Source organism: Vibrio sp. L3-7 (assembly GCF_963898195.1).
Classification (GTDB): Bacteria; Pseudomonadota; Gammaproteobacteria; order Enterobacterales; family Vibrionaceae; genus Vibrio; species Vibrio echinoideorum.
In genome coordinates this window covers 57,672-115,342 of sequence record NZ_CAWQUW010000056.1, presented here as the reverse complement: position 1 = coordinate 115,342, position 57,671 = coordinate 57,672, and the positions used below count along the sequence as shown (strand labels likewise).

Annotated in this window: 50 protein-coding genes and 1 tRNA gene (2 of these 51 cut by a window edge); 24 read left to right on the top strand and 27 right to left on the bottom strand. The window is 43.6% G+C overall.

Translation table 11 applies throughout. The features are described 5' to 3' along the window. The 3 genes in view from AACW75_RS22230 to folB are tightly spaced (at most 15 nt apart) and all read right to left on the bottom strand, a layout consistent with a single transcriptional unit that may run on beyond the window. On the bottom strand, positions 1–205 hold the beginning of the coding sequence (locus tag AACW75_RS22230; protein WP_017072782.1) for an undecaprenyl-diphosphate phosphatase. It extends 599 nt beyond the left edge of the window; only the first 205 of its 804 coding nucleotides appear in the window; its start codon is at positions 203–205; its stop codon lies beyond the left edge, outside the window. Positions 206–220: 15 nt separating this feature from the next. Further along, positions 221–703: a 2-amino-4-hydroxy-6-hydroxymethyldihydropteridine diphosphokinase gene (gene folK, locus AACW75_RS22225; protein WP_017072781.1), complete on the bottom strand. Its 483-nt coding sequence runs from the start codon at positions 701–703 to the stop codon at positions 221–223. Beyond that, entirely contained in the window at positions 700–1,059 is a 360-nt protein-coding gene (folB, locus tag AACW75_RS22220) for a dihydroneopterin aldolase (protein ID WP_004735969.1), read from the bottom strand. The genes folK and folB overlap by 4 nt, the downstream gene beginning before the upstream one ends. A gap of 139 nt (positions 1,060–1,198) precedes the next feature. Here folB and plsY point away from each other — a divergent pair, with 139 nt between their 5' ends. Next, complete coding sequence (gene plsY / locus AACW75_RS22215) at positions 1,199–1,795, top strand: glycerol-3-phosphate 1-O-acyltransferase PlsY (protein ID WP_016767764.1); 597 nt, start codon at positions 1,199–1,201, stop codon at positions 1,793–1,795. A 92-nt stretch (positions 1,796–1,887) separates the two neighbouring features. Here plsY and AACW75_RS22210 read toward each other — a convergent pair whose 3' ends face one another. Continuing rightward, positions 1,888–2,703, bottom strand: coding sequence for an alpha/beta fold hydrolase (locus AACW75_RS22210; RefSeq protein WP_145569895.1), 816 nt, complete (start codon positions 2,701–2,703; stop codon positions 1,888–1,890). A gap of 160 nt (positions 2,704–2,863) precedes the next feature. Then, the gene (tsaD, locus tag AACW75_RS22205) at positions 2,864–3,880 is read right to left on the bottom strand and encodes a tRNA (adenosine(37)-N6)-threonylcarbamoyltransferase complex transferase subunit TsaD (RefSeq protein ID WP_017072779.1); all 1,017 of its coding nucleotides are present in this window, start codon (positions 3,878–3,880) and stop codon (positions 2,864–2,866) included. Between the two features lie 258 nt (positions 3,881–4,138). Between tsaD and rpsU the strand changes: the two genes are divergently transcribed. The 6 genes from rpsU (at position 4,139) to AACW75_RS22175 (ending at position 10,459) form a co-directional block, all read left to right on the top strand. After that, on the top strand, positions 4,139–4,354 hold the full coding sequence (gene rpsU / locus AACW75_RS22200) for a 30S ribosomal protein S21 (RefSeq protein WP_004396009.1): 216 nt from the start codon (positions 4,139–4,141) through the stop codon (positions 4,352–4,354). A gap of 25 nt (positions 4,355–4,379) precedes the next feature. Further along, entirely contained in the window at positions 4,380–4,823 is a 444-nt protein-coding gene (locus AACW75_RS22195; protein WP_017072778.1) for a GatB/YqeY domain-containing protein, read from the top strand. 119 nt (positions 4,824–4,942) lie between these two features. Next, the gene (gene dnaG, locus AACW75_RS22190; protein WP_017072777.1) at positions 4,943–6,694 is read left to right on the top strand and encodes a DNA primase; all 1,752 of its coding nucleotides are present in this window, start codon (positions 4,943–4,945) and stop codon (positions 6,692–6,694) included. A 99-nt stretch (positions 6,695–6,793) separates the two neighbouring features. Further along, the gene (gene rpoD / locus AACW75_RS22185; RefSeq protein WP_017072776.1) at positions 6,794–8,638 is read left to right on the top strand and encodes an RNA polymerase sigma factor RpoD; all 1,845 of its coding nucleotides are present in this window, start codon (positions 6,794–6,796) and stop codon (positions 8,636–8,638) included. 163 nt (positions 8,639–8,801) lie between these two features. Continuing rightward, positions 8,802–8,877 (top strand) — tRNA-Ile (locus tag AACW75_RS22180). A gap of 313 nt (positions 8,878–9,190) precedes the next feature. Beyond that, entirely contained in the window at positions 9,191–10,459 is a 1,269-nt protein-coding gene (locus AACW75_RS22175) for an O-acetylhomoserine aminocarboxypropyltransferase/cysteine synthase family protein (protein WP_145569897.1), read from the top strand. 115 nt (positions 10,460–10,574) lie between these two features. Here the strand turns inward: AACW75_RS22175 and glmS are convergent, their stop codons facing one another. Together glmS and AACW75_RS22165 are read right to left on the bottom strand one after the other, a co-directional pair. After that, the gene (gene glmS / locus AACW75_RS22170) at positions 10,575–12,407 is read right to left on the bottom strand and encodes a glutamine--fructose-6-phosphate transaminase (isomerizing) (RefSeq protein ID WP_017073075.1); all 1,833 of its coding nucleotides are present in this window, start codon (positions 12,405–12,407) and stop codon (positions 10,575–10,577) included. A 106-nt stretch (positions 12,408–12,513) separates the two neighbouring features. Beyond that, positions 12,514–13,284 (bottom strand): DeoR/GlpR family DNA-binding transcription regulator, encoded by a 771-nt coding sequence (locus tag AACW75_RS22165; RefSeq protein ID WP_145569899.1) that lies wholly within the window; start codon positions 13,282–13,284, stop codon positions 12,514–12,516. A 429-nt stretch (positions 13,285–13,713) separates the two neighbouring features. Here AACW75_RS22165 and pykF point away from each other — a divergent pair, with 429 nt between their 5' ends. Then, positions 13,714–15,126 (top strand): pyruvate kinase PykF, encoded by a 1,413-nt coding sequence (pykF, locus tag AACW75_RS22160; RefSeq protein WP_145569902.1) that lies wholly within the window; start codon positions 13,714–13,716, stop codon positions 15,124–15,126. A 174-nt stretch (positions 15,127–15,300) separates the two neighbouring features. Then, positions 15,301–15,972 carry a GntR family transcriptional regulator gene (locus AACW75_RS22155; protein ID WP_017073072.1) on the top strand — a complete coding sequence of 224 codons (672 nt, stop codon included), beginning with the start codon at positions 15,301–15,303 and terminating at the stop codon, positions 15,970–15,972. Positions 15,973–16,624: 652 nt separating this feature from the next. Here the strand turns inward: AACW75_RS22155 and AACW75_RS22150 are convergent. The 10 genes from AACW75_RS22150 to AACW75_RS22105 all read right to left on the bottom strand — a co-directional run bounded on the left by AACW75_RS22150 (position 16,625) and on the right by AACW75_RS22105 (position 31,669). Then, positions 16,625–18,508 carry a sensor domain-containing diguanylate cyclase gene (locus tag AACW75_RS22150; RefSeq protein ID WP_145569904.1) on the bottom strand — a complete coding sequence of 628 codons (1,884 nt, stop codon included), beginning with the start codon at positions 18,506–18,508 and terminating at the stop codon, positions 16,625–16,627. Positions 18,509–18,618: 110 nt separating this feature from the next. Beyond that, positions 18,619–19,113 (bottom strand): acetolactate synthase small subunit, encoded by a 495-nt coding sequence (ilvN, locus tag AACW75_RS22145; RefSeq protein WP_004735875.1) that lies wholly within the window; start codon positions 19,111–19,113, stop codon positions 18,619–18,621. Position 19,114: 1 nt separating this feature from the next. After that, positions 19,115–20,872 (bottom strand): acetolactate synthase 3 large subunit, encoded by a 1,758-nt coding sequence (locus AACW75_RS22140; RefSeq protein ID WP_145569906.1) that lies wholly within the window; start codon positions 20,870–20,872, stop codon positions 19,115–19,117. A gap of 460 nt (positions 20,873–21,332) precedes the next feature. Further along, positions 21,333–23,141 (bottom strand): AMP-dependent synthetase/ligase, encoded by a 1,809-nt coding sequence (locus AACW75_RS22135; RefSeq protein ID WP_017073069.1) that lies wholly within the window; start codon positions 23,139–23,141, stop codon positions 21,333–21,335. 201 nt (positions 23,142–23,342) lie between these two features. Next, a complete protein-coding gene (gene leuO / locus AACW75_RS22130) occupies positions 23,343–24,302 on the bottom strand; it encodes a transcriptional regulator LeuO (RefSeq protein ID WP_004735878.1) in 960 nt (319 codons plus the stop codon). A 346-nt stretch (positions 24,303–24,648) separates the two neighbouring features. Continuing rightward, the gene (locus tag AACW75_RS22125) at positions 24,649–25,704 is read right to left on the bottom strand and encodes an MJ1255/VC2487 family glycosyltransferase (RefSeq protein WP_017073068.1); all 1,056 of its coding nucleotides are present in this window, start codon (positions 25,702–25,704) and stop codon (positions 24,649–24,651) included. Between the two features lie 54 nt (positions 25,705–25,758). Further along, positions 25,759–26,283, bottom strand: coding sequence for a phosphatase PAP2 family protein (locus AACW75_RS22120; protein WP_102573311.1), 525 nt, complete (start codon positions 26,281–26,283; stop codon positions 25,759–25,761). A 285-nt stretch (positions 26,284–26,568) separates the two neighbouring features. Then, a complete protein-coding gene (locus AACW75_RS22115; protein ID WP_017073066.1) occupies positions 26,569–29,676 on the bottom strand; it encodes an efflux RND transporter permease subunit in 3,108 nt (1,035 codons plus the stop codon). Further along, entirely contained in the window at positions 29,673–31,010 is a 1,338-nt protein-coding gene (locus AACW75_RS22110) for an efflux RND transporter periplasmic adaptor subunit (RefSeq protein ID WP_102573313.1), read from the bottom strand. Before AACW75_RS22110 ends, AACW75_RS22115 begins: the two co-directional genes overlap by 4 nt. Continuing rightward, a complete protein-coding gene (locus AACW75_RS22105) occupies positions 31,010–31,669 on the bottom strand; it encodes a TetR/AcrR family transcriptional regulator (protein WP_102573317.1) in 660 nt (219 codons plus the stop codon). Before AACW75_RS22105 ends, AACW75_RS22110 begins: the two co-directional genes overlap by 1 nt. Positions 31,670–32,236: 567 nt before the next feature. Between AACW75_RS22105 and leuA the strand changes: the two genes are divergently transcribed. The 5 genes from leuA to AACW75_RS22080 all read left to right on the top strand — a co-directional run bounded on the left by leuA (position 32,237) and on the right by AACW75_RS22080 (position 38,127). Beyond that, a complete protein-coding gene (gene leuA / locus AACW75_RS22100; RefSeq protein WP_102553871.1) occupies positions 32,237–33,784 on the top strand; it encodes a 2-isopropylmalate synthase in 1,548 nt (515 codons plus the stop codon). A gap of 97 nt (positions 33,785–33,881) precedes the next feature. Beyond that, complete coding sequence (gene leuB, locus AACW75_RS22095; RefSeq protein WP_102553872.1) at positions 33,882–34,973, top strand: 3-isopropylmalate dehydrogenase; 1,092 nt, start codon at positions 33,882–33,884, stop codon at positions 34,971–34,973. A 117-nt stretch (positions 34,974–35,090) separates the two neighbouring features. Continuing rightward, entirely contained in the window at positions 35,091–36,503 is a 1,413-nt protein-coding gene (gene leuC / locus AACW75_RS22090) for a 3-isopropylmalate dehydratase large subunit (RefSeq protein ID WP_145569910.1), read from the top strand. Positions 36,504–36,517: 14 nt separating this feature from the next. Continuing rightward, entirely contained in the window at positions 36,518–37,120 is a 603-nt protein-coding gene (gene leuD, locus AACW75_RS22085) for a 3-isopropylmalate dehydratase small subunit (protein WP_135456176.1), read from the top strand. A 224-nt stretch (positions 37,121–37,344) separates the two neighbouring features. Then, positions 37,345–38,127: a DUF547 domain-containing protein gene (locus AACW75_RS22080; protein WP_135456174.1), complete on the top strand. Its 783-nt coding sequence runs from the start codon at positions 37,345–37,347 to the stop codon at positions 38,125–38,127. Positions 38,128–38,228: 101 nt separating this feature from the next. Here AACW75_RS22080 and AACW75_RS22075 read toward each other — a convergent pair whose 3' ends face one another. Together AACW75_RS22075 and djlA are read right to left on the bottom strand one after the other, a co-directional pair. Further along, positions 38,229–38,774: a DUF924 family protein gene (locus AACW75_RS22075; protein ID WP_135456172.1), complete on the bottom strand. Its 546-nt coding sequence runs from the start codon at positions 38,772–38,774 to the stop codon at positions 38,229–38,231. A gap of 65 nt (positions 38,775–38,839) precedes the next feature. Continuing rightward, positions 38,840–39,694 carry a co-chaperone DjlA gene (gene djlA, locus AACW75_RS22070; protein ID WP_145569912.1) on the bottom strand — a complete coding sequence of 285 codons (855 nt, stop codon included), beginning with the start codon at positions 39,692–39,694 and terminating at the stop codon, positions 38,840–38,842. Positions 39,695–39,843: 149 nt separating this feature from the next. On the opposite strand from djlA, the gene lptD reads away from it, so the two are divergent. The 6 genes from lptD to apaH all read left to right on the top strand — a co-directional run bounded on the left by lptD (position 39,844) and on the right by apaH (position 46,624). Next, on the top strand, positions 39,844–42,183 hold the full coding sequence (lptD, locus tag AACW75_RS22065; protein WP_145569914.1) for an LPS assembly protein LptD: 2,340 nt from the start codon (positions 39,844–39,846) through the stop codon (positions 42,181–42,183). Between the two features lie 43 nt (positions 42,184–42,226). After that, the gene (gene surA / locus AACW75_RS22060) at positions 42,227–43,522 is read left to right on the top strand and encodes a peptidylprolyl isomerase SurA (protein ID WP_017073055.1); all 1,296 of its coding nucleotides are present in this window, start codon (positions 42,227–42,229) and stop codon (positions 43,520–43,522) included. Beyond that, a complete protein-coding gene (pdxA, locus tag AACW75_RS22055) occupies positions 43,512–44,501 on the top strand; it encodes a 4-hydroxythreonine-4-phosphate dehydrogenase PdxA (RefSeq protein WP_029224775.1) in 990 nt (329 codons plus the stop codon). Before surA ends, pdxA begins: the two co-directional genes overlap by 11 nt. Next, a complete protein-coding gene (gene rsmA, locus AACW75_RS22050; protein ID WP_017073053.1) occupies positions 44,498–45,313 on the top strand; it encodes a 16S rRNA (adenine(1518)-N(6)/adenine(1519)-N(6))-dimethyltransferase RsmA in 816 nt (271 codons plus the stop codon). Before pdxA ends, rsmA begins: the two co-directional genes overlap by 4 nt. A gap of 98 nt (positions 45,314–45,411) precedes the next feature. Beyond that, the gene (gene apaG / locus AACW75_RS22045) at positions 45,412–45,792 is read left to right on the top strand and encodes a Co2+/Mg2+ efflux protein ApaG (RefSeq protein ID WP_102553882.1); all 381 of its coding nucleotides are present in this window, start codon (positions 45,412–45,414) and stop codon (positions 45,790–45,792) included. Between the two features lie 28 nt (positions 45,793–45,820). Next, positions 45,821–46,624 carry a bis(5'-nucleosyl)-tetraphosphatase (symmetrical) ApaH gene (gene apaH, locus AACW75_RS22040; RefSeq protein ID WP_145569916.1) on the top strand — a complete coding sequence of 268 codons (804 nt, stop codon included), beginning with the start codon at positions 45,821–45,823 and terminating at the stop codon, positions 46,622–46,624. 86 nt (positions 46,625–46,710) lie between these two features. Here apaH and folA read toward each other — a convergent pair whose 3' ends face one another. The 6 genes from folA to rplU form a co-directional block, all read right to left on the bottom strand. Beyond that, positions 46,711–47,190 (bottom strand): type 3 dihydrofolate reductase, encoded by a 480-nt coding sequence (folA, locus tag AACW75_RS22035; protein WP_102553884.1) that lies wholly within the window; start codon positions 47,188–47,190, stop codon positions 46,711–46,713. Between the two features lie 40 nt (positions 47,191–47,230). Next, a complete protein-coding gene (locus AACW75_RS22030; protein ID WP_186437177.1) occupies positions 47,231–47,704 on the bottom strand; it encodes a threonine/serine exporter family protein in 474 nt (157 codons plus the stop codon). Then, a complete protein-coding gene (locus AACW75_RS22025) occupies positions 47,704–48,471 on the bottom strand; it encodes a threonine/serine exporter family protein (RefSeq protein WP_145569920.1) in 768 nt (255 codons plus the stop codon). Before AACW75_RS22025 ends, AACW75_RS22030 begins: the two co-directional genes overlap by 1 nt. A 166-nt stretch (positions 48,472–48,637) precedes the next feature. Then, positions 48,638–49,810, bottom strand: coding sequence for an Obg family GTPase CgtA (gene cgtA, locus AACW75_RS22020; RefSeq protein WP_017073047.1), 1,173 nt, complete (start codon positions 49,808–49,810; stop codon positions 48,638–48,640). A gap of 324 nt (positions 49,811–50,134) precedes the next feature. Then, complete coding sequence (gene rpmA, locus AACW75_RS22015) at positions 50,135–50,392, bottom strand: 50S ribosomal protein L27 (protein WP_004735905.1); 258 nt, start codon at positions 50,390–50,392, stop codon at positions 50,135–50,137. 19 nt (positions 50,393–50,411) lie between these two features. Next, positions 50,412–50,723, bottom strand: coding sequence for a 50S ribosomal protein L21 (gene rplU, locus AACW75_RS22010; RefSeq protein ID WP_004740823.1), 312 nt, complete (start codon positions 50,721–50,723; stop codon positions 50,412–50,414). A gap of 268 nt (positions 50,724–50,991) precedes the next feature. On the opposite strand from rplU, the gene ispB reads away from it, so the two are divergent. Continuing rightward, the gene (gene ispB, locus AACW75_RS22005; protein ID WP_017073046.1) at positions 50,992–51,963 is read left to right on the top strand and encodes an octaprenyl diphosphate synthase; all 972 of its coding nucleotides are present in this window, start codon (positions 50,992–50,994) and stop codon (positions 51,961–51,963) included. A gap of 94 nt (positions 51,964–52,057) precedes the next feature. On the opposite strand, the gene AACW75_RS22000 is transcribed toward ispB, so the two are convergent. Both AACW75_RS22000 and mdh read right to left on the bottom strand, forming a co-directional pair. After that, on the bottom strand, positions 52,058–52,249 hold the full coding sequence (locus AACW75_RS22000) for a hypothetical protein (protein ID WP_145569922.1): 192 nt from the start codon (positions 52,247–52,249) through the stop codon (positions 52,058–52,060). 112 nt (positions 52,250–52,361) lie between these two features. Beyond that, a complete protein-coding gene (gene mdh / locus AACW75_RS21995) occupies positions 52,362–53,297 on the bottom strand; it encodes a malate dehydrogenase (protein WP_009847834.1) in 936 nt (311 codons plus the stop codon). A 350-nt stretch (positions 53,298–53,647) separates the two neighbouring features. Here mdh and argR point away from each other — a divergent pair, with 350 nt between their 5' ends. The 3 genes from argR to AACW75_RS21980 all read left to right on the top strand — a co-directional run. Beyond that, positions 53,648–54,118: a transcriptional regulator ArgR gene (gene argR / locus AACW75_RS21990; RefSeq protein ID WP_017073044.1), complete on the top strand. Its 471-nt coding sequence runs from the start codon at positions 53,648–53,650 to the stop codon at positions 54,116–54,118. 343 nt (positions 54,119–54,461) lie between these two features. Then, a complete protein-coding gene (locus AACW75_RS21985; protein WP_017073043.1) occupies positions 54,462–55,430 on the top strand; it encodes a TAXI family TRAP transporter solute-binding subunit in 969 nt (322 codons plus the stop codon). A 253-nt stretch (positions 55,431–55,683) separates the two neighbouring features. After that, a protein-coding gene (locus tag AACW75_RS21980) for a TRAP transporter permease (RefSeq protein WP_145569923.1) crosses the window boundary here: on the top strand, positions 55,684–57,671 show its 5' portion. 592 nt of this gene lie beyond the right edge of the window; 1,988 of the gene's 2,580 nt are visible here — the first part of the coding sequence; it begins with the start codon at positions 55,684–55,686; its stop codon lies beyond the right edge, outside the window.

The following is a 57,671-nucleotide window of genomic DNA, read 5'->3' as shown; positions in this document are numbered from 1 at the left end:
CGCTCAAAAGAGAGACCACTTCTTTCCGGAAATAAATAACCACAGCAGCCAGAGTACCGACATGGACTGCAACATCAAAAGCCAAACCTTGATCTTCCCAACCTAAAACAGCAGAAGGAAGAATTAGGTGTGCAGAGCTGGAAATAGGTAGAAATTCAGTAAAGCCTTGTACCAACGCCAACAAAAACGCTTCAAAATAACTCATTACTTACCTTAAAAATTATAGTTTTATGTCTACGACAGAGAGCGAGTCTAATTGCTGCATCTTCTGCCATATTTCACCGACGGTTCGTCCGTCTTGCGGGATCACTCTCGCAGGACAGAGATCATAAAGTGGTTGTGTTACAAAAGGATATTTATAGATATCACTGCGTGGTAATTCTGGATCGCTCACAGAAATCACCTCTCCAAACAACACAATATCAAGATCGAGCTTTCGGTCTTCAAGTTTATGTGCATCTTGAGAACGACCCCATTTAAACTCAATTTTACGCAGTTGCTGTGAAAATTCAGTCAATGAAAGTGATGTGTCGAGTTCTATCACAAAGTTATAAAACGGGTGGCTTTTAAACCCCACAGGCTCACAATGATAGATTTTAGAGCATTTAAGGTTAGTCCCTAACGATTGAAGCTCTGTCCATGCCACCCTTGCATGCTTGTCGCGGTCTATGTTCGTGCCAACACCAACATAGGCTATTGTCATGCTTGACCTCGTTCGATGATCACACCCACAGCTTTCGCTTGTGGCACTGCGCCAGGTTTAGCCAAACGGATCTTAATCCAAGGTACTGAGAACTGAGTCATGATCAATTCAGCGACTTCTTCTGCTACACGTTCAACCAATAGGAAGCGACCATTAGCAATATGGTCTAATACCGCAGTGCTCACTGTCGAATAGTCCAAAGCATCGACTACATCGTCACTTTTTCCCGCAGGGCGGTTGTCATGAGCCATTTCAATATCAAGCACAAGTTTTTGTTTAATCTCTTGTTCCCAATCGTAAACACCGATCGTTGTAATTACTTCTAGCTGTTCAATGAAAACTTTATCCAGTGCCATGACTTGTCCTTTTAGAGGTCGGATACCCATATTGGGGAAAAAAACGTATTATTCGTGTAATTCCGGATATGATATCAATTACTCTTGGATTGAGCATTATTTTCCCATCGTTAGGCTTAATAACCGTTTAAGGAAAAACATGACCCCTTTGGCACTTATCATGATCATTGCAGCCTATTTACTAGGTTCAATTTCGAGTGCGGTCTTGATATGCCGAGTCTTAAGACTTCCTGATCCAAGAACGGTAGGCTCCAACAATCCAGGGGCAACGAATGTACTCCGCTTGGGCGGCAAAGGTGCCGCTGCAGCCGTGCTACTTTGTGACATGCTTAAAGGCACCATTCCTGTCTGGCTTGGCTACTACCTCAATATCGACTCGATCATTTTAGGCGTCGTGGCGATTGCTGCATGCCTTGGTCATATGTACCCAATATTCTTCCACTTCAAAGGCGGAAAAGGCGTTGCCACCGCACTCGGAGCCATTGCCCCAATTGGATTCGATTTAACAGGCATGATCATGGCGACATGGTTAGTCGTGGCGTTTTTGTTTCGTTATTCTTCTTTAGCGGCTCTGGTTACTGTATTACTTGCGCCGTTCTACGCTTGGTTAGTCAAACCCCAATACACACTGCCTGTAGCCATGTTGTGTTGCTTAATTGTGCTGCGTCACCACCAGAATATCCGTCGCCTACTCGATGGCAGCGAACCAAAACTCGGGCAAAAAAAATCGGCTTAAACTGTCGTATCTAAGCCGAATCATTTTTAAACCGAGATAAATTCAAATCGACACAAGTCTAAGCCGATCAGCAATATTCAGTATTTAAGAGCTTACAACAGATGTTTATCTAAAAACGTCTTCAGCATAGAGTTAACAAACTCTGGTTGCTCTAGCGAACTAATATGACCCGCCCCAGGAATCACCACCAATTCACTTCCTGTAATGCAATCATGCATTAGGTATGACTCCAATGCCGGACGCGGCTTATCCTCTTGCCCAACGGCAATCAAAACAGGCAATGCCAAGTTCTCTACCGCTTCAATCATATCTCGGCGACCAAACACCATTCGACCAATTCGTGCGACTTCTTCAGCTTGCTCACCCTTAAGTACCGAGAGCTGCTTAGTAAAGCCTTCCACTAAAGCTGGCGTGTTTGTCTGAGCATCATTAGCAAAAAACAATGGAACAACCGCTTCAACAATCGGTTGAGGAACCATTTTGGTTTGAGTAATGGTGTCTAACATGTGGAAGTATTTAGCATGAGCAACTTCTGGTTCTAGGCCTACGAAAGTGTCCATTAGAACCAAGGATTTTATACGTGCAGGTGCAAGTTCCGCTAATTCTGTTCCCCACATACCACCAACCGATAAGCCTACTACGGAGAATTCTTCGATATCTAAATGATCAAGCAAAGCCAAAATGTGCTGAGCGTAATCTTTCAAGTTACGCATTGAGCTCGGCGCGGCTTGTGACTCACCATGAGACCAAAGCTCTGGAACAATACAGCGATACTGAGTTTTTAATGCATCGATCTGCGGCTTCCACATTGCACTATCCCAAAGGTAGCTGTGGCCGAGTACAACAACAGGGCCTTGACCTTCATCTAGGTACGCCATCGATTGATTGTCTACTGTGAACTTGTTCATTTTCTTCCCTAATCTCTATCAGCAATTATTTATCGACATACAGTCGGTAAGCTAGGATATAAAAACGGCCGCACAAGGCGACCGTTTATCGAAACACACTGGTTTATTCTGCGTTTAACTTTCGTTGATCGACGGTTTCTCGTTGAACGATTGCTACTAGTTAAGCAATTGGCTCTAGTTGGTCAATTGGCCAACGCGGTGTTGCATGAACCGACAAATCGGCTGTTTCACCATTTTTCAGGCGTTGCATACCCGCATAAGCAATCATGGCACCGTTATCTGTACAGAATTCAGTGCGTGGGTAGTACACCTCACCACCGATTTTTTTAGCCAGCGCTTCAAGCTCAATACGCAGTTGTTTGTTGGCGCTTACACCACCCGCAATCACTATACGTTTCATACCTGTTTCAACCAAGGCACGCTTACACTTGATTACCAAGGTTGCACAAACAGCTTCTTGAAACGCGTAAGCGATATCAGCACGCGTTTGTTCATCATCATCATTCGCACGAATCGTGTTTGCTGCAAACGTTTTTAGACCTGAAAAACTCATATCTAGCCCTGGGCGATCGGTCATTGGACGTGGAAACTTGAAGCGACCTTGTGTGCCTTTTTCTGCTAGTCGAGACAACAGCGGGCCACCTGGGTAATCTAAACCCATCAGCTTCGCAGTTTTATCAAACGCTTCACCCGCCGCATCATCAATCGATTCACCAAGAATTCGGTATTCACCAATGCCTTTCACTTCTACCATCATGGTGTGACCGCCAGAAACCAGCAGAGCAACAAATGGGAATGGCGGTGGATTATCTTCTAACATTGGAGCAAGTAGGTGACCTTCCATATGGTGAACAGGCACCGCAGGCACGCCCCAAGCGTAAGCTATACTACGACCAATGGTCGCCCCCACAAGCAGTGCTCCAACCAAACCAGGGCCAGCAGTGTAAGCCACACCATCAATATCTTTCGAGGTCAGGTTAGCTTCCGCTAGCGCAGCTTTAATCAGTGGAATTGTCTTTTTTACATGGTCACGTGATGCTAGCTCAGGTACCACACCACCGTAATCGGCGTGCAGCTTTACTTGGCTGTATAATTGATGAGAAAGCAGTCCTTGCTCATCATCATAAATCGCGATTCCTGTTTCATCACAAGAGGTTTCAATACCAATAATGCGCATAATTTTCTCGGCACGCTTTCGTCTAAAATGGGAAATTAGCGCAATATTACCCTGCCTAAGCTCTTCAAACAAATATTGTACAGACTATAATCGACAAAGTGCTTTACAAAGCCACTGTGATCGGATTAAAATTCCGCACCATTTTTGATCAAGCTGGTTAATGGCCAAACGCGAATAGAGAGTTAGCTCGATGGGTAACTTCTCTGATTTGGTACTGAGTAACCAGCGATAATGAATAACCCCTGAGGTGAAAGGCATATGCCAATAGTTAAAGTACGTGAAAACGAACCGTTCGACGTTGCACTACGTCGTTTCAAGCGCTCTTGTGAAAAAGCAGGTATCCTTTCTGAAGTGCGTCGTCGCGAGCATTACGAAAAGCCAACTACAGTTCGCAAACGCGCTAAAGCAGCAGCTCAAAAGCGTCACGCTAAAAAGCTAGCTCGCGAAAACGCACGTCGCGTTCGTCTGTACTAATAACTTAATCCATAAGGACTGAGTTATGGCTCTTATTGAACAACTCAAAGAAGAGCAAAAATTAGCGATGAAAGCCAAGGACAAACCGCGCCTTGGCACTATCCGCTTAGCTCTTTCAGCAATTAAGCAACGTGAAGTTGACGAACGGATCACTCTGAACGACGACGACATTATTGCTATATTAGTTAAAATGGTTAAGCAACGTCGCGATTCTGTTGCTCAATATGAATCGGCAAATCGTCAAGATCTTGCTGATGTGGAAAAAGCAGAAATTACTGTACTTGAAGGCTTTATGCCTCAACCGTTGACTGAAGAAGAAGTTATTGCACTACTTGATAGCGCAATCGCTGAAGCTCAACCTTCGGGCATGCAAGACATGGGTAAAGTAATGGCTATCTTGAAACCACAAATTCAAGGGCGTGCAGATATGGGTAAAGTTAGTGGTTTAGTTCGTTCTAAACTCGCTTAATCCCAAATCAAATTGCAACAAGCCGTGCAATCCTTCGGAACGCACGGCTTGTTTGTATCTGTAACCTATTCAAACTATTATTACCCACACTCTCAGTTAGTGCATTTTTCTAAGGTTTTATGGCAGGACACATCCCGCGTAGTTTCATCGATGATCTCCTAGCACGTCTCGACATTGTCGATATCGTCGACGCACGCGTGAAACTTAAGAAAAAAGGCAAAAACTATGGTGCTTGTTGCCCATTTCACAACGAAAAAACTCCTTCTTTCAGCGTAAGCCAAGAAAAACAGTTTTATCACTGCTTTGGTTGTGGCGTACATGGCAATGCCATCGACTTCATGATGGAGTTCGAACGCCTCGACTTTGTAGAAGCGATTGAAGAGCTTGCTTCATTTCTAGGGTTAGATGTCCCAAGAGAGCAGCGCAGCGGTGAAATATCAACAACACCAAGAGCCAACAGCGAACAAAAACGTAATCTCTATGACTTGATGGGCGGCATTAGCAATTTTTACCGCTCACAACTCAAGATATCAACCAACAAACCAGCGATTGAATACCTAAAAAATCGTGGTCTCTCTGGCGAAATCGTCCAGAAGTTTGGTATTGGTTACGTTGCCGACGAATGGGATCTCGTTCGTAAAAACTTTGGGCAACAAAAAGAAGCCCAAGACATGCTTGTTACTGGCGGCATGTTAATCGAGAACGATAAAGGCAACCGATACGATCGATTCCGTGGACGTGTGATGTTCCCGATTCGAGACCGTCGTGGTCGAGTTATCGGGTTTGGTGGTCGTGTATTGGAAGACGGTACACCAAAATATCTGAACTCACCTGAAACACCTATTTTCCATAAAGGCAAAGAGCTTTACGGCCTTTATGAAGTAATGCAAGCATACCGTGAACCGCCTCAGATACTTGTTGTGGAAGGTTACATGGATGTCGTCGCACTCGCGCAATATGGTGTGGATTACTCGGTAGCATCACTGGGCACCTCAACAACCGGTGACCACGTTCAGATGTTGTTCCGCCAGACCAATACTGTGGTTTGTTGTTACGATGGTGATAGAGCAGGTAAAGAGGCCGCGTGGCGCGCACTAGAAAATGCGCTTGAATACCTAAAAACCGGTAACACACTCAAGTTTCTGTTCTTGCCAGACGGTGAAGACCCAGACAGCTATATTAGAGAACACGGTCAGGCTGCTTTCGAACAGCTCGTTCACAATGCGACGCCGCTTTCGACTTATTTGTTCGATAACCTGATTGAAATACACAAGCTGAATTTAGGAACAACAGAAGGAAAATCGGCACTGCGTGCACACGCGAGCGCCTTGATTAGTAAAATTCCTGACAGTTACTTCCAAGAACTGCTCGAAAAATTGCTCGATGAGCGAACCGGATTTGATAACCAATTGAGGCGTGCTCGCGTTCACACAAAGAACCCGACACCTCAACCGCATAAAGAGCTCAAGCGCACTCCAATGCGTGAAGTTATCGCTTTGCTTATCCAAAATCCGAGCTATGCTGATATGGTACCGGATTTATCAAGTGTCAATGGCTTACAGCTGCCTGGACTAAGTTTATTCGTCGAAGTACTTGATAAATGCCATTCGCACCCCCATATCAACACCGGCCAGCTATTAGAGCATTGGCGACATAATAAACATGAGGCACTTCTGTCTCGTCTCGCGAGCTGGGAAATCCCTCTCGACGAAGACAACCAAGAAGACATATTTTTAGATTCATTGGACAATATCCTTGCCCAGTGCGTTGAAAAACAAATTGAAAACCTGCAGGCCAAAGCAAGAAGTGTCGGTTTATCAGCCGAAGAAAAAAGGGAGCTACTAGCTTTAATGCTAGATCTAAAAGCGTAACCCTGTTTGATTAGTCAGCATTTAATAAATTTGTTAACATAATTGGTTTGCATTTGAGAATGCAACGTCCTTCACCAGACCTGAAGTTGGATATCATCTATGGATCAAAATCCGCAGTCACAGCTTAAATTACTTGTTATTAAAGGCAAGGAACAAGGCTATCTGACCTACGCCGAAGTAAACGACCACCTACCTGCAGAAATCGTGGATTCTGAACAGGTAGAAGACATCATTCAAATGATCAACGACATGGGTATCAAGGTAGTAGAAACTGCACCTGATGCTGATGATCTAGCACTTAATGATGACGATGCAAATATAGATGAAGATGCAGCTGAAGCTGCTGCTGCTGCGCTTTCAAGCGTAGAAAGCGAGATTGGCCGCACTACTGACCCAGTACGTATGTACATGCGTGAAATGGGTACAGTTGAGCTACTAACTCGTGAAGGCGAGATCGACATTGCGAAGCGTATTGAAGATGGTATCAACACTGTTCAACTATCAGTTGCTGAGTACCCTGGCACAATTCCATACATCTTGGAACAGTTCGACCGCGTACTGGCTGAAGAGATTCGCTTAACAGACCTAATCAATGGTTTCGTTGATCCAGACGACGATGGCACAGCTGCGCCAACGGCGACACACATCGGTTCGGAACTTGCTAAAACTGATTTGGAAGACGAAGACAAAGAAGAAGCTGAAGAAGAAGAGGACGAAGAGGAAGAAGATACAGGTATTGATCCTGAGCTTGCTCTTGAGAAGTTCACTGCACTTCGCACTAGCTACCAAAATCGTCAACTAGCGATCAATGAATACGGCCACGAAAGCCCGAAAGCAACACTTGCAACAACAATGATGCAAGATGTATTCAAAGAATTCCGTCTAACGCCAAAACAGTTTGACTACTTAGTAAACGAACTTCGTACTTCAATGGATCGTGTACGTACTCAAGAACGCTTAATCATGCGTCAAACAGTTGAGTACGGCAAGATGCCGAAGAAATCGTTCATCGCTCTATTTACGGGTAATGAATCTAGCGAAGCATGGTTGGATGAAGTTCTTGCTTCAGACAAACCATACGCAGAAAAGATCAAACGTAACGAGCACGATATTCGTCGTTCAATCCAAAAATTGGATATCATCGAACGCGAAACGTCTCTTACTGTTCAAAGCATTAAAGATATCAGCCGTCGTATGTCTATCGGTGAAGCGAAAGCTCGTCGTGCGAAGAAAGAGATGGTTGAAGCGAACTTACGTCTAGTAATCTCGATTGCTAAGAAGTACACAAACCGCGGTCTACAATTCCTGGATCTAATCCAAGAAGGTAATATCGGTTTGATGAAAGCTGTAGATAAGTTTGAATACCGTCGTGGTTACAAATTCTCGACTTACGCTACGTGGTGGATCCGTCAAGCAATCACTCGTTCGATTGCCGACCAAGCTCGTACTATCCGTATCCCGGTTCACATGATCGAAACGATCAACAAACTAAACCGTATCTCTCGTCAAATGCTACAAGAGATGGGTCGTGAGCCGCTACCGGAAGAATTGGCTGAGCGCATGCAAATGCCTGAAGACAAGATCCGTAAAGTACTGAAAATCGCTAAAGAGCCTATCTCAATGGAGACACCAATCGGTGACGACGAAGATTCGCACCTAGGTGATTTCATCGAGGATACGACTCTAGAGCTTCCTTTAGACTCTGCAACGGCAACAAGCCTGCGCGGTGCAACTAAAGATGTTCTTGCAGGCCTAACGCCTCGTGAAGCAAAAGTACTGCGTATGCGTTTCGGTATCGACATGAACACTGACCATACTCTAGAAGAGGTTGGTAAGCAGTTCGACGTTACTCGTGAGCGTATCCGTCAGATCGAAGCAAAAGCACTACGTAAACTTCGTCACCCAAGCCGTTCAGAAACTCTGCGCAGCTTCCTAGACGAGTAATCACACGCTTTAATGTGATTAGCTTTTAAGCTTAAAATAGAAAAGGTGAGCGTTGGCTCACCTTTTTTGTGCCTGTATGATTTAAGTGGCTAAGATGTAAGCGGAATTGCCCCCTATAGTGTCTAGACACCATTGAATGCTTCCCCTATAATCTATGCCCTACGGCCCCTTAGCTCAGTGGTTAGAGCGCACGACTCATAATCGTTCGGTCCCCAGTTCAAATCTGGGAGGGGCCACCAAATTAGAAAAGCCAGAACAGTTTACGCTGCTCTGGCTTTTTGCTTTTCTAGCCTTTGGTTATTTCACTTAGTAACAACGTCTGCCCCTCATCCTTCCTATGGCTAAATCACCGTTTTGATATCAGCTACAACCTCCCTCTAAAACCAGTAAACCAGTAAACCACCTTACCCAACGTTTCAAACTCACAAGACAATTCTTTAATAGCCAGTCTAATAAGAGCAATCGTCTCTATGTGACTAAACATACTTTTCTTTTATAAAAAAATCGGCAATATGAGGTAACACTAATCATTCAATAGTTCAGGGAAGACTCATGAAAGACGAAACGCTCTCGATTCACTTCGGCTACGAAACCGACCCAACAACCAAATCGGTTGCTACACCTATTTACCAAACCGTTGCTTACGAATTCGATGACGCACAACACGGCGCCGATCTGTTTAACCTTGCGGTGCCAGGCAATATCTACACTCGTATAATGAACCCAACCAATGATGTGTTGGAAAAACGCATGGCAGCCTTAGAAGGTGGTATTGCAGGCTTAGTGGTGAGTGCAGGCAGCGCGGCGATCAACTACGCGATTCAAACGTTGGCACAAATCGGTGACAACATCGTTTCAACACCTCAGCTTTACGGCGGTACTTACACCCTATTTGCTCATATGCTACCAAACCAAGGGATCGAAGTTCGCTTTGCTAAAGACGATAAACCAGAAAGCTTAGCGGCACTGATCGATGAAAATACCAAGGCGGTTTATTGTGAAAGTATAGGTAACCCAGCAGGCAATATTATCGACTTAGAACGTGTTGCTGAGCTTGCTCACGCACAAGGTGTACCAGTGATTGTTGATAACACGGTGGCGACGCCTGTGTTGTGTAAACCTATCGATTTTGGTGCTGATATCGTGGTTCACTCGCTAACCAAATACGTTGGTGGTCACGGAACAACGCTGGGTGGCGTGATTGTCGATTCAGGAAAATTCCCTTGGGCAGAACACAAAGATCGTTTCCCAGTATTTAATCAACCTGAGCCTTCATATCATGGTGTGGTTTATACCGAAGCTTTTGGTGATGCTGCATTTATTGGTCGCGCTCGAACCGTTCCATTGCGTAATACAGGCGCAGCACTGTCACCTATGAATGCCTTCATGTTGATGCAGGGTCTAGAAACGTTGTCGCTACGTATGGAGCGACATACCGAGAATGCACTGAAAGTAGCAGAATACCTTAAGCAACATGAGAACGTGAGTTGGGTAAGCTACGCGGGGCTACCAACCTCTGAGTTCTACCCATTGGCTGAGAAATACATGCAAGGTAAGCCGTCTGCCATTTTATCTTTTGGCTTAAAAGATGGTTATGAAGCAGGTGTGCGCTTCTACGATGCACTGCAAATATTCAAGCGTTTGGTAAACATTGGCGACGCAAAATCTCTCGCTTGTCACCCGGCTTCCACGACACACCGTCAATTAAGCGAAGCAGAACAAAAGCAAGCAGGCGTATCACCAGAAATGATTCGTCTGTCGGTCGGTATTGAACACATTGAAGATATCTTGGCTGATCTAGAACAAGCGCTTAATGCTTAATGCTTAATGCTTGGTAGTAAAACTTAAGCCATAGTTACATGTTAAGTAACAGACACAAAAAAGCCCATCACAGGATGGGCTTCTAATTATCTAATTTTCTTAGGTAGGCTGGCGATTACTCAACCGTAACCGCTTTCGCTAGGTTACGAGGTTGGTCAACATCGGTACCTTTGATTAGTGCTACGTGGTAAGACAACAGCTGCATCGGTACTGTGTAGTAGATAGGTGCTGTTACTTCACTTACGTGAGGCATCTTGATGATCTTCATGTTCTCATCGCTTTCAAAGCCGGCATCTTCATCTGCGAATACGTAAAGTAGACCGCCACGAGCACGTACTTCTTCAACGTTTGATTTCAGCTTCTCTAGTAAGTCGTTGCTTGGTGCAATAACCACAACTGGCATATCTGCATCAATAAGCGCCAAAGGACCGTGCTTAAGCTCACCAGCCGCGTATGCTTCTGCATGGATGTAAGAGATCTCTTTCAGTTTAAGAGACGCTTCCATCGCGATTGGGTAGAACTCACCACGACCTAAGAACAATGTGTGGTGCTTATCTGCAAAATCAGGTGCTAGCGCTTCGATCTCTTTATCAAATGCCAATGCTTTTTCAATATCAGCAGGCAGTTGATGCAGTGCTTGAACGATCTCTGCTTCTTTCTCTTCATTGATGCGACCTTGTAGACGACCAATTGACGTTACCATCATCAGCATTGCCGCTAGCTGTGTTGTGAAGGCTTTAGTTGAAGCTACGCCGATCTCTGTTCCTGCGCGAGTCATAAAGGCAAAATCAGATTCACGAACTAGCGAAGAACCTGCAACGTTACAGATAGTCATTGCTGACATGTAACCCTTCTCTTTTGCAAGACGAAGTGCAGCAAGCGTATCCGCCGTTTCACCAGACTGAGACAGAGTCACCAATAAGCTGTTCGGACGAACAACGAAATCACGGTAACGGAATTCAGAAGCAATCTCTACGTCACAGCTTACGCCTGCTAGAGACTCAAACCAGTAACGAGCTGCCATACCTGAGTTGTAAGATGTACCACATGCGATGATCTGCACGTGCTCTACCTTGCTTAGGATCTCTTCAGCCTTAACACCAATTGCGTTAGTGATAACAGCCGTTTCAGAAATACGACCTTCCATTGTATTGATTAACGCAGATGGCTGCTCAAAGATCTCTTTTTGCATGAAGTGACGGTATTGACCTTTGTCACCTGCATCGTGCTCTGCGTTTGATTCAACGATTTCACGCTCAACACGCTCGCCCGCCACATCAAATACTGTTACATCACGGCGAGTCACCTCAGCAACATCACCTTCTTCTAAGTACATGAAACGACGAGTTACGCTTAGTAGCGCTAATTGATCCGATGCTAGGAAGTTCTCACCCACACCGAAACCGATAACAATCGGGCTACCAGAACGAGCAACAACGATACGGCTAGGATCTTTGCGATCAACGGCAACGGTACCGTAAGCACCGTCCAGTTGTTTCGCTGTCTTTTGAAGCGCTTCAACCAATGAGTTAGAAGTACGAAGTTCCCATTCAACTAGGTGAGCGATAACTTCAGTATCCGTTTGTGAAGTAAACACATAACCACGTTCTTGAAGAAGAGCGCGCAGTGTTTCGTGGTTTTCGATAATGCCATTGTGTACAACGGCAATATCGCCCGACATGTGTGGGTGTGCGTTTGCTTCAGAAGGCTCACCGTGTGTTGCCCAACGTGTATGAGCGATACCAGTACCGCCAATAACATGTTGCTGATCGACGGCGTCTGCTAGCTCTTGCACTTTACCAAGGCGGCGTACACGAGTTAGGTTGGATTCGGTATCAACCACAGCGACACCCGCTGAATCATAGCCTCGGTATTCTAGGCGGCGAAGGCCTTCTACTAAAATTTCAGCTACATCACGTTGTGCTACTGCACCAACAATTCCACACATAGTTTTACTCCATCAATTTCGTTTTATTCCTATTGGCAGCAAGCAAAGGCCAGATCTTCAACAGATCAATTATAGGAAGTTAAATGCATAATAATTAAATTTGTTTTTACGCTGGATCGGTCAGGATCACTCGAACATCATGTGATTCGATACTTGCTTTGGATTCTTCGCCTAAGTCTGTATCGGTAATTAAGATGTCAATGTGTTCCCATGCCAGCTCTAAGTTCGGGATCTTTCGTCCCACCTTTTCCGACTCAACCATCACGATCACTTCTCGTGACACTTCAGCCATAACTTTGCTCAGGCCAATCAGTTCATTGAACGTGGTCGTGCCTCTATCAAGGTCGATACCATCAGCACCGATGAACAATTGGTCAAAATCGTAAGCACGAAGCACCGACTCCGCGACTTTGCCTTGGAAAGAATCAGAATGCGTATCCCAAGTGCCACCCGTCATTAATAGCGTCGGTTCACTTTCAAGCTCGTTAAGTGCATTAGCAACGTGCAGTGAGTTGGTCATAACAACCAATCCACGTTTGCTGTTGAGCTGCTGAATTAGCGCACCTGTTGTGCTACCGCTATCGATCACAATGCGGTTATGGTCGCGAATCAAATCTGCAGCGGCTTTTGCTAATGAAATCTTTCGAGTCGAAACCTGTTGACCCAGTTCTTCGTTCACAACCTCTTTCGGTAATGAAATCGCACCACCATAACGGCGTAAAAGCTGACCGTTTTTCTCTAAAGACGCTAAGTCCTTTCTAATAGTGACCTCTGAGGTTTCGAACTTAGCGGATAATTCATCAACACTAACCTCCCCTTTTTCATTCACTAGGTTAGAAATTGCATGTCTTCTGAGCTGGGTGTTTCGTTTCGACATTTAAAAAAGGCCAATAAGTTTCGATGTGAAACATATTATAGTTACAACGAAACTATTTAGTCCATTTATTTTGATCCAAAAAATTAATAAATAGCGATGAAACCTTGTCCTAAGACAATTGTTAAGCAGTGATATTGAACTCATTAGGTGGTAGAATCCGCACCCGAAAAGAAAAAAAATTACAAAACTGACTGTTATTTTTTTGCAACTTACCCCCTATATCATGGTGTAAGTCACAGAAAACCGATATTGAATCAAAACATTTTAGTCATAAAATGACTAAAATTGATGAAAGACTTACAACTCTGAAGGACATATTGGAAGTCCCGCGCTTTTACTCAACAGGCACAAAATGTTGATGTAGCGGACCAATCTTCAGAACTTAAATAAATTTCAAATTGTAACAATACTTACCGGAGAGTACCTTCCATGAAAAAGACCAAAATCGTATGTACGATTGGCCCTAAAACTGAATCTGTAGAGAAGCTAACTGAACTAGTAGATGCTGGCATGAACGTTATGCGTCTTAACTTCTCTCACGGTGATTTCGCAGAACACGGCACTCGTATCGCGAACTTCCGTAAAGTAATGGAAAACAATGGTGAGCAACTTGCTATCCTTCTAGATACTAAAGGTCCAGAAATCCGTACTATCAAGCTTGAAGATGGTAACGACGTAGATCTAGTAGCTGGTCAAGAGTTCACTTTCACAACTGACGCAACAGTTGTTGGTAACAAAGACGTAGTAGCAGTAACTTACCTAGGCTTCGCTAAAGACCTATCAGCAGGTAACACTATTCTTGTTGATGACGGCCTAATCGAAATGGAAGTTATCGCAACAACAGAAACTGAAGTTAAGTGTAAAGTTCTTAACAACGGTGCTCTAGGCGAAAACAAAGGTGTTAACCTTCCTGGCGTTTCTGTTCAACTTCCAGCTCTTTCTGAGAAAGACAAAGCTGACCTTAAGTTTGGTTGTGAGCAAGGCGTTGATTTCGTTGCTGCTTCTTTCATCCGTAAAGAAGACGATGTTAAAGAAATCCGTGAGCTTCTAAACGCTAACGGTGGCGAAAACATCCACATCATTTCTAAAATCGAAAACCAAGAAGGTGTCGATAACTTCGATTCAATCCTTGAAGCTTCTGACGGCATCATGGTTGCTCGTGGTGACCTAGGTGTTGAAATCCCAGCTGAAGAAGTAATCTTCGCTCAGAAAATGATGATCGAGAAGTGTAACCGTGCACGTAAGATGGTTATCACAGCAACTCAAATGCTTGACTCTATGATCAGCAACCCACGTCCAACTCGCGCAGAAGCGGGTGACGTTGCGAACGCAATCATGGATGGTACTGATGCTGTAATGCTTTCTGGTGAAACTGCTAAAGGCAAATACCCAGTTGAAGCTGTTACTATCATGGCTCAAATCGCGAACCGTACTGATTCAGCTCTTAAAGCTGAGCTAGGTTCTCGTCTAGACAGCCCACGTCTACGCATCACTGAAGCTGTATGTAAAGGCGCTGTAGACACAGCAGAGAAGCTAGCTGCTCCTCTAATCGTTGTTGCAACTGAAGGCGGTAAGTCTGCACGTTCAGTACGTAAGTACTTCCCAACTGCAAACATCCTTGCTCTAACAACTAACGTAAAGACAGCTGCACAGCTAGTTCTTACTAAAGGTGTTAAGCCTGTCCTTGTTGACTCTATCGAGAACACAGACACGTTCTACATCAACGGTAAAGAAATCGCTCTACAATCTGGCCTAGGTAACAAAGGCGACATCGTAGTTATGGTTTCTGGTGCTCTAGTAGCTTCTGGTACTACAAACACAGCATCTGTTCACGTTCTATAAGAATGAACTGATTCGCATAAAATATAAAAGAGGGCTTCGGCCCTCTTTTTTTATGAAACAAATCTTGCCTAACTTTTCAGTACGCTGTATTATCAATCAAGATAGAACTACGTACTGTTAATATCCATGGACTCTTTCTAAGAGACGGATTAGCAGACTAGAAATCAAATATACATGAGGTTTGTAATGTCTAGTCCTACTCTCACAGACAAAGTATCAAAAATGATTCGCCAAGATATTCTTAATGGTGAATTAACCCCAGGCCAAAAACTCGTTGTTGCAGATCTTAAAAATAGATACAACGTAGGCGCGTCTCCAATTCGTGAAGCCTTGGTGCAGTTGTCTTGGAGTAAATACGTTAAGCTAGAGCCACAAAAAGGTTGCTGGGTATCTCCAGTCTCAAAGAAAGAGCTCAATGACTTATACGAAAGCCTTCGAGTTGTCTCTTCTGTTTTGCTTAAGAAAGCGATTTCTGCCGGTGATGAAAGCTGGGAATTAGAAGTACTAACGTCTTACCATAAACTTTCTCGAATACAGCATCTGTCAGAAGAATTTGACTGTGTTGAGTGGGAAGAGCGTCACCAGAGATTTCATGCAGCATTGCTTGAAGGTGCAGATTCAGAGAACATGTTTAAGTTCTTTGACGATCTGATTAACCAAGTAAAGCGCTACCGCTTTTTAGCAATGTCGGCTGAAACTGTCGCTGATGATCTGTTCAATATTGATGAACACGAAATGATCATGAAGCTAGTACTCGCAAAAAATGCAGAACAAGCCGCTGAATTGCTTGATCAGCACTTACTAGGTTCAATGAAACGAATTGAAGAGATTATCGAAGCCGCATAAAGCGAAGATAAGTTCTAACCATATAAAAACGGAGCCCGATGGCTCCGTTTTTTTATTTCCAGTATTACGACTGAACTACCACCCAAAAAACTCTTTGTGATGAGTATTGAGCAATACAACCATAGGTAAAAAATACAACGCACTGAGTTGAAAGCCAAGAATGGCTAATGCCCCTATGGTTAACCTCACTAAAAAATCGACAAACATACTACGCCTCTTTTAACCAGACAGTATGATCCCCAAACTCTTGCTCCAGCTAACGTAATTCCGCTATTGCCTTTCAAATTATTGATAAGAAAGGATAACTAGCTGAATTACGTTAACGGTGTCGTCCTTTTACATCTGGTAAATACTTTTATTTACTGCACCGCTCAGAACGGTCCAATTTGAAGCAAGGTAGTTTACTTACCATTCAGTTTAGCTCAAATCTCCACCATCATTAGACTTTAGTCTAACTGTAAGAATTTCGTGACACAGATCGCTCAAAAGTGAGATTCATAGAAATAGCACCGACCAGAGTGCTGGTTATGACGAGTTAAAGTGGGGATTAAAGCGTGGAACTCATGTGGTGTTTAAGGGCTGCGTTAAGGCGTTAGACAGATCTAGAGCAGGCGATTATCTATTTGTTTGGCCTACTAAACCAATAAGATAGCTACGCCACATCGGCATGGCTCGGGCACATAGAAACGGTATTACGCCCAGATGATTTAGATTCGTAAAGCCCTACATCAGCACATTTATACGAACGTGTACTGTTGCTCGTCAAATCAGTAAAGCCGACACTGACCGTTACTTTCGTACCAACAGACAGCTCTATCTCTATTCGCAAGCGATCCAGTACGCGTTTCGCTTCAGGCAATGAAGTATGTGGCATCAGTAATGCAAACTCCTCCCCCCCAACGCGAGCAACAAAATCAGTATTGCGTAGGCTGTCTTGTAGAAGCCTTGCAACACTTGCAATAACACGGTCGCCTTCATCGTGGCCAAGCTCATCATTGATACGTTTAAAATTATCGATATCGACCAAGGCTAGGCAAGTGGTCGCTTCATTTGGGTAACGCTCTACCAAACGAGAATAGTACGCGAGTTGCTCTTCGAATTTTCGTCGGTTCCAAAGGTTACTCAAAGAATCCCTTTCACTTAAAACACGCAAACGGACTTCAAGCTCTTTCCTTACCGAAATATCGACCAAGGAAGTAATATAATAGCTGACCTTTCCAGAATTATTTTTAACCGCCTGTACTCTCATGATAACGGTGAAAGGAATACGCAGTTTGTTCTTACACTGTACTTCACCTTCCCATACTTCTTCTTGTTCTAAATGACTCCAGATAACTGAGCTAGAGAGCACTTGATCGGTATTTTCAAGCAACAGCTGCAATGCATTTTTCCCGAGAACCTGGGTTTTGCAGTACCCGGTCATGTTCTCAAACTCGTTATTGATCATCATAGTACGATGCTGCTTATCGGAGATCATCACGGCAGACATACCACTCAATGCGGCGCGCGCCAACTTACTTTCTAAGCTCCGACGTCGATAATGGGTCACTAAATATGCAAACGGAAACGCAAAAACAAGTACCGTCAGTAATACAAAAACTTCTTCTTGAGAGAGATCATTTAAACTCTGTTCAGCTCTATCCATCAACTGCTTCTGATTGAGTTGAATCAGCAAGTGAGCTTTTTGATTATTCGCGAGCATAACGGTGTTAAACGCAAACAAGTTACCATCTTCAAAAACGTGTCCAACCTGATCGTTGTTAATCGCTTCCCACGTTTGTGGTGCGATGTGTTTCAGGTTATACCCTTTTCTTTCAGGGATAGAATCACCAAACAGCTTACTGCTGTTATTACTCGCAATGTAATAACCGGATTCATTAATGATTTCCGCTCTTAGGTCATTATCAGGTGAAAAGCTAAGACGTGACGATAAGCCCCATACATCCAAATTGATAACAAGGTAACCAACGCGTTTTTCTGGTGTTTCAACAGGAGTAAATACACGGATTACAGGTACATAAGGGAAGGTTAGCTCACCATGCTCCGTTTCAAGTTCAATCCCCCAACCGCCAATTTGCTCGGCTTCAAGATTTTGTGCATGTTGAAAATAGCTAGAATCAGACTTGTCTTGTAACTCTTGAGGGACCGCCACACTCCCGGTATCAGCCGAGTAATTAACGCGCACTAGCTCTTTGCCCGTAATGTCCAACAGATGAATCTTCGTGTACCACTTCTGGTTCACTAAGACAGACTGCCAAACTTCTTCGAGTAGATCTTTGGTTTGTTCCGACGGAGATTCAGCAAAATTGACAAGACTTTGACTGTGACTGAGCAACCCCATCACCGAGGCTAATTGAGTCTTAAGAAGATCATAGTCTCGCTTGGCATACACTAATTGATAGACAGCTTGTTTAGCCGAATAGTCAAAGCTCTGTTGTTTTACTTCTTTGTAGCGCTGTAAGTAATAAAGAGCAACGGCAGAACAGAGTGTGATTGAGATAATTAGTAATGTAATTATTGATTTTTTATTTCTCATTACTAGCTCAGAAGGAAAAAGAGAGCGGAGGATTATAGCACTCTATAAAATTAACAAAATAAAAGCCGCTTAAAAAAGCGGCTTAAAAACTATTTTTACAGACTTATCGTTTAGGCCTTCAACGCCCGTTCACCACGAGCAATACCAACAACACCACTTCGAGCCACTTCAAGAACTTCCGTCACTTCAGACAAAGCCTGAATGAAAGCATCAAGCTTCTCGCTAGTTCCAGCCATTTGAACCGTGTATTGAGAAGCTGTCACATCGACAATCTGGCCACGGAAGATATCCGCTGTGCGTTTCACTTCCGCGCGAGCAAAGCCGCTAGCGCGTACTTTTACCATCAAAAGTTCACGCTCGATATGCTCAAGCTCAGACACTTCTTGTACCTTAAGTACGTCGATTAATTTGTGTAGCTGTTTTTGGATCTGCTCAAGCTGCATTTCGCTCGAGTTAGTGGTGACATTCAGACGAGAAAGTGTCGGATCATCGGTTGGAGATACGTTCAAAGACTCAATGTTGTAGCCACGCTGAGAAAACAAGCCAACCACTCGAGAAAGTGCACCTGGTTGGTTTTCCATTAATAGTGAAAGGATGTGTCTCATATTATGTTCTCTCCGTTTTGCTTAGCCACATGTTATCCATACCCTCGCCTTTAATCTGCATTGGGTATACGTGCTCGGTGTCATCCACACTGATATCGACAAATACCAAACGGTCTTTCATCGCCAGCGCTTTTTCCAAACCTGATTCCAGTTCATCCGGAGACGAAATACGCATGCCAACGTGGCCATAAGCCTCGGCAATCGCAGCAAAATCAGGAACAGAGTCCATATATGAATTAGAGTAACGACCTTGATAAACAATGTCTTGCCACTGTTTCACCATGCCTAAGAAACGGTTGTTAAGGTTAATAATCTTAACGGGAATATTGTATTGCAGCGCAGTCGACAGCTCTTGGATATTCATTTGAATACTGCCGTCACCAGTAACAATCACAACTTCTTCATCTGGTTTCGCAAACTTAACGCCCATACCAGCAGGTAAGCCAAAGCCCATCGTGCCTAGACCACCAGAGTTAATCCAACGGCGTGGCTTGTCAAACGGGTAGTACAAAGCAGCAAACATTTGGTGTTGGCCTACATCCGAAGCAACATAGGCATCGCCATTGGTTACTTTATGTAGGGTCTCAATTACTTGTTGTGGCTTAATACGACCAGACGTCTTGTCATACGCTAAGCAGTCACGTTCTTGCCATTGCTTAATCTCACTCCACCAACTTTCCATCGCTTGCGCGTCGTTGGTTCCGCCTTGCTCAACAAGCAGGTTAACCATGCTCTCTAGAACTTTCTCTGCTGAGCCTACAATCGGTAGATCAACTTTTACGTTTTTAGAGATAGAAGATGGGTCGATATCAATGTGCATGATCTTCGCATCAGGGCAGTACTTATCTAAGTTATTGGTGGTGCGGTCATCGAAACGCACGCCAATACCAAAGATCAAGTCCGCATTGTGCATCGCCATATTGGCTTCATATAAACCATGCATGCCCAACATACCCAAAGAATTTTTATGGGTACCAGGGAAAGCCCCAAGTCCCATTAGGGTACTTACGACAGGTAAATTCAGTGCTTCTGCTAATTTTAACAGCGGCTTATCTGCCTCAGAAATAACCGCACCACCACCGACATAAAGTACCGGTTTCTTCGCTTCAAGAAGAGCTTTGAGTGCTTTCTTAATTTGACCTTTATGACCCGTAACCGTTGGGTTATACGAACGCATTTTTATCGTTTCTGGGTATTCATAAGGAAGCTTGATTTGTGGGTTTAAGATGTCTTTAGGCAGATCAATAACGACAGGACCAGGACGCCCTGTTGTTGAAATATAGAATGCTTTTTTAACGACTTCAGGGATATCTTCCGCTTTCTTAACGAGGAAGCTGTGTTTAACGATCGGACGGGATACACCCACGATGTCACACTCTTGGAAGGCGTCATTACCAATTAAGCTATTTGGTACGTTACCAGAAATAACAATCATTGGGATTGAGTCCATGTAAGCTGTCGCAATACCAGTAACGGTATTGGTCGCACCCGGACCAGAACACACAAGTACTACGCCCGGCTTACCGGTAGAACGAGTATAGCCATCTGCCATGTGGGTAGCGGCTTGTTCGTGTCGTACTAATACGTGTTTAATTTCAGCAGTTTTAGCATGCAGCGCATCATAGATATCAAGTACAGAACCACCTGGGTAACCAAAGATTTGTTCTACACCCTCTTCAATTAGAGACTGCACCACCATCTCAGCGCCAGATAACATTTCAGCGCCGGATGACATGGCTGTTTCAGGTTTTGTTGTCATATTGCTCTCCTCACCAGTTTCCAATCACATTTGGTGAACATGTTGGGCTGGTTTTACATAGTCTAGGGCTTATTCGTAGCCTAATTCGAAATACTTCCACTTTTTCGGCTATGGCTGTTTATCGTGATAACAACAAACAGTAATACGAAACAACTTTAACGCTTTATTATCATCTGGTCTAACACCTGTTATCCGACAATTACGTCAAAAAACCAACTATTAGCTGAAAGCATCAAATAAAACCCAAACCAAACTCAATATTTAGATTTAAAAACCATTTAATACCTAAAAAAAAGAGCTTAATATTCAAATGAATCACGATTCATCGATTAATTACGCCCCTATTGGTGTGCGCTTTCGCACATTGTGCTGTGTCAGCAGGCATAAAAAATCCCCCTAAAAATGCAATCACATTCGTAGGGGGATTTTTGAACAACTGAAAATTTATCTAAGTAGAAAACTACTTATCTTTAGGCTTTTCATTGTACATTTCTTCGATTTCGTCTTGATACTTATCGTTGATAACTTTACGACGCAATTTCTGAGTCGGTGTCAGTTCACCATCATCCATAGAGAATGCTTTTGGCAACAGTTTGAATTTCTTCACTTGCTCAAACTTAGCCAACTCTTGCTGTAAGTCGTTTACACGCTTCTCTAGCATTTCCACAACTTGGTGGTGCTTAACAAGTTCAACGCGGTCGTGATACTTAATATTAAGTTCTTTGGCATACTCTTCTAGCGAGTCATAACAAGGAACAATCAGAGCAGAAACGAATTTGCGCGTATCAGCGATAACGGCTATCTGTTCGATAAAGTGATCTTTACCAATCGCGCCTTCTACGACTTGTGGAGCAATGTATTTACCACCAGATGTCTTCATTAATTCTTTGATGCGATCGGTAATAAACAGGTTACCATTTTCATCGAAACGCCCAGCATCACCCGTTTTTAGGAAGCCATGCTCATCAAATGTTTTTTCAGTTTCTTCAGGCATCTTGTAGTAGCCGCGCATTACCATGGGGCCGCGAACAAGGATTTCGTCCTTCGCACCAATTTTTACTTCTGCGCCCGGCATCGACATGCCGATGGAATCAGGGTTAAAGCAACGGTCATCCCAGCACGATACAGTCGCCGTAGTTTCAGTCATGCCATAGCCAAGTTTTACGTTGATACCAATAGCATGGAAAAAGCGACCAATGGTTTCATCAAGCTTCGCGCCACCACATGGCATGAAGTTAATGTTACCGCCTAACAGAGCTCTCAATTTAGATAGCACAAGTTTATCGGCTAAAGCATGACTCTTCTTCAGCATAAAAGATGGAGTACGACCTTCTTGGTGACAAACAGAAAGCTTCGCTCCCATATTGACCGCCCAAGTAAACAGTACTTTACGGATAAACGGTGCTTTAGATACCTTCTCGTGAATCGCTGAGAAAATCTTCTCGTAGAAACGTGGAACTGCACACATTACTGTCGGTTTCACATCGCTTAGAGCGTCGCGTACTTGCATCGTGTCTTGCAGGTAACAGTTGGTTGCACCTTTATAAAGGGCATAGAAAGTCCAAGCGCGCTCAAATACGTGTGACAAAGGTAAGAAACACAGTGATACGTCATCTTTAGTTAAGCTAAGACGTTCATCGTGACCTTTTAATTGATAGCCAATATTAGTGTAATCAAGCATCACACCTTTTGGTTGGCCTGTGGTACCAGAGGTATAGATAAGGGTCAGTAAGTCATCCATGTTTGCATCAGCTAAGCGAACGTCAAGTTCCGCTTGTTGAGCTTCAACACCACGAGCCATGAAGTCCTGCCATGAAACAGCAAAACTATGTTCTTGAGTGTCGATATCAGCAGACATTGCCACAACAACTTCAAGCTGTTCACACTCATCAAAGATGTTCACTGCCGCATCAAACTGAGCTTGTTCGCCAACGAATAAGATCTTCACATCCGCATTTTGGATAATGTAAGAAGACTGCGCAGCGGTATTGGTTGGATAAATCGGCACTGTCACAAGACGAGCTTGCAAAGATGCGAAATCTGCCACGGTCCACTGAGGCATATTATTTGAATAGATACCGATCTTGTCTTGGATTCTCAATCCTTGAGCCAATAGAGCTAATGAAAGCGTATCGATTTGTTGTCCAAACTGCTCCCAGCTAATACCTTGCCATACATTGTCTACTTTGTGCTTCAAAGCTGTACGGTTGCCACCTTGGGCAATTTGGTCACGAAGTCTTTTTACGATATGAAAATCTAAATTGGCCATCTCTTTACCTTTGGCTTACACCTGTAAGCTTTTTTGAGCGCACAAGTGTACCTCTGATCATAGAAAAGGCAACTGACGAAGCTCAAAGTTATCAGTAATAGTACGTCTCACGCTAAATTTTATGTTCACCAGAATAGTAAGCATAAAAAAGCCCCAAGCCAGATTCCTAGCTTAGGGCTTATAAATCATAGGGATTAGTGTTTAGTTAAGTGCCACTACTTCGCCACAGATCATCATTAACTGATCTCGTAACCAAATGTGTCCCTTGTCCTTCTCACTTGATTCGTGCCAGCTTAGGAAACCAGAGATAGCCGCATTATCGAATGGGAAATCTAGAATTTGAAGCTGATCTTTGTTTGCTGCATGTTCTACCATCCAACGAGGTGCAATCGTCACAAGTTCAGATTGACCTACAACGTAAAGAACGTTGCTCAAGCTGGTACCTTCGTAGAAAGGCGTGCAATCTAGATCACGGTAAGCTTGCTCAGAGAAGCTGCGTTGACCATGGATGCGAGACAGTTTTGCGTGCTTTTCGTTAAGCAATTCAGCGGCTGAAACTTCACCATTGATACGAGGGTGAGAAGCAGATGCAACCACAACTAATTCGTCTTGGAAGATTTCAGTGCTTGAGAAACCTTGCTCATCAAAGCGAGCGTAATCAATCACGAAGTCGATTTCTTGGTAGCGCATACGCTCAGAAAGTTGACGATCGAATTCTGCATCCATGTGCAATTTAACGCTAGGTGCTTGGTCGTTGATTGTCGACATAATCTTAGGAGCAAAACGCATGTCACATGGGCTGCAAATTGCAAGTTTGAATAGGCGAGAAGACGACTCTGGAGAGAACACAGAACTTGGTAGTTCGTTGCGTACTAACTGTAGTGCTTGGCGGATTGGGCCAAACAACTGACGAGCACGTTGAGTCGGTTGAATACCACGACCTTGACGCATGAATAGTTCGTCGTTGAACATCACTTTTAGACGAGCAACAGCGTTACTTACAGCAGGCTGAGACATGCCCAGGTTATGAGCTGCACGTGTGATGTTTTGTTCTTGCATAACTGCATCAAATACAGTCAAAAGATTTAAGTCGACTCCACGAAGTGTGCTTTCCATTCTGTAGCTTGCAATTGCACTCATTGCGTCTTTTTTCTCTAACATTCAAGTTGCCTCTTGTCGGTTCGACAGGGTTAAATTGGTAATGGTATGGGAATAGATAACCACTAATTCTTATATTTATCAGACCGATGTTTTTCGGATTACCACTACTATTAACCAATACATCCCGAGCTACCAACAAGATTGATAAAGAATAATTTTATTTTACCTTAATGATTAATTAATACATGAAAATCATGCAATTACAGAGTTATAAAAAAACATAAAATGCAGCATTTATGAGTTTGATTTCGACTTATTTAGCTGTTCTATCGTTTGGTTACATTTGTTACAATTTATTGAACTCGTGAATTGTTTGACTGGTTGATTCAAAAACACCACTTATGATTCAAGTCAGCGATGCATAACTAGGAAAATCGACCTTGTCCCAAAGCTGTTTTCTTAAGTCATCTTGATTCGACCAATTCCCTGCTAATACCCACTCAACGAGTGCACTTGCCACGTCTGGATAGGTCACTACCTCTGCCTCTTTTTCACTGAGCCAACTACGTAAAATAGCGGCATCTAAAAAGCTCATGGTTTGGGCTAACCCAAGGGCTTCAAGCGTCGCAACATTGCTCTGTTGTTCAAACTGCCCTTCAAGCGGCTTAAGGAGCAACTTTTTCCCTAAAGTTAAGGCCTCAGATGGCAATTCAAAGCCACCATTGGCGACCACACCAGAGCACTGATTCAGGTCGAATTGGAAGCCAGCATGACTGAGCGGTTTGAACTCAATATTTTCGACTCGACTGTACTCAATAACGTTAGGGTGATAACAGACAAAATGATGAGAAATGAACTTCATCAACAGCTCCGAGATCGCCTCAAGATCTTCAAACGGCAGGTAGACCAAAGTGAAGTTTTGTGATGCTTTAGTTTGCTCATGGTTAGAAAGCGTGTGAACAATCGGTGGCAATATAGGTTGCTCAAAGTGATACCAATGGAGGCCAATAGAGTGCTCGGTTGGCGCAAAATGTTGAATCACTGAATGTTCAATCCAGTTTCCCCCTTCTTTAGGCACATCGTAGCGGAACGCATTTTGATGACTTATACCAATACAAGGTACGCCTTGCTTCTTAGCCGCCCAAGCGGTCACTGGTTCAAAGTCATTAAGGACGAGATCATAAGGCGTAAGATCGATCTGGTTAATTTCACGCATAAATCGCCAGATATTATTCTTGATGAATGTTTTGCCGTACTTAACCTGCCCTTGCTCACTGAAAAAAGTTAAGCCATTGCGAGTTTGATAGTGTCCAAACTCTTCCATTGAGAAGTACTTGCTCTCTTCTCGTCCTGAGAATAGGAAGTCGACATCGATATTTTGTTGGCGAAAAGCCACCGCCATTGCTCTCGCGCGAGCGATATGACCATTTCCTGTGCCTTGGACGCCATATAAGATTTTCATGCATATTCCTTTAAATTTGCAGCTTAAGATCGGCATTGATTGCCAACGAAATAATTACAAAATGAAGTTGATAGCCAAGCTAGTACAAGCAATACCCAAGGCTGCGCCAATTAAGACATCTGTTAAAAAGTGCACACCGAGCAAGATCCGAGAGCCCGCAATGGCTGTAGCCCAAACCAAACTAAAGGGGTACAAGCTTGGATAAAAATGTCCGATTAAGGTCGCCATAACAAAAGCAGCAGCGGAATGCCCAGATGGCAGGCTGTATTTATCAGATGGAACGATATGAGAGTAAAGCAGTGAAGAGAATTCAGCCGGCCTGCGGCGTTTGAGGGTATTTTTAGCTAACCAGTAAATCGGTAGCTCAATAGCAAAAGCCGTTAAACCAACCAACAGAAAATCTCGGCCAGCATTGCTATCCACTGACAACGCTACCAGAGCAATCAAAACGTAAAGGTGTCCATCTCCAGTATGAGACACCGCTTTACTCAGCGTTGCATGTTGGCCGTTATAACGATTCTTTAAACAAAAAACAGAAAATGCCACATCCCAGCGGACAATAGGTTCGATAGTACGCATACGATCTCCTTAACAATCCTTATTCAGTTAAGGCTCAAGGTATGCCCCTGAAATGACAGTTAAGTGACGTTTTGAATGAACTAAAATGAAATTTGTTATGGACGCTGCGCTGCCACGATCCAATACCAGCAAACCAAGCGTATGAACCAAGCATGCGAACCAAGAAAGCGTTCCCTGCGAGTTAACCCAAATAGTCAGCGACACAATCAATAAAAACAAAGCGACACATGGTCGCTTTGTTTTTATTAGGTCTTCGCTATTTTTACAAAGGTGTAAATGCCACTTCTATAGTTCGAGGGGTTCGTGCTTTTTCACTAAACCAAAGTCAGCCAAGATCGCATAAGCGGCAGGGATCATAAACAACACCAGTAAGGTCGAGGCAAATATGCCAAACACAATGGAGATCACCAGTGGTTGGATAACCTGAGCCTGTAGGCTGGTTTCTGTTAACAGTGGTAGTAGCCCTGCAGCTGTCGTCATTGAAGTCAAAAATACGGCTCGGAAACGCTCGCGACTGGCTTTCACCACCGAGTCATGCACGCTATCCCCTTCATCGACATGATGACGAATGTATTGCACCAGCAAGATGGAATCATTGACCACGATCCCGGCAAGCGACACAAAACCCATCATGCTCGGCATGCTCAAGGCGTGCCCCAATAGCCAATGACCAACCACTACGCCAATAAAGGCGAGTGGAATCGCTAGCATCACGACAACAGGTTCGAGGTAACTTCTGAATTGATAACTAAGAATCGCAAACACTCCGAATAAGCCAAGTAAAAAACCTTTACCCATCGAGGCACCGGTCTTAGCCGCATCTTTAGCTTCCCCTTCGAAATCAAAACGTAAACCGGGGTACTTTTGAATTAACTTGGCGGCTTCATCTTTTTGGAACTGGGCCAAAATCGCCGAAGAACTGGCTTTCTTGTTATCAACATCACCAAAGATACTGATCGTTCGAAGTCCATCAATACGCTGGATACGCACATAGTTACGTTGAAAATCTAACGTCGCTAAAGTCGCTAAGGGGATCTGACTGCCATCAGCAGTAATAATTGGGAAGTTTGCGAGTTGCTGTAAGTCACCTGCTTGTTCTTTATCGAGGCGAACCTCAATCGAGATATTCTCAACACCGATTTGAATCTCATCGGCTGTCTGACCGAAGAATGCAGCACGCAACTGAGAAGCTATCATCTGCCCGTTCACATTGTAAGTTTCCGCTCCTGGGCGTAGCTTAACTAAGATCTCTTCTTTACCCATGCGCATGTCATCTAGAACACCATGCACTCCATCAAACTGATTGAGGTATTCCTGAATATCCAAAGAAGCCGATTTCAACGCTGCAAGATCATCATGTTTGGCGCGGATCTCGATAGCACGACCGCCCGGCCCCATGGTGGGTTGTTTGAAAACTAGTGAGATAGGATCAGCCAAATCACCTATGTCTTCGCGCCATGCATCAATGAAATCATCAATCACCGTGTTTCGACTTTCAGCGCCACGTAAATCTAAACGCACAGTCGCGAGGTGCGGCCCGGATTCACTGGCGTCAGCATTAGCATTAAATTGGCTAGTGATGTGCTCTACCAGCTCATTACCCTCTTCGACATCTTCACTCCACTGCACGTTCAAACGCTCAGCAGAAGCCACGATTTTGTCGACGACTCTCTCGGTTTGAGACAGTGATGCGCCCGGTGGAAGAATGATACGCGCCTCAGCGATATCACCATCCAATTCAGGGAAAGGTTGAAACTTAACAGCACCACCCGCAATCAAGGCAATAGAAAGTAACAACAGCGTCATCACTCCGCCCATAAAGGCGTAGCGGAACGTCACGACTTTCTCAACCATGTTCGTCAACGTAGTATTACGAAAGTTCTCAAACTTCTCTAATAACACCACCTTGAAACGCAACGCTGGCTTATCATTTTTTTCTTTGTGTAATGAATGAGATAAGTGATTGGGTAGGATAAGAAACGCTTCAATTAAACTTAGCGACAACACCAAGATAAGCACCTGAGGCACCGCTTTAAGCACTGCCCCCATCTCCCCATCAAGAAACAACAAGCTGCCGAAAATACAGACCGTGGTTAAGAATGAAGACAACACCCCGGGGAGTACTTTCTTAACGCCGTTGTACACGGCATCATCAACACTCTGCCCCCTGTCTAAATGTGAGGCTATCGATTCGGCAATCACGATGGCATCATCCATCATAATACCTATCGCCATTAGTAAGCCTACAAGCGACATAATGTTGATCGATAAGCCAAGGTTGGCCATTAAGAATAAGCCGCCAAGGAAGGCAACGGGTAAACCTGCAGCGACCCAAAATGAGTAACGTAAACTAAAGAACAACCACATGGTGGCAAAAACCAACACAATACCTTGCCAACCATTACGCACCATCATGGTTAGACGATCCCAAAGCACAGAAGAGAGATCGTTGGTCATTTGTAGCGTCACACCATCAGGGGCAATCGCACTCTGATCTTCAACAAATCGTGTCACGTTTTCTTTAATTCGAAGCGCATCGTCTTCTTTGTTTTTGCTGATCTTCAACAAAGCAGAAGGCTTGCCATCGAACAGGACTTTCTGTTCATCAAGTTCAAAACGATCGGTGATTTTCGCGATATCTCTTAAACGGATCACAGAACCATTTGGTGCCGATCCAACAACAATACTCTCAAGCTCAACAGGCGTGACCCGTCTCTCGTCAAAACGAATCAGGAAATTTTTATCTGGTGTTTCAATGTTACCACTCGGCAATTTTACATTCTGACGACCAATTTGATCGGCAATATCACCAACACTCAAACCCAACTGGCGAATGGCTTGGGTATCCAACTCAACACGATATTGATGATCGGAAAAACCGCTCACCTCTACCAAAGACACATCATAATCGAGCTTCATGGTGCGTTTAAGATCTTCAGCGTATGCCTTGAGTTCCGGCCATGAGGTTTCTGCTGTGATGGCAATATCGACAACGGGTTCGTTCCAATCCAACTCTTGAACAACAGGAGATTCAATCTCGGATGGGAAATCGTTGATCGAGTTAATTTGAGTTTGAACATCCACCAGCATTCGGCCAATATCTGCTTTTTCATTTAACTTAAGAATGAGCCTAGCACTACCTTCAACTGCTTCACATTGAGTTTCTTCAATGTTAGCTAGGCCATCGACGGCATCTTCCATTCGCACACAAAGGCTCTCTTCCACTTCTTGCGGAGAAGCGCCCGGGTAAACAATCGCCGCCATAATATACAGAGGATCATAAGCCGGGAAGGTTTCACGTTTAATGGTTGATAATGAGCTTAAACCCATTATCAACAGCCCAAGCATCAACAAGTTTGCTGCTGTTGGGTGCCTAGAGAAGAACTTGATCATGACGCATTCTCCTCGACACCGGATACAAGCTCAGCCTTTTGAGAATTTGACTCTTTAAGTAACATACCTTCAATTGCCGGCAGCAAATCATTAAGAATCAGTTTATCGCCCGTTTGAAGATCTCCGTTCACAACCACTTGGTTGTCTCTACGATAAAGAACTTCAACATTAACCATTTGCAGACGGGAGTTATCGTCCATTAGATAAATTTTATCACCATGTAGCGCTCGTTCAGGCAACACCCAACTTAGATTTGCTACACCTTCAATTTCAGCTTTAACAAACATGCCATTGACCAAAGGTGTCGCACTGTCTGGTTGCAGTTGTGAGTAGTCTTGAGCGATCTCAAGAATGATCCCTGCCGTCGCTTGGTTTTCATCAACGGTTTCACTGATTCTCGCTACCTTTGCAGGCCAGGTCAGATTCAGACTACCACTGTTCAGTTGAACACTCGCTTTGATTGGCGCTTGATCAGGCGTTGGAATTCCAGCAGCGTCACGGGGGAATTGAGTAAAACTTGAGGCTAAAGTTTGCATATCGTGAATAGAAAGTTGCGCCTCAACTTCCATAATATTAATCCCATGAGCAACAAACATTTCTTGCTGAAGATTAACCACTTGGTTTTGTTCGATATCGACTTGAGCAATTCGCATGGCTCTAGGTAACGTGATGGTCGTCTTATCCAAAGAACGTTGTGCCTCTTTCACCTTAGAGACATTAACCTTAATCACGGCCTCCGCGACGCGTTTTTCATCAGGCATCAAGGTAATTTGGTTGGCAATATCTAACACCAACTTCTGCTGAGACAATGCGCTTTGCTGCTGCAGATCGACATCAGATTGAGAAGTTAACCCTTTCTTACGTAGATCTTGTTTACGTTGTAGCTCTTTATTGCTGATCACTAAGCGATTCTTTTCGATCTTTAGAGTCTGATTCAGGTTGTCTTCTTCTTGATTCAATTTCGCTAGCGAGGTTTGGCTTGATTTAAGATCAGCTTCCGCTTGTATCAGCTTCAGTTCGTAATCCAATGGATCAATCTTTAATACCTCGGTTCCCGCAGGGATCACTTGCCCTTTTTCCAGATCAGGATGTCGATAAACAATTTGCCCCGTCACCTCAGATATGGCTTTCCATTCGACTTTTGGCACAACTTTGCCGAAACCAACCGCCAAAGGCGCGATCAATTGCTGCTCTAGACTTACGGTTTCCACTAAACGAGCTCGATCACCCGCAGGTTTAGTTGGAAGATCAGGTTTTAAATTAATCGCCGCCACAAGTCCGATGATTCCAACCGCTAGTGCTGGAAAAAAGAGGAGTTTTTTGCTTATTTTCATTATCTTGGTTCCTGCAAGGGTGAAGTGCTCGCTACATTGATAAAGCCTTCGGTCATCAGTTGAATGTTGTGTTCGATTAAACGATTAAGAAATTCTTCATTTAACTCAATGCCATGAATGGCTAACAAAGGGGGTGGGGCAATAAAAGGAAAGACCATCAAGCTTATATACGAAACGCGACACAGTTTCGGATCCATGTTTTGTTTCAAAATGCCCTGCTCAACAAGCTTTTCAAAGATGACATCTTGGGCTGGTTTGGCCACGTCTAAGAAAACCTTTTCTAGTAACTCTCTTTGCACTTCTGAAGGAGGCATATTCATCACCTGAGCTATCAAGCGAGGAAACTTTGGTACCTTGACCATCTCTTTGTAGTAAGTCCGCATTAAATCAAGAAAGTTCTCATGACTGCTCTCTTCAACTAACTTTTGCATTTGTAGCTGCATTGGCCGAAGCGTTTCCCGCAGCATCGCTTCAAACAATCCTGCTTTATTACCGAAGTAATAACGGATCATGGCAATGTTCACTCCAGCACGTTCTGCAATTAGGCGTGTCGATACTTTATCGTAGGATTGAACAACGAACAGATCACGAGCGTGTTCGATGAGTAGCTGCCGTACATCAAGGTTCTGCTGGGGTCGCCCGGCCTTACGTGCTGTCATTGCTTTGACCATCTCTATAATTAATCGTTTGATTAATTATAGAGATAAAGAAGCACAACTGCAGAAGATTAATTACTCACTATTTAATCAAGTGATTAATTAATGTCGCCACACATTCGATTTTGCTGGTGAATCGTTCCAACAAAAAGATTTACTACAAAATTTTAACCTAGACACCAGCCAATCGATAAACTAACCCTCCAACATAAAACCAACAAATAAACGATTACACCAATAAAGATGAATTTAACAGCATAAACCAAACTAAAACACTGACAATACACACTGTTATTGGATTTTCTTGTTTGACGCTTAGAATAAATTACGGTAAATATGGTGTTAACAGTTTATTTACGGATATTTGTGTAATGATTTTTTCTTCTTCTCGACTGCTGAAACTTCTCCTTATCGTGAACCAATCGCGCGGGTAAGTTGTGGGTCAAGAACTACACAAATATTAAAACCCGCGCTGAGCGGGTTTTTTTGTAACTGGCACTTTTAAAAGAACATCATTCTTAATAATAATTTGGATAGCAATCGATTCATTATCGATATAAGGAAGCACCCATGAACGATCAAGTAATAATTTTTGATACGACCTTACGTGACGGCGAGCAAGCACTTGCAGCAAGCCTGACAGTAAAAGAGAAGTTACAGATCGCTTATGCTCTTGAGAGACTGGGTGTGGATGTTATTGAAGCTGGCTTCCCTATCTCTTCTCCAGGTGATTTTGAATCGGTTCAAACGATTGCAAAACACATCAAAGGCAGCCGAATTTGTGCGCTTTCTCGTGCGGTAGCGAAAGATATCGACGCCGCAGCAGAAGCACTAAAAGTAGCGGACCAATTCCGTATTCACACTTTCATTTCAACATCGACGGTACACGTACAAGATAAGCTACGTCGCAGCTACGACGATGTCGTTGAAATGGCGGTGAAAGCTGTTAAGCATGCACGTAACTACACCGACGATGTTGAGTTCTCTTGTGAAGATGCAGGTCGTACACCCATCGACAACTTATGCCGAATGGTTGAAGCTGCAATCAACGCAGGCGCAAGAACTATCAACATTCCAGACACGGTAGGCTACACCGTTCCAAACGAGTTTGGTGGCATTATCCAAATGCTATTCAATCGCGTACCAAACATTGATAAAGCTATCATCTCTGTTCACTGTCACGATGATTTAGGTATGTCGGTTGCGAACTCAATTGCTGCAGTGCAAGCGGGCGCTCGCCAAATTGAAGGCACAATCAATGGTATTGGTGAACGTGCTGGTAACTGTTCTCTAGAAGAAATCGCAATGATCATAAAAACTCGCCAAGAGTTGTTAGGTGTTCATACTGGTTTGGATCATAAAGAGATTCACCGCACCAGTAAGTTGGTTAGCCAGCTTTGCCACATGCCAATTCAAGACAATAAAGCTATCGTCGGTGCGAATGCATTTAGCCACTCTTCAGGTATCCACCAAGACGGCATGCTTAAGAACAAAAACACTTACGAGATCATGACACCTGAGTCGATTGGTTTGAAAAACAAAGCCTTGAACCTAACCAGCCGTAGTGGCCGTGCGGCAGTTAAGAGCCACATGGACGCAATGGGTTATAAAGATAATGAGTACAACCTAGATTCATTGTACGAAGACTTCTTGAAGCTTGCTGACCGTAAAGGACAAGTCTTCGATTACGACCTAGAAGCATTAATGCACTTCGCGAATCTACGTGACGAAGATGACTTCTATAAACTTAACTACCTAAGCGTACAATCTGGTAGTGTTATGTCTACCACCAGCATCAAGCTGCAATGTGGTGATGAAGAGAAATGCGAAGCGGCTGTCGGTAACGGTCCTGTTGACGCTTTATACCAATGTATTTACCGCTTAACAGGCTACGAAATCGCGTTGGATAAATTCGACCTTACTGCGAAAGGTGAAGGCGAAGATGGCTTAGGTCAAGCGGACATCATTGCGAACTATAAAGGCCGTAAGTACCACGGTACGGGCGTTTCAACGGATATCGTTGAAGCTTCTGGTCAAGCGTTGCTACACGTTATCAATAGCATTCAACGCGCAGACACTATTGCTGAAATGAAGCAGCAAAAATTCGCGACAGTTTAAGACCCCAATAACAGAGCCCTAGAGCCGATGTTGTTGGCTTTAGGGACAAAATTTAAAACGAGCCAAACCGCTCAGTAACAAGAATTAAAGGATTAACATGACAGATAAATCATACAAAATTGCCGTACTACCTGGTGATGGCATTGGCCCAGAAGTAATGCAACAAGCACATAAAGTGTTAGACGCGATCGAAAAGAAGCACGCGATTAGCTTTTCTCGCGAAGAGTATGATGTTGGTGGTATTGCAATTGATAATCACGGCTGTCCACTTCCAGAAGCGACAGTCACGGGCTGTGAAGAATCTGACGCGGTACTTTTTGGCTCAGTTGGTGGTCCTAAATGGGAACACCTTCCACCAAACGATCAACCAGAGCGTGGTGCCCTACTTCCTCTGCGTAAGCATTTCCAACTGTTCTGTAACCTACGTCCAGCGCAAATCCACAAGGGTTTAGAGTCTTTCTCTCCTTTACGTGCTGATATATCAGGCAACGGTTTCGACATCGTTGTTGTTCGTGAGCTAACGGGCGGTATCTACTTCGGTCAACCAAAAGGCCGTGAAGGCGAAGGCGCAACTGAAAAAGCGTTTGATACTGAGGTTTATCACCGTTACGAAATCGAACGTATTGCAAAGATTGCGTTTGAATCTGCACGTCTACGTAACAAAAACGTTTACTCAATCGATAAAGCGAACGTTCTACAAAGCTCTATTCTATGGCGTGAAGTGGTTGAAGAAGTAGCGAAAGACTACCCAGATGTGAAATTGAGCCACATGTACATCGACAACGCGACCATGCAGCTAATCAAAGACCCATCTCAGTTTGACGTGATGCTTTGTTCGAACATCTTCGGTGACATCATCTCTGATGAGTGTGCAATGATCACCGGCTCTATGGGCATGCTTCCTTCTGCAAGCTTGAACGAAAGCAACTTCGGCCTATACGAACCAGCGGGCGGCAGTGCTCCAGATATCGCAGGTAAGAACATCGCTAACCCAGTAGCACAGATTCTTTCTGCAGCTTTGATGCTTCGCTACAGCCTAGGTGAAGAAGATGCTGCACAGGATATCGAAACAGCCGTATCTAAAGCGCTTTCAGCTGGCGAACTAACGGCCGATCTAGCAGGTAAAAACCAAGCGCTAACCACCTCTGAAATGGGTGATAAGATCGCAGAGTACATCTTAGCTTCATAAGCTAACGCTCAAAGATAGAAGCAAGTACATAAAAATAATATCAAGCCAAGTCAGGTTAAATTGCATGACTTGGTTCGAAACAAACACTGGGACTGATGCTCCCAAGGAAGAAAAGCTATGTCGACAAACCAGCAAGCAAAAACCTTATACGAAAAAGTTTATGACGCTCACGTTGCGGTTGCAGCTAAGGGCGAAACGCCAATTCTTTATATCGATCGTCACTTAGTCCACGAAGTAACGTCGCCACAAGCTTTTGATGGCTTGCGTGAAAAAGGTCGTAAAGTGCGCCAAGTTAGCAAAACTTTTGCGACGATGGATCATAACGTATCGACTCAAACCAAAGACATTAACGCTTCTGGCGAGATGGCTCGTATCCAAATGGAAACGCTATCGAAAAACTGTGAAGAGTTTGGTGTCACGCTTTACGACCTAAACCACAAATACCAAGGTATTGTGCACGTAATGGGGCCTGAGCTAGGTATTACTCTGCCGGGTATGACCATCGTATGTGGTGACTCACACACGGCGACACACGGTGCATTTGGTTCATTAGCATTCGGTATCGGTACTTCAGAAGTAGAGCATGTTCTAGCGACTCAAACGCTAAAACAAGCGCGCGCTAAAACCATGAAGATCGAAGTAAAAGGCAAAGTCACAGAAGGTATTACCGCCAAAGATATCGTGCTCGCGATCATCGGCAAGACAACAGCTGCAGGCGGAACAGGCTATGTAGTTGAATTCTGTGGTGAGGCAATTACAGACCTTACAATGGAAGGTCGTATGACAGTATGTAACATGGCAATCGAGCTAGGCGCGAAAGCGGGCTTAATCGCTCCAGATGCAACCACATACGAATACATCAAAGGTCGTAAGTTTTCTCCTGAAGGTAAAGACTTAGAAGCCGCGATTGAATACTGGAACACATTGAAAACCGATACTGATGCAGAGTTCGATGCGGTTGTAACGCTAGAAGCGGCTGACATCAAACCACAAGTCACTTGGGGTACTAACCCAGGCCAGGTGATCTCAGTAGACACACCAATCCCTGCACCAGAAAGCTTCGCAGATCCTGTTGAAAAAGCATCTGCTGAAAAAGCTCTGGCTTACATGGGCCTTGAAGCGGGTAAATCTCTATCTGATTACAACGTCGATAAAGTCTTCGTGGGTTCTTGTACTAACTCGCGTATCGAAGACATGCGTGCAGCTGCAGCCGTAGCAAAAGGCCGCCAAGTAGCGAAACATGTTCAAGCATTGATCGTTCCAGGTTCTGAGCAAGTAAAAGCACAAGCTGAAGCTGAAGGCCTAGATAAGATCTTCATCGAAGCAGGTTTTGAATGGCGCCTACCGGGTTGCTCTATGTGTCTTGCAATGAACAACGACCGCTTAGGTCCACAAGAGCGCTGTGCTTCTACATCAAACCGTAACTTTGAAGGTCGCCAAGGCCGTGATGGTCGTACGCACCTAGTTAGCCCAGCAATGGCAGCCGCAGCGGCTATCGCTGGTCACTTTGTCGATATTCGTGAACTTTAATTAGAGGATTTAACATGTCAGGTTTTCAACAACACACCGGATTAGTCGTTCCTCTAGATACGGCCAACATCGATACTGATGCGATCATTCCAAAGCAGTTTCTACAAAAAGTAAACCGCATTGGTTTTGGTAAGCACTTGTTCCACGATTGGCGCTTCCTAGATGACGCAGGCCAACAGCCAAACCCTGAGTTTGTAATGAACGCACCCCGCTATAAAGGTGCTTCTATCCTACTCGCTCGCGAAAACTTCGGTTGTGGTTCATCTCGTGAGCACGCACCGTGGGCGCTTGCCGATTACGGTATTCAAGTGATGATCGCACCAAGCTTCGCAGACATCTTCTACGGCAACTCAATCAACAACCAGATGGTTCCGGTTCGACTTACAGAACAAGAAGTCGATGAGCTCTTCCAGTTCGTTGAAGCAAACGAAGGCGCAGAAATTACAGTTGATCTTGAAGCACTAAAAGTCGCTGCCAATGGAAAAGAATACTCGTTTGAAATTGATGAGTTCCGTCGTCACTGCTTGCTGAATGGCCTAGATAACATCGGCCTAACACTTCAACACGCAGATAAGATTTCAGAATTTGAAGCTAAGATTCCTAGCTTCCTGAAATAAAACGATCTTGAAATAGCACAGTCTTGAAATAGAGCAAGCGGTTTCAAAAACACCTAAAAGGTTGGCCTAGTGCCAGCCTTTTTTATTAGACTCAATTTTGGTTGGACTAAACTTTCTTGTTTAACTTAAATGGTTTATTTAATTCACTTGTTTATTTAACGAAAGGGTCATGAAAGAAAATAGTGAGCCGTAGGGTCTTAGTAGTCAGTCATCAGGAGAATGCCATGAAACAACTACTCTTTATTATCAGTCTACTTTTCTCAACCTTAGCTTGGTCTGCGCCTAAATCCGAACTTTGGCCATACTGGAACCAAAGTAATGAAGCGAACTCAACACAGGTGTCTCATCAAGATTGGCAGCAATTCCTCGATAGCTACTTAGTAAAACAAGAGCAGCACACCCTAGTGAGATATAAAGCGGTGAGCTCTTCAGACAAGACAAAGTTAAACCAGTACATAAACCGACTTGAGCAGATCAACCCACTCGACTATTCAAGAGCGGAGCAGTATGCCTACTGGGTTAATCTATATAACGCCGTGACTGTCGATTTGATTCTTGATGCATACCCTATCAAATCAATCACTAAGCTCGGCGGACTGTTTAGTTTTGGGCCATGGGGAGACGATGTGGTTGAAGTCAATGGAAAGTCAATGTCACTGAATGATATCGAACATCGAATTTTAAGACCGATTTGGCAAGACCCACGTACGCATTACGCAGTGAATTGTGCGAGTCTGGGTTGTCCTAATCTGCAACCTCAGGCCTTTACGTCTGATAATACAGAGACATTGCTAGAACTCGCTGCTGCTGAGTATATCAATAGCGATAAGGGCGTGTTGATTGAAAACAACAAGCTTCAACTATCATCGATTTACGAATGGTTTGCTGTAGATTTTGGCAACCAACAACAACTTATTCAACACTTAGATCAATACAGAACAAAGCAGGTAACAAACACTGAACAAATCAGTTATGACTATGATTGGTCGCTTAACCAAGCAAACTAGTTTTAACGTTAAAGCTCATGAATGAAGCTAAACAAAAAAGAAGCTAAAGGTTTTTATTAACCTCTAGCCTCTTTTTTATCTATTGAACCGTACTTCTACAATTAAAAGCTTGAGCCTGGTTGCTGCAAGAACTCAACTTCTTCAGGAGTCGAAGCTCGTCCTAACACCTCATTACGGTGTGGATAGCGACCAAAACGCTCAATGATGACCTTATGCTTAAACTCAAAATCCAGGTTATTTTCTAGACCCGTCTGAGAAAAAAGCATCACAGCCTGCTCATGCATCATCAAAGATTCACTGTGCATGTAAGGCATGTAGAGAAAGCTTTTTTGCTGCTGGTTAAGTTGATGGTCAAAACCACCACCAACCGCTTCTTGAGCTAAAGCCAACGACATAGGGTCAGCCGAAAACGCTGCCAGACTATTTCTAGCAATATTTCTAGAGAATTGGTCAAGTACGATGATCTCAGCCAAGCGTCCTTCTGCTGTCTGGCGCCATTCAAACAACTCACCTTGAATGGCTATTTGGTGCAGTTCAGAGAAGCGAGTTTTAATCAAAGCGTCAATCTCTTCACCGCCAGTAAACCAGTCTTTGGGCGTTAGTTCATCGAACCAAAACTCTAGAACATCCTTATAAGTTAACGTCATATAATTCCCTTTAGGTAGAGTAGTTCACAAAGCGAACCACTCAAATACAATTCAGATAGTAATGATTATTTGAAGCCTTTAACCTTTTTGATTAGGTCATAAGCATTTTGAATCTCTTGAGATTTTTCTTTCGCAACGTTCATCATCTCAGGCGGTAAACCTTTCGCCATCAACTTGTCAGGGTGGTGCTCATTCATCAGTTTCCGGTAAGCTTTCTTCACTTCTTTACCATCCGCACTTTCACTTACCCCAAGTACCTTGAAAGCATCTGCCAGTTGGTTTTGCTGTGAAGCTTGTTGCCAACCCGATGACTGTCCGTGACCTTGATGGCCACCAAAACTTCCACCTTGTTGTTGAAAACGGAATGCAGCTTCTTGCATCTGCAAACGTCGTTCTAGTTGTTCTGCAGAAAATCCAAGCCCTTTCGCTATCTTATGAAGAACCTGACGCTCACTTGGGTGCAAGCTTCCATCAGCAAATGCGGCAGAGACTTGTAGCTCCAAAAAGAACTGCAGAAGATCAAAACGGCCGCCCGATGAGATCTTCACACGCTCAAGCACATCACCTAGCGGGAAGTCACTTTCTTTGCCATCGCGAAAAGCTTCTTGCGCAGCTTTACGTTGTTCACCATGCAGATTCATACGCTCCATCATTGTAGAAGCCAGCTGAATCTCTTCTGGTGTCACTTGCCCCTTCGCTTTAGCAACGTGTCCCATAACCGCAAAAGCCGCTTTAAAAAACTCATTCTGTCTTTCTGCTTGGCTTGGTCCTCGGCCAAAACCAGAGCTATTGAAGCCCGATTGGTTCAATCGGCGAGCTTTATCGAATTGGTGTCCTAAAAATAGGCCAAAAACTAAACCAAGTGGCCCTCCAAATAAAAAGCCAAAAAAAGCGCCCAAAATTTTGCCAAATATTTGCATTATGTGTTCTCTATCTATGAATTTTGTCTGAGTAATGCTGTCTGATGATGCTGAATGCTAATATTTCCTTTATCATAAGGAAAATGCTTTATTTATTGGATTGATACTAGATCAACCCTTCATCTAGTGAAACAGGATAGTTCAACTTCATGCAATGTTTTTCCCGCACCTTGTTAGCCGCGTCGATAACTACAGCGTTATACGTGTCAACAACTCAAGCTGAAACAATCACCGATAATAGTGTGCAGGAAATGCCCTCTATAGATCAATGCTTGATCGAACCCGCTGCAGAAAACGAGACACAGCTACCCGCTCATGTTGAGTCTGATCGCTTAGAAGCTATCAATGGTGATAAGGCAATATATTCAGGTGATGTAAGAGTTACGCAAGGAAATAAAACCATTCTTGCCGACAATGTAACTCTGCATCAACAAGAAAATATCGTTGTAGCTGAAGGCAACGTAAACTTTAGTGATGGTCAAATCAAGTCTATATCAGACAAGGCGACCAATAACCTCACTACTGATGAAATGACGCTAGAAAATACCGATTACGAATTTCTTTGCGAGCCTGGACGTGGTGATGCGGTCTACGTATCTAAGACGGGCAAAGCAGTTTATGAAATCGAAGACGGTTCGATTACCTCTTGCCCTATTGGCGACAACGCTTGGCGTCTAAGAGCATCAAGCATCAGCGTCGACCAAGACGAAGAGCAAGCCACCTTTTATAATCCACGCTTTGAAATTCAAAGTGTCCCAGTTTTTTACTTACCTTATTTAACCGTACCAGTCGGTGACACACGTAAAACCGGTTTCTTATATCCAACTGTGTCATACGGTTCAAGCGATGGTTTTGAAGCTGAGATTCCTGTTTATTGGAACTTGGCGCCAAACTATGACTTAGAAACTACCTTCAAGTACATGCAAGAACGTGGTACTCAGCTAAACAGTAAATTCAGATACTTGAGCGATTTCGGTACAGGTAGTATTAAATCTGAATATTTACCTGATGATAAGAAGTACGAAGAAAAAGGCGATCGCTGGGGCGCACAACTAGAACACTCAGGGATATATCAACAATCTTGGTTGTTCGAAATCGATTACTCAAAAGTCAGTGATATCGACTACTTTACCGACGTCAGCTCAAGTAGTATTGGTAACCGTGAAGACGGTCAGTTACTTCAAGAAGGTAAAGCAACGTACCGTTCACAGAATTGGGACGCTTCCGTACTCGTAAGAGATTTCCAAGTCCTCACCGATACAACAAACAATTTACCCTATCGTTTAATGCCACAGCTTGAGTACAACTACTATGCTCCGGAGGTCATGGATTACCTAGATTTCGACCTCATTAGTCATGTGTCGTTGTTCGACACGGATGCTACAGGTAAACCCTCTGCAACTCGTGTTCATGTCGAGCCCGGAATTACTATTCCGGTAGGTAATACCTGGGGTACATGGACAACAGAAGCTCGGTTGCTTGGTACATATTACCAACAAGATCTTGATGGCGTAGATACTGGTGTTGGTTCTGATTATGAAGGGCTAGAAGAATCTGTTAGCCGTGTTATTCCTGAATTTAGAAGCCATGCTGGTATCATTCTGGAGCGAGATACCACTATTGTTGGCAATTATACTCAAACGTTAGAGCCCCAGGTACAGTACCTTTACGTACCCGAAGAGGATCAAAGTGAAATTGGCCTTTACGATACAACACTACTACAGACCGACTACTATGGCTTATTCAGAAGCCGTAAATACAGTGGTGTGGATCGCATAGCTGCGGCAAACCAAGTCAGTTACGGTGCATCATCGCGCTTCTTTGATGATGAATATAAAGAACGACTTAATATATCCTTTGGCCAAATTTTCTATTTTGATAAAGACACAAAACAAACTCTGAGCAGCGAAGACTCCAGTGAAAAAACTAATTATTCATCTTGGGCCATTGAAATGGACTTCAACTATGACGATTACCTGTTTTATCACGGCGGCGTGCAATACGACATTGATACTACTGCGATGCAGCTTGCAAACAGTACGTTAGAATACCGCTTCACTGGTGGTTACATACAAACTAACTATCGTTATGTAACAGAAGAATACATAAATGAAACTGTAGATTTTGACGTATCATCAATTACAAGAGAGGGTATCTCACAAGCCGGTTTGCTTGGCGCCTACCAAATTACACCGAAATGGAGCACGAGTGCTCAATATTTCTATGATTTAACCACACAAGAAGATCTAGAGTGGTTAGCTCGTTTAAACTATAAATCAGATTGTTGGTATATCGGCTTTACCTATAGTAACCGTTTGACAAATAACATTAGTGATCCAAATACTACACCTGAATATGAAAATAACTTCAGTGTGAATTTCGGTATTGTTGGCTTTGGTACTAATATCGGTTCTGATTCAGGCGCTGTTGGGGATAGCAGCTCTGACAACTCTTTGAGCTATGGTCGCCCATTCTTCTTAAACAACTAATTTTCTTTACTGATAAAACATCAGTAAATATAAAGGATTACACATGACATTGTGGAAACACACATTAATCGCTATCGCAGCAGCTTGCACTGTATCAACGAGCTATGCAGCACCGGTTGAGCTCGACAGCGTAAAAGTTATCGTTAACGAAGGCGTGATCTTACAAAGTGACATCGATGCTTCAATGAAAACGTTGCGCGCAAATGCTAAGAAAAGCGGCCAAACGCTGCCATCGCAAGACGTACTCAATGAGCAAGTACTCGAAAAACTGATCATTGATACGATTCAAACTCAAGAAGCAGAGCGTATTGGTGTTCGTATTGATGATGCTCGACTTGATCAAGCGATTGAAGGCATTGCAAAAGATAACAACCAAACCGTGGATCAGCTTACAGCATCCGTTGCTGCAGAAGGCCTTAGCTACAATGCCTTTCGTGAACAAGTAAGAAAAGAGATTGCAGCCAGTGAAGCTCGTAACGCATTAGTCCGTCGTCGTATCAACATTCTTCCTGCAGAAGTGGACAACCTAGCGGATATCCTAGCGCAAGAAACCAATGCTACTGTTCAATACAAAATTGGCCACATTCAACTTCGATTTAATGATGACCAAACCAAAGAAGAGTTAGAAGCACAAGCGAACGATTTAGTAGAAGAACTAAACGGCGGCAAAAATTTCAGCACCATGGCTTACACTTACTCGAAAGGTCCAAAAGCACTGCAAGGTGGTGATTGGGGTTGGATGCGTAAAGAAGAGATGCCAACCATTTTTGCAGACCAAATCAAAATGCAAAATAAAGGCAGCATCATAGGTCCTTTCCGAAGCGGTGTTGGCTTCCACATTCTTAAAATTGAAGATGTAAAAGGCTTAGAAACTGTTGCCGTTACCGAAGTTAATGCCCGTCATATCTTGATTAAACCTACCGTAATCCTGAGTGATGACGGTGCAAAAGAGCAACTTGAAGAAATCACTCGTCGCGTTAATGCTGGCGAAGCCACCTTTGGCGAGCTTGCTCAACAATACAGCCAAGATCCGGGTTCTGCTGTGCAAGATGGTGAACTAGGTTACCAAACCCCTGATTTATATGTACCTGAGTTCAAGCACCAAGTAGAGACTCTACCTCAAGGAAAAATCAGCGCACCCTTTAAAACCGTTCATGGTTGGCACATTGTTGAAGTACTCGACCGTAGAGAAGTTGACCGAACGGATTCAGCTTTAAAGAACAAAGCTTACCAAATTCTATTTAACCGTAAGTTCAACGAAGAAGCTGGCGCTTGGCTACAAGAAGTCAGAGCGAGTGCCTTTGTTGAAATGGTTGAGGACGACCAAGATGACAACTAAACGCCTGGTCATTACCGCAGGTGAACCCGCAGGGATAGGTCCAGATTTAACTTTGGCTTTATCTCAAGAAAGCTGGCCTCATCAACTCGTAGTGTGTGCAGATAAAACTCTACTTGCACAGCGAGCGGAAATACTAGGGATTGAAGTTGAGCTGTTAGATTACGATGCAGCCGCTCCCAAGCAACCTCAGCGCTCAGGCACACTGGTAGTGAAACACGTTCCACTAGCTGAAACTGCCATCGCAGGCCAACTCAACGAGGCTAATGGTCATTACGTATTAAATACCTTAGAAACCGCAGCAATTGGCTGTATGAATAATGAATTTGATGCTATTGTCACCGGCCCTGTTCATAAGGGTGTAATTAACCGTGCTGGCGTTGCTTTTAGTGGTCATACCGAGTTCTTTGCAGAGAAGTCCAACACACCGCTAGTCGTGATGATGTTGGCAACTGAAGGGCTGCGTGTTGCATTAGTAACAACACATATCCCACTAGCATATGTATCTCAAGCAGTGACCGAAGACAGATTAGAACAAATTATTGCGATTCTGAATAAAGATTTGGTCGATAAATTTGCGATTGAGAAACCAACTATCTACGTGTGCGGTTTAAATCCGCATGCTGGTGAAGATGGTTGTTTGGGCCGTGAAGAAATAGAAACTATCACCCCTACGCTAGAAAAAATTCGTAAACAAGATGGCATCAATTTAGTTGGCCCATTGCCAGCAGATACCATCTTTAATGAAAAATATTTGCAAGATGCAGATGCTGTTTTAGGTATGTATCACGACCAAGTACTCCCAGTATTGAAATACAAAGGGTTTGGTCGCTCAGTGAACATCACACTTGGCTTACCGTTCATTCGTACATCAGTCGATCACGGTACTGCCTTAGACTTGGCAGGGACAGGCCAAGCCGATACAGGGAGCTTTAGAACAGCGCTCACGCACGCCATTGAATTAGTAGAGAAAAAACAATGAGAAATGATGTCCACTTAGGGCACAAAGCGCGTAAACGTTTTGGTCAAAACTTCCTTAACGATCCATACATTATTGATGGCATCGTATCGAGTATTAACCCACTTCCAGGTCAAAACCTAGTCGAAATCGGCCCTGGTCTTGGTGCGATCACTGAGCCAGTTGGCAAGCTTGTCGACAAATTCACTGTGATTGAACTGGATAGAGATCTTGCTGAACGTCTGCGTAATCACCCGGATCTAGCTGAAAAGTTAACGATCTATGAAGGTGATGCAATGAAGTTCGATTTCGAACAACTTGTTAAACCGAACAACAAGCTACGTATCTTCGGTAACTTGCCATACAACATCTCTACACCATTGATGTTTCACCTTTTTGAGTTTCATAAAGACGTGCAAGACATGCACTTTATGCTTCAAAAAGAAGTCGTTAATCGATTGGCTGCGGGCCCTGGTACTAAAGCTTACGGTCGTCTTACTGTAATGGCTCAATACTACTGTAAAGTAACGCCTGTACTAGAAGTACCACCAACAGCCTTCGTTCCGCCACCGAAAGTGGATTCTGCCGTCGTACGCCTTCAGCCTTATGAAGTGCTGCCTTATCCGGCAAAAGATCTTAAGTGCTTGGATCGCGTATGTCGCGAAGGCTTTAACCAGCGCCGTAAAACGGTACGTAACTGCTACAAGAGTTTGATCAGTAAAGAAGTGCTTGAAGAGCTAGGTGTTAACCCTGGCATGCGCCCTGAGAACCTGACACTCGAACAATTTGTCGACATGGCAAACTGGTTATACGACAGTCAAAACGCTGACAAATAGATAGAAAGGCTCCTACACTTCGGTGAGGAGCCTATTTTTTATGTAATATTTTTGGGTGATCTATTGCCCTTAGCATACCAACAATAAAAGGTGCGAATATGGATATATCTACGCCTTGTATCAAATGCCAAGTTCACTCTAAATACATAGAGGAACAATCTGAGCCAACGAAGAACCGTTACGTCTTCGCTTACATCATTACTATCAGAAACCTTAGCAAAACAACAGTTCAACTCATGTCTCGCCGTTGGTTGATTACCGATTCTAACGGAAAGCAACTCACCATTGAAGGTGATGGTGTGGTTGGACAGCAACCTGTTATCGAGGCCAACGACGAATACACTTACACAAGTGGTACTGTCATCGAAACTCCTGTTGGAGTTATGCAAGGTCATTATGTTATGACTGATCACAAAGGTCTCAATTTCATAACCGAAGTTGACCCATTTAGGTTAGCAATACCCAATATCCTTAACTAGTTATCCTCAGCATCTACAGGAAATCACTGTGTCGAATTATATTGTCGGAGACATTCAAGGATGCTTCGACGAATTTCAGTTACTGCTTGAAAAAGTCAACTTTGACAAACAACAAGATACCTTATGGGTGGCTGGTGATTTAGTCGCTAGAGGCCCTAAATCGCTAGAAACATTGCGTTTTATACGTAGCCTTGGTAGTGCTGCAAAGGTGGTATTAGGTAACCATGACTTACACCTGCTTGCTGTCTCATTAGGTCTGTTTCCAGCGAAACCTAAAGATAAGACTCAACCAATTCTGGATGCTGAAGATCGTGACCAATTGCTCGAATGGTTAAGACAACAGCCTTTGATTCAAGAACATCCAGAGTTCGTAATGTCTCATGCTGGTATCTCACCTCAATGGGATCTAGAGCGAGCACTGATTGAAAATCGAGAGATAACTGCCTTATTAAAATCCGATAAGTGGCAATGGCTTATCGAGAATATGTACAGCAACACGCCTGACTTATGGCGTCAAAATTTAGAAGGGATTGAGCGCTATCGCTATGCGATCAACAGCCTGACTAGAATGCGCTTCTGTTTTACTGATGGTCGACTCGATATGGCCTGTAAACTTCCGCCAAGCGAAATTACCACTGAGCCGTTAGTGCCTTGGTTTGACCTACCACAACGTATAAAGCTGGATAAAACAGTTATTTTTGGACACTGGGCTGCGCTAGAAGGCTACTCAGGAAAAGATGTGATTGGTTTAGATACAGGATGCGTTTGGGGGGGACAGTTAACGGCACTTCGCTGGGAAGACAAACAGTTCTTCACTCAAGAAGCATTATAAAAGTACGAGATACCAAATAGATCATGCTTGCGCTATAGGTTAATAGCGCAAGCACTTATCAATGCCTAACAATTGAGAATCACAATTTAGCGTTCGAGAATCACAAATTCCATGTTGTGTTTGTTCTTCTCATCCGATTGATAAGTTTCACTAAAACTCTGCTTCCAACCCTCACCCCACTCTGGGAATTGGGTGTCTCCATCAACAGCGAAATCGATGTAAGTCAGATACAGCTTGTCAGCTTTAGGTAAGCAACTTTCATAGATTGAACCGCCACCGATGATCATAACTTCATCAACATCACTTACCAGTTCTAATGCTTTTTCAATTGAAGTAACCGTAGTAACACCTTCAATCTCTAAGCTCTCATCACGGCTAATTACGACATTCAATCGGCCAGGTAGAGGACGTCCAATAGAGTCATAGGTCTTACGCCCCATCACTACGGGTTTACCCATCGTTGAACGTTTAAACCATGCAAAATCGGCAGGTAAATGCCATGGCATCTGGTTATCTTTACCAATTACACGGTTGTCTGCCATTGCCGCTATCATACTGATGATCATAAATCGAAAGTCCTGTCCTTACTTGAGAGTGAAGTTGAAGCTAGACGATAGGTCTACGACGGTAGAATAACAGCCCAGGCACAGCTAAGCCAACCGCAAGCCCTGCGATAATGAACATCGATTTCAAAAAGTTCTCCATCAACAAGGCCAATAGTTCTGGGTTATATCCTGCTCGATTAATCTCAACCATGGCAATCATCGCCTTAAAGGCAAACACACCAGGCACCATCGGAATCAATGCTGCGACGGTAAACACTTTAGGGTGTGCCAAGAGCTTATGTGACCAATGGACTCCAATTATCCCTACCAATGTAGCCGCGAAGAACGTCGCCCACTCAATGGGAATGCCGAAATGCATCATCAAATAACGACTACCATGACCAATGGAACCTCCCAACGCACAGTAAATTAGAGCTCGTTGGGGAACATTAAAGACCAACGCGAACCCGACAGCAGGAATCGCGGCAAAAAACATATCGTTGAGTAACCCAACAAAAAGTTCAAAAATACTCATTAGTTTACCCATCCCCAAACATCTGACAAGCTCATCGCTGCTACAATACCCAAGCTAGTCGCTAAGGTTAATAGACTGGCCATAGTAAAGCGCGCCAATCCCATATTAATGTGGCCTTTAAGCATATCCGCAACGGAGTTAATCAGAGGAAATCCGGGCACGAGCATCAATACTGAAGAAGCCATCACGATGGTGGGTTGACCTCCAATATTGTAAAGCACAGCTTGAGCGGAGATAGTCGTGGTAACGAAAGCCGTAATGGCAAAATTCAATAACGGATTGAAGTGACGATGACCGATCTCTTGTCTCACAATCATACCGCAAGCCGAAGCTATAAACGTCATCATAAAGACATGCCAATCTCCGCCAGCAAGACGGCTAAAAGAAGCACACGATAATCCTATCATTACGACAACTAACCAACGGTTGTAGCGTTCAGGGCTAATGTTTTGAATCTTTCTATAAGCCATTCCATAATCAAGAATTCCCTTCTCCATCATGATACAGACTCGCTGAATATCAGTGATCACTTGCATGTTGATACCACGATCAGCACAGCTTCGAGTCGTCGTAATACAGTGATCATCCATTACCGTTGTCACAACAAGCGCATTGGCAGACAGTGCAACTTCTACTTCATCGACTCCACAAGCAATACCGATACGACGCATGATATCGCCGACTAGTGTGCTCTCTGCGCCATGTGCCAATAACATTTGTCCTGATTGAGCGACGAGTCTTGAGATCGCTCTTTGTTTTGATGCCATGATTTCCTTCCCATAGGCGTTAATTATATAAGGATAAATTTTGCATAAAAAACAACGTGACGTCATGATTTAGATACAAAAAAACCGCAATTTTCATTGCGGTTTAACAAAACTATCAGCGTATCTTAGAAAAAGCGACCAAAGTGCTTATAAGAAACAACGAGGATTAGTCACGAACATAGATAACATGGCCGTCATCTTCTTCGTCATCCCAGTCATCCCAATCGTCGTCATCTTCAGTAACGACATTCTTACCGGCCATCGCATCTTTATGGTAGTCATCCCACATAAAGTTAACTTTTTCTTCTTCTTCAATAGCTTCAACTTCACGAGGTAGGTTCTCCATGAACTCACCCAGTTTAAAGCAAAGATCTTTGGTGCCTATTTTGTTCACAGCAGAGATCTTGAAGTACTCGCCTTCCCAACCTAAAGCTTCGACGATTTCTTGAATCTTTTCGTCAGCTTCTTCTTCAGGCATTAGGTCAACTTTGTTGAACACTAACCAACGAGGTTTCTGTGCAACTTTCTCACTGTACTGCTCAAGCTCATCGATGATCGTCAATGCATTCTGAATAGGATCAGAACCATCAATTGGTAAAATATCGATCATGTGCAGAAGAACACGACAACGCTCAAGGTGCTTCAAGAAGCGAATACCAAGACCAGCACCATCAGCTGCGCCTTCGATTAGACCTGGAATATCAGCAACTACGAAGCTCTTTTCAGGAACCACACTCACTACACCCAAGCTTGGGATCAACGTAGTAAATGGGTAATCAGCCACTTTTGGTTTCGCAGCAGATACTGAGCGAATAAAGGTAGATTTACCTGCATTTGGCAAGCCAAGCATACCAACATCAGCTAATAGAAGAAGCTCTAAACGTAGTTCACGAACTTCGCCTTTAGTACCCATTGTCTTTTGACGAGGAGCACGGTTAACAGACGACTTAAAACGCGTGTTACCAAGACCGTGCCAACCACCTTTACCAACCATGACTTTCTTGCCATGTTCAGCAACTTCAGCAACGACTTCATTAGTGTGGATATCAACGGCGCGAGTACCTACAGGTACTTTCATTGTCATATCTTTACCACGTTTACCCGTACAGTTACCACCGCGGCCATTTTCGCCACGCTCTGCATTGTAAAAACGCTGGAAACGGTAATCGATCAGTGTGTTTAAGTTTTCATCCGCTTGAATGTAAACATCACCACCATCACCACCATCACCACCGTCAGGACCACCTTTAGCGATGAATTTTTCGCGCCAAAAGCTTACTGTACCATTACCGCCATCACCGGCTTCTATTTTTACTGATGCTTCATCAACGAATTTCATTTTTTAACTCCGCACTTACGTTGCGTTATCACTCATCAAGGAATGATATAAATTCTAGCAGATCCGTGTTTAGATCGATCACCTAAGATCTAGATCGATCTGCAACCAAGGAACAAATAAGGAGAGGTTCTTTGCTTTCTGTTTCTTAAAAAACAAACGGCTTCTTAAAACTAAACTGTTTATCAAAAACCACACTGCTTCTCAAAACCAAAGCCAGAGCGTCTACTTTTTTATTCTCGCTATAAATAAAAAACCCTGCCGAATCGGCAGGGCTTTTGAATTCAGCTTGAAAGCTATGTAAACATAATCTAATAAAAGATTAAATTACTCAGCTTCGATGCTTACAAACTTACGGTTTTTAGGACCTTTTACTGCAAATTTCACTTTACCTTCAGTAAGAGCGAAAAGAGTATGGTCTTTACCGATGCCAACGTTTGTGCCAGCGTGGAATTTAGTACCACGTTGACGAACGATGATGTTACCTGCAAGAACAGATTCACCACCAAAACGCTTAACACCAAGACGTTTGCTTTCTGAATCGCGGCCGTTATTAGTAGAACCGCCAGCTTTTTTATGTGCCATTGTTAAACTCTCCTAATACTTAAGCGTTAATGCCAGTGATTTTCACTTCTGTGAACCACTGACGGTGACCAGCTTGCTTACGCGAGTGCTTACGACGACGGAACTTAACGATTTTAACTTTATCGCCACGACCGTGTTGTACTACTTCTGCAGTAACTTTGCCACCTTCAACAAGAGGTGCACCAACAGCGATTTCTTCGCCGTTAGCAACAAGAAGAACTTTATCAAATTCTACAGTTGCACCAGTTTCAACGTCTAATTTCTCTAAACGAAGTGTTTGACCTTCGCTTACTCGGTGTTGTTTGCCACCAGATTGGAAAACAGCGTACATATTTTACTCCGCTTTTTCCGCACAGCCTATGGTTGTTAATTGTACAACTCGGGTGTGCGCTAAACTAATCAATAGGGCGCAGATTCTACGGGAATCATGCCGCTATGACAAGCCATATTTTTAAAATATTGGCGAAAACATGTTCGCCAAAGAAAAGTGCGGCAATCATGCCTTTAAGTGATGTATTAATCAACGTTTTTTAGTGTATTATTCAACAATTAAATACAACGTATAAGCCTTACAGGGTCTAACTTCAGCCGGATGAACAATGGATTTTAAAGCTATCCAAACGCTTACTGCCAATGATATGGCAAAAGTGAATGAAACAATTCAAGCCCAACTTAATTCTGACGTAAGTTTAATCAACCAGCTTGGTTTTTATATCGTTAGCGGTGGAGGCAAACGCCTACGCCCTTTGCTTGCTCTTTTATCTGCTCGTGCTCTTGGTTATCAAGGTGAAGCTCATATCACCTCTGCTGCCTTTATTGAGTTTATTCACACAGCAACTTTACTTCATGATGATGTCGTCGACGAATCGGACATGAGACGTGGTAAAGCGACTGCCAATGCCGCTTTTGGTAATGCCGCTAGCGTTTTGGTCGGGGACTTTATTTACACTCGCTCATTCCAGATGATGACGACGCTAGGATCTTTAAGGATCCTTGAGCTAATGAGTGAAGCCGTAAACGTGATTGCCGAAGGTGAAGTTCAACAATTAATGAACTGTAATAACCCGGACACGACAGAAGAAAGCTATATGCAGGTCATCTATTCTAAAACCGCTCGCTTATTTGAAGCTGCGACACAAATCGGCGCTATTCTTACAGAGTCGTCACCAGAAATAGAAACGGCAATGCAGAACTATGGTAAATACCTAGGCACCGCATTCCAGTTGATTGATGATGTGATGGATTACACTGCTGATGGTAAAGAGATGGGTAAGAACGTAGGTGACGATCTTGCTGAGGGCAAACCAACATTGCCTCTACTTTATGCCATGCGCAATGGTACGCCAGAGCAAGCAAGCATGATTCGTGAAGCGATTGAAAAAGCCAACGGCATGGATAAGCTCAAAGATATTCTTGTGGCGATGGAAGAGACAGGCTCTTTAGAATACACAACGAATAAAGCTTATGAAGAAGCAGACAAGGCTATTTCTGAGCTTTCTGTACTTCCTGACTCAGAATATAAGCAGGCATTAACCACGCTCGCTCATCTTGCTGTTAAACGTAGTAAATAATTCAAAGGCACCTACCTTAAAAAAACTACACAGTATAAATAGATAAAAAGAGCCTTGAGGCTCTTTTTTGGTTTTAACTGCACTGAATCTAAATTCAGTATCGGCTCGATTCTAACGATAATGGCTGCTCAGCTTCAATCTCTTCAAGCTCAGCCATTGGCACTGCGTACTGATCATGACCATTGTAAGTCTCTACCAAGGCATATTGCTCTTGTTCATCAATGACCAATATTTTTCCTAAACGCCCCAAAAACTCGACATTCATACCCTTTTGAACACTAGACATGACCTTCCCCTCTACTTTAATCATAAAAGGAACTACGAATGACTTGAGTCCAAGGATCAAAAAAGCCGACCATAATGATCGGCTTCGTCAATTAGATTAAATGGTGTGACGCTTATTTAGCGAACTCAACACCGATTTCAATATCGCCGTTCAACGTTTCAAGCATGCTGTCTAATGCGTTGCGTTCGAAATCACTCAGCTCACCATAGCTAAGGATCGCTTCTGCGCCCTCTTTGCCTAGTTTAACTGGTTGAGCGAAGAATGGTGCGTGCTCGCCTTCACCTTCAACGTATGCACACTCAATAACATTCTCTTCGCCTTGAAGTGCTTTCACTAGAGCAAGACCGAAGCGACAAGCCGCTTGACCCATAGATAGAGTTGCACTGCCGCCACCCGCTTTCGCTTCTACTACTTCAGTACCTGCATTTTGGATACGAGTCGTTAGCGCTGCGATTTCTTCGTCAGTGAACTCAACACCTTCAACTTGAGAAAGAAGAGGAAGAATCGTTACACCAGAGTGGCCGCCGATAACAGGAACACGGATGTCACCTGGATCTTTATCTTTCAGCTCAGCAACGAACGTTTCAGAACGAATCACATCAAGAGTCGTAATACCAAATAAACGACGCTTGTCGTAAACGCCCGCTTTCTTAAGTACTTCAGCAGCGATTGGTACTGTTGTGTTTACTGGGTTAGTGATAATACCAACACAAGCAGTAGGACAAGTAACTGCGATTTTCTCTGCAAGAGACTTAACAATGCCAGCGTTCACATTGAAAAGATCCGCACGATCCATACCAGGCTTACGAGCTACACCCGCAGAAATAAGCACAACATCCGCACCTTCAAGTGCTGGCGTTGGATCTTCGCCCGCGTAACCTTTGATCGAAACAGGCGTTGGGATGTGGCTAAGATCGGCAGCGACACCCGGTGTTACCGGTGCAATGTCGTAAAGTGCAAGATCTGAACCAGCAGGTAGGCGGTTCTTTAGTAGTAGGGCTAGGGCTTGACCGATGCCACCAGCGGCACCAATAACAGCTACTTTCATTGTTATTCTCCTTGAGAGCTTTCTCTTATAGATTCTTTGTAGGGTAGTTCTTGAGCTAATTAAGGCTAAAAAGCTAAATTATGATTAAAAAACTATATTAATCACAAAGTGATTACAATCAATTAACGCTAGCTTTGCGACTTCGCGCAAGTCAATAAAACCGTGCTACACAGCAAGTTCGCATTATGGCGATAATCGACTGAAATAACAAAACAAGTCATCTTAAATGGAATATTATTCTATTAAAAATTTACAGTGATATGACTAACAAATTATTGTGATGTTTTGGCTAAAATTGAATATGTATGCGAGAATATGCAAATATCTTTATTAATAAATAAGAATGACATATGCGCAATACAGAAAAACAAGACAACTTAGTTCGCGCTTTTAAATCTCTATTAAAAGAAGAACGTTTTGGTTCACAAGGTGAAATTGTTGACGCCCTCAAAAATGAAGGTTTTGAAAGCATCAACCAATCTAAAGTTTCGCGTATGTTAACCAAGTTTGGTGCTGTTCGAACTCGCAATGCAAAAATGGAGATGGTTTACTGCCTTCCAGCTGAGCTTGGCGTTCCAACCGTTTCGAGTTCTCTAAGAGAATTAGTACTAGATATTGACCACAACAATGCGTTAGTTGTGATACACACAGGCCCCGGTGCAGCACAACTTATTGCTCGTCTATTAGACTCATTAGGTAAGTCGGAAGGCATACTGGGTGTAGTCGCAGGCGATGATACGATCTTCATTACCCCAACCTTGACAGTAACCACTAAGCAATTGTTCGATTCAGTCTGCGAACTGTTTGAATACGCAGGGTAATTGCTCACAGTTTCATAACTATCAAGCATACTAATGGATCACGAATATCTATTCGCTTCGTGATCCAAATCACATCCTAGAATATCTACCTCCCCGCCCTATTATCCACACTAAACCATTGATTTTAAAAAAATCAGTAGCAAATTAAACACGATATCTAAGCCTCATTTGTTAGATTTATTAGCTATATCTTTTAACATTCGAGTAATTTTCTGCCAATTTTTGATATTATTCAGACACTTTTTCATCACATGGATTGAAAAAGATGCCGTTTCCAAATAGGAAACTCCAGAAGCAACTACACTTGTTTCAGGGTTAATAATGAATAAAGGAAGGGAAATTCATGGCATTTACCAAACTTATTAAAGTTGGTGCTATTGCAGCTGCTGTAATGGGCGCTGGCGCAGTTAACGCTCAAGAGTTCATCACAATTGGTACTGGTTCAGTTACAGGTGTTTACTACCCAACGGGTGGTGCAATTTGTAAGCTAGTGAACAAGGGCCGCAAAGACCACAACATTCGTTGTTCTGTAGAGTCTACTGGTGGTTCAATCTACAACGTTAACACCATCCGTGCTGGTGAACTAGATTTCGGTGTTGTTCAATCAGACTGGCAATACCACGGCTACAACGGTACAAGTAAGTTCAAAGATCAGGGCGAATACAAAAAACTTCGCGCTATGTTCTCTCTACATACAGAACCGTTCAACATCATCGCTCGTACCGATGCAGGCATCAACAATGTGTCTGACCTAGCTGGTAAGCGTGTAAACATTGGGAATCCAGGTTCTGGTGACCGTGCAACGATGGGTGTTGTAATGGACTCGATGGGTTGGACGAACGACAGCTTCAAGCTTGCTTCTGAACTGAAAGGTTCTGAGCGTTCACAAGCACTTTGTGACAACAAGATTGATGCATTCATCTACATGGTTGGTCACCCGAACGGATCAATCAAAGAAGCAACGACTTCTTGTGATGCAAAATTGGTTTCAGCAACCGGTCCACAGATCGACAAAATCGTAGCTGAAAACCCATACTACGCATACAGCACAGTTCCGGCTGGCATGTACCGTGGTACAGATGCTGACGTAAACAGCTTCGGTGTTGCAGCAACAATGGTAACAACTTCTGATGTTTCTGATGAAGTAGCATACAACGTTGCTAAAGCAGTATTTGAAAACTTCGCTACATTCAAACGCCTGCACCCAGCATTTGCTAACCTGAAGAAAGAAGACATGGTTAAAGCGGGTATCTCAATCCCACTTCACCCTGGCGCAGTAAAATACTACAAAGAAGTAGGCCTTCTAAAGTAATTCTACTTTAAGCCTGCTCTACCAATAAGGAGGCATGTCCTCCTTATTGGCTTTTCACGTTTTATAAAAATAATCTAAGTGGAAAGAAACAAACCTTTAAGTTTCTCCAATTTGGCGAACTTACCTTCGTATCAAGCCTAAGACAAAGACGAACAAAACGCATTTTCCTGTCAATTCACTACACTAGATAGGAAATAAATAACGTCTCGTTGTTCGTAAGAAAGGCAGACCATCAATAATAAGGATAAAGTACATGACGCAGACAACATCACCGTCTCCAGATGTGCAAGAAATGGTGGCACAATCAGACACTGGTGCGCGTAGCCCTCGCGGTTTCCAAGGTCGTATTTTATGGTTTGTGCCTCTATGTTGGTCACTGTTCCAACTTTGGTATGCATCTCCGCTGCCGTTCATTTTTAACTTCGCAATTTTAAACGACACTGAAGCTCGAGCAATTCATCTTACGTTTGCCATCTTCCTAGCCTTTACCGCTTACCCAGCCATGAAAAATTCACCTCGGGATAGAATTCCTGCGGTCGACTGGATATTAGCGCTGGTTGGTAGCTTTTCAGCTTCGTATATCTATATTTTCTATACTCAACTCGCTGAACGTTCAGGCGCACCAACAACATTCGATATTGTTGCTGCTGTATTTGGTATGGTTCTACTGCTTGAAGCAACACGACGCGCTTTAGGTCCACCTCTTATGGTTGTGGCTGCAGTGTTCTTACTTTACACCTTTGGCGGTCCACACATGCCAGACGTTATCGCCCATAAAGGTGCAAGCCTGAACAAGGCAATGTCGCATCTGTGGCTAACAACTGAAGGTGTATTCGGTGTTGCTCTTGGCGTCTCTACGTCATTCGTATTCTTGTTTGTACTGTTTGGTGCAATGCTAGAACGCGCGGGCGCAGGTGCTTACTTCATCAAGGTTGCGTTCTCTTTACTTGGCCACATGAAAGGCGGCCCAGCGAAAGCAGCCGTTGTTGCATCTGGCTTATCCGGTCTTGTGTCTGGTTCATCTATCGCTAACGTGGTAACCACGGGTACTTTTACGATCCCTCTAATGAAAAGAGTCGGATTCTCAGGTGAAAAAGCCGGTGCTGTAGAAGTTGCCGCTTCAACCAATGGTCAATTAACTCCACCAATCATGGGTGCTGCTGCATTCTTGATGGTTGAATATGTGGGTATCTCGTATGTAGAAGTGATTAAAGCGGCGCTATTGCCTGCTCTTATCTCTTACATCGCCTTGATTTACATTGTTCACTTAGAAGCATGTAAAGCAGGTATGACTGGCTTACCTCGTCGTCACACACCCACTATCGTACAAAGCTTACTTTCATTCACAGGCACCATTCTTGGGCTATGTGTCATCAGTGCTGCGGTTTACTACGGTGTCGGCTGGACGAAAGATGTTTTTGGCGATGCAGCGACACCTATTGTTACCGTTGCTCTATTGATCTCTTATGTAGCCTTGGTTCGAGTATCAGCAAAATATGCCACTGAAAGTGGCATGGACATCGATGCTGAACTAACAGAAGTACCCGATCCAGGCCCAACCATTAAATCTGGCCTGCACTTCCTACTGCCTATCGTGGTTCTTGTTTGGTGTCTGACTGTAGAGCGATTCTCTCCAGGTCTATCTGCGTTTTGGGCAACTGTATTCATGATCTTCATTTTGATCACACAGCGTCCTTTGATGACTCTGATGAACAAATCGGACGATCTTGCAGAGCAGACTAAAGCGGGCTTTGTTGACTTACTAGAGAGCTTGGTTTCAGGCGCACGTAACATGATCGGTATCGGCGTAGCGACAGCGGCTGCGGGTACGGTTGTCGGCGTGGTGACTCTGACGGGTATCGGCTTGGTAATGACGGACTTCGTTGAGTTCATCTCAGGCGGTAGCATCATTCTTATGCTGCTATTCACTGCGGTAATCAGCTTAATCTTAGGTATGGGCTTACCAACAACGGCGAACTACATCGTTGTATCAACGCTGATGGCTCCGGTAATTGTTACCTTAGGCGCGGCGCATGGCCTGATCATCCCTCTGATTGCAGTTCACTTATTCGTGTTCTACTTCGGTATATTGGCTGATGATACACCACCAGTAGGTTTGGCAGCCTTTGCGGCCGCCGCGATTGCAAAATCAGACCCGATCCGTACTGGTATTCAAGGCTTTACCTATGATATTCGGACCGCGATCTTGCCATTCATGTTCATCTTCAATACCCAACTACT

What these genes read in the sequence shown, in the direction of transcription:
- AACW75_RS22080 (WP_135456174.1), top strand. Translation starts at nt 37,345, where the DNA reads ATGAAACAACTACTCTTTATTATCAGTCTACTTTTCTCAACCTTAGCT.
- AACW75_RS22120 (WP_102573311.1), bottom strand. Translation starts at nt 26,283, where the DNA reads ATGCGTACTATCGAACCTATTGTCCGCTGGGATGTGGCATTTTCTGTT.
- glmS (WP_017073075.1), bottom strand. Translation starts at nt 12,407, where the DNA reads ATGTGTGGAATTGTTGGTGCAGTAGCACAACGTGATGTAGCTGAAATT.
- argR (WP_017073044.1), top strand. Translation starts at nt 53,648, where the DNA reads ATGCGCAATACAGAAAAACAAGACAACTTAGTTCGCGCTTTTAAATCT.
- djlA (WP_145569912.1), bottom strand. Translation starts at nt 39,694, where the DNA reads ATGCAAATATTTGGCAAAATTTTGGGCGCTTTTTTTGGCTTTTTATTT.
- rsmA (WP_017073053.1), top strand. Translation starts at nt 44,498, where the DNA reads ATGAGAAATGATGTCCACTTAGGGCACAAAGCGCGTAAACGTTTTGGT.
- AACW75_RS22135 (WP_017073069.1), bottom strand. Translation starts at nt 23,141, where the DNA reads ATGGCCAATTTAGATTTTCATATCGTAAAAAGACTTCGTGACCAAATT.
- AACW75_RS22195 (WP_017072778.1), top strand. Translation starts at nt 4,380, where the DNA reads ATGGCTCTTATTGAACAACTCAAAGAAGAGCAAAAATTAGCGATGAAA.
- pykF (WP_145569902.1), top strand. Translation starts at nt 13,714, where the DNA reads ATGAAAAAGACCAAAATCGTATGTACGATTGGCCCTAAAACTGAATCT.
- AACW75_RS22150 (WP_145569904.1), bottom strand. Translation starts at nt 18,508, where the DNA reads ATGAGAAATAAAAAATCAATAATTACATTACTAATTATCTCAATCACA.
- pdxA (WP_029224775.1), top strand. Translation starts at nt 43,512, where the DNA reads ATGACAACTAAACGCCTGGTCATTACCGCAGGTGAACCCGCAGGGATA.
- rpoD (WP_017072776.1), top strand. Translation starts at nt 6,794, where the DNA reads ATGGATCAAAATCCGCAGTCACAGCTTAAATTACTTGTTATTAAAGGC.
- AACW75_RS22025 (WP_145569920.1), bottom strand. Translation starts at nt 48,471, where the DNA reads ATGGCATCAAAACAAAGAGCGATCTCAAGACTCGTCGCTCAATCAGGA.
- AACW75_RS22140 (WP_145569906.1), bottom strand. Translation starts at nt 20,872, where the DNA reads ATGACAACAAAACCTGAAACAGCCATGTCATCCGGCGCTGAAATGTTA.
- rpsU (WP_004396009.1), top strand. Translation starts at nt 4,139, where the DNA reads ATGCCAATAGTTAAAGTACGTGAAAACGAACCGTTCGACGTTGCACTA.
- leuO (WP_004735878.1), bottom strand. Translation starts at nt 24,302, where the DNA reads ATGTTAGAGAAAAAAGACGCAATGAGTGCAATTGCAAGCTACAGAATG.
- ilvN (WP_004735875.1), bottom strand. Translation starts at nt 19,113, where the DNA reads ATGAGACACATCCTTTCACTATTAATGGAAAACCAACCAGGTGCACTT.
- cgtA (WP_017073047.1), bottom strand. Translation starts at nt 49,810, where the DNA reads ATGAAATTCGTTGATGAAGCATCAGTAAAAATAGAAGCCGGTGATGGC.
- leuB (WP_102553872.1), top strand. Translation starts at nt 33,882, where the DNA reads ATGACAGATAAATCATACAAAATTGCCGTACTACCTGGTGATGGCATT.
- mdh (WP_009847834.1), bottom strand. Translation starts at nt 53,297, where the DNA reads ATGAAAGTAGCTGTTATTGGTGCCGCTGGTGGCATCGGTCAAGCCCTA.
- dnaG (WP_017072777.1), top strand. Translation starts at nt 4,943, where the DNA reads ATGGCAGGACACATCCCGCGTAGTTTCATCGATGATCTCCTAGCACGT.
- tsaD (WP_017072779.1), bottom strand. Translation starts at nt 3,880, where the DNA reads ATGCGCATTATTGGTATTGAAACCTCTTGTGATGAAACAGGAATCGCG.
- folK (WP_017072781.1), bottom strand. Translation starts at nt 703, where the DNA reads ATGACAATAGCCTATGTTGGTGTTGGCACGAACATAGACCGCGACAAG.
- AACW75_RS22075 (WP_135456172.1), bottom strand. Translation starts at nt 38,774, where the DNA reads ATGACGTTAACTTATAAGGATGTTCTAGAGTTTTGGTTCGATGAACTA.
- AACW75_RS22105 (WP_102573317.1), bottom strand. Translation starts at nt 31,669, where the DNA reads ATGACAGCACGTAAGGCCGGGCGACCCCAGCAGAACCTTGATGTACGG.
- AACW75_RS22210 (WP_145569895.1), bottom strand. Translation starts at nt 2,703, where the DNA reads ATGAACAAGTTCACAGTAGACAATCAATCGATGGCGTACCTAGATGAA.
- AACW75_RS21985 (WP_017073043.1), top strand. Translation starts at nt 54,462, where the DNA reads ATGGCATTTACCAAACTTATTAAAGTTGGTGCTATTGCAGCTGCTGTA.
- folA (WP_102553884.1), bottom strand. Translation starts at nt 47,190, where the DNA reads ATGATCATCAGTATGATAGCGGCAATGGCAGACAACCGTGTAATTGGT.
- AACW75_RS22155 (WP_017073072.1), top strand. Translation starts at nt 15,301, where the DNA reads ATGAGGTTTGTAATGTCTAGTCCTACTCTCACAGACAAAGTATCAAAA.
- rpmA (WP_004735905.1), bottom strand. Translation starts at nt 50,392, where the DNA reads ATGGCACATAAAAAAGCTGGCGGTTCTACTAATAACGGCCGCGATTCA.
- AACW75_RS22030 (WP_186437177.1), bottom strand. Translation starts at nt 47,704, where the DNA reads ATGAGTATTTTTGAACTTTTTGTTGGGTTACTCAACGATATGTTTTTT.
- AACW75_RS22165 (WP_145569899.1), bottom strand. Translation starts at nt 13,284, where the DNA reads ATGTCGAAACGAAACACCCAGCTCAGAAGACATGCAATTTCTAACCTA.
- plsY (WP_016767764.1), top strand. Translation starts at nt 1,199, where the DNA reads ATGACCCCTTTGGCACTTATCATGATCATTGCAGCCTATTTACTAGGT.
- leuD (WP_135456176.1), top strand. Translation starts at nt 36,518, where the DNA reads ATGTCAGGTTTTCAACAACACACCGGATTAGTCGTTCCTCTAGATACG.
- AACW75_RS22175 (WP_145569897.1), top strand. Translation starts at nt 9,191, where the DNA reads ATGAAAGACGAAACGCTCTCGATTCACTTCGGCTACGAAACCGACCCA.
- AACW75_RS22125 (WP_017073068.1), bottom strand. Translation starts at nt 25,704, where the DNA reads ATGAAAATCTTATATGGCGTCCAAGGCACAGGAAATGGTCATATCGCT.
- ispB (WP_017073046.1), top strand. Translation starts at nt 50,992, where the DNA reads ATGGATTTTAAAGCTATCCAAACGCTTACTGCCAATGATATGGCAAAA.
- AACW75_RS22000 (WP_145569922.1), bottom strand. Translation starts at nt 52,249, where the DNA reads ATGTCTAGTGTTCAAAAGGGTATGAATGTCGAGTTTTTGGGGCGTTTA.
- leuA (WP_102553871.1), top strand. Translation starts at nt 32,237, where the DNA reads ATGAACGATCAAGTAATAATTTTTGATACGACCTTACGTGACGGCGAG.
- AACW75_RS22110 (WP_102573313.1), bottom strand. Translation starts at nt 31,010, where the DNA reads ATGAAAATAAGCAAAAAACTCCTCTTTTTTCCAGCACTAGCGGTTGGA.
- leuC (WP_145569910.1), top strand. Translation starts at nt 35,091, where the DNA reads ATGTCGACAAACCAGCAAGCAAAAACCTTATACGAAAAAGTTTATGAC.
- lptD (WP_145569914.1), top strand. Translation starts at nt 39,844, where the DNA reads ATGCAATGTTTTTCCCGCACCTTGTTAGCCGCGTCGATAACTACAGCG.
- rplU (WP_004740823.1), bottom strand. Translation starts at nt 50,723, where the DNA reads ATGTACGCTGTTTTCCAATCTGGTGGCAAACAACACCGAGTAAGCGAA.
- apaG (WP_102553882.1), top strand. Translation starts at nt 45,412, where the DNA reads ATGGATATATCTACGCCTTGTATCAAATGCCAAGTTCACTCTAAATAC.
- AACW75_RS22115 (WP_017073066.1), bottom strand. Translation starts at nt 29,676, where the DNA reads ATGATCAAGTTCTTCTCTAGGCACCCAACAGCAGCAAACTTGTTGATG.
- surA (WP_017073055.1), top strand. Translation starts at nt 42,227, where the DNA reads ATGACATTGTGGAAACACACATTAATCGCTATCGCAGCAGCTTGCACT.
- folB (WP_004735969.1), bottom strand. Translation starts at nt 1,059, where the DNA reads ATGGCACTGGATAAAGTTTTCATTGAACAGCTAGAAGTAATTACAACG.